The 57,671-nt window shown below is 63.7% G+C and carries 33 protein-coding genes and 7 pseudogenes (2 of these 40 running past the window's edge); 23 read left to right on the top strand and 17 right to left on the bottom strand.

Annotation, left to right across the window (positions count from 1 at the left end; all coding sequences use genetic code 11):
* From QIY50_23010 to QIY50_22995, 4 genes are all read left to right on the top strand, one after another.
* A protein-coding gene (locus QIY50_23010; GenBank protein WGV20131.1) for an efflux RND transporter permease subunit crosses the window boundary here: on the top strand, window positions 1-3,073 show its 3' portion. It extends 107 nt beyond the left edge of the window; 3,073 of the gene's 3,180 nt are visible here — the last part of the coding sequence; the start codon falls outside the window, past its left edge; its stop codon occupies window positions 3,071-3,073.
* The gene (locus tag QIY50_23005) at window positions 3,070-4,485 is read left to right on the top strand and encodes a TolC family protein (GenBank protein ID WGV20130.1); all 1,416 of its coding nucleotides are present in this window, start codon (window positions 3,070-3,072) and stop codon (window positions 4,483-4,485) included. The genes QIY50_23010 and QIY50_23005 overlap by 4 nt, the downstream gene beginning before the upstream one ends.
* 269 nt (window positions 4,486-4,754) lie before the next feature.
* Window positions 4,755-5,810, top strand: a complete 1,056-nt coding sequence (locus tag QIY50_23000; protein ID WGV20129.1) for a tetratricopeptide repeat protein — start codon at window positions 4,755-4,757, stop codon at window positions 5,808-5,810.
* A gap of 79 nt (window positions 5,811-5,889) precedes the next feature.
* Window positions 5,890-7,506 carry a response regulator gene (locus tag QIY50_22995; GenBank protein ID WGV20128.1) on the top strand — a complete coding sequence of 539 codons (1,617 nt, stop codon included), beginning with the start codon at window positions 5,890-5,892 and terminating at the stop codon, window positions 7,504-7,506.
* A gap of 6 nt (window positions 7,507-7,512) precedes the next feature.
* Here QIY50_22995 and QIY50_22990 read toward each other — a convergent pair whose 3' ends face one another.
* A complete protein-coding gene (locus QIY50_22990; protein WGV20127.1) occupies window positions 7,513-9,570 on the bottom strand; it encodes a PAS domain-containing protein in 2,058 nt (685 codons plus the stop codon).
* Between the two features lie 176 nt (window positions 9,571-9,746).
* Between QIY50_22990 and QIY50_22985 the strand changes: the two genes are divergently transcribed.
* Together QIY50_22985 and QIY50_22980 are read left to right on the top strand one after the other, a co-directional pair.
* Window positions 9,747-10,433: a type 1 glutamine amidotransferase domain-containing protein gene (locus tag QIY50_22985; GenBank protein ID WGV20126.1), complete on the top strand. Its 687-nt coding sequence runs from the start codon at window positions 9,747-9,749 to the stop codon at window positions 10,431-10,433.
* A gap of 133 nt (window positions 10,434-10,566) precedes the next feature.
* Window positions 10,567-11,373, top strand: a complete 807-nt coding sequence (locus tag QIY50_22980) for a CSS-motif domain-containing protein (GenBank protein WGV20125.1) — start codon at window positions 10,567-10,569, stop codon at window positions 11,371-11,373.
* A 23-nt stretch (window positions 11,374-11,396) separates the two neighbouring features.
* Here QIY50_22980 and hppD read toward each other — a convergent pair whose 3' ends face one another.
* A complete protein-coding gene (gene hppD / locus QIY50_22975; protein ID WGV20124.1) occupies window positions 11,397-12,473 on the bottom strand; it encodes a 4-hydroxyphenylpyruvate dioxygenase in 1,077 nt (358 codons plus the stop codon).
* A gap of 296 nt (window positions 12,474-12,769) precedes the next feature.
* Here hppD and QIY50_22970 point away from each other — a divergent pair.
* Both QIY50_22970 and rarD read left to right on the top strand, forming a co-directional pair.
* A pseudogene (locus QIY50_22970) lies at window positions 12,770-14,357 on the top strand (cyclic diguanylate phosphodiesterase).
* 32 nt (window positions 14,358-14,389) lie between these two features.
* Window positions 14,390-15,277 carry an EamA family transporter RarD gene (rarD, locus tag QIY50_22965; GenBank protein ID WGV20123.1) on the top strand — a complete coding sequence of 296 codons (888 nt, stop codon included), beginning with the start codon at window positions 14,390-14,392 and terminating at the stop codon, window positions 15,275-15,277.
* Here the strand turns inward: rarD and QIY50_22960 are convergent.
* Window positions 15,240-16,811, bottom strand: coding sequence for a TerC family protein (locus tag QIY50_22960; GenBank protein ID WGV20122.1), 1,572 nt, complete (start codon window positions 16,809-16,811; stop codon window positions 15,240-15,242). The genes rarD and QIY50_22960 overlap by 38 nt on opposite strands.
* Before the next feature lie 315 nt (window positions 16,812-17,126).
* Between QIY50_22960 and QIY50_22955 the strand changes: the two genes are divergently transcribed.
* Window positions 17,127-17,714, top strand: coding sequence for a LysE family translocator (locus tag QIY50_22955; protein WGV20121.1), 588 nt, complete (start codon window positions 17,127-17,129; stop codon window positions 17,712-17,714).
* A 158-nt stretch (window positions 17,715-17,872) separates the two neighbouring features.
* Here QIY50_22955 and QIY50_22950 read toward each other — a convergent pair whose 3' ends face one another.
* The 3 genes from QIY50_22950 to QIY50_22940 all read right to left on the bottom strand — a co-directional run bounded on the left by QIY50_22950 (window position 17,873) and on the right by QIY50_22940 (window position 21,046).
* Window positions 17,873-18,655: an AraC family transcriptional regulator gene (locus tag QIY50_22950; GenBank protein WGV20120.1), complete on the bottom strand. Its 783-nt coding sequence runs from the start codon at window positions 18,653-18,655 to the stop codon at window positions 17,873-17,875.
* Between the two features lie 47 nt (window positions 18,656-18,702).
* The gene (locus QIY50_22945; GenBank protein WGV20119.1) at window positions 18,703-19,818 is read right to left on the bottom strand and encodes a glycosyltransferase family 61 protein; all 1,116 of its coding nucleotides are present in this window, start codon (window positions 19,816-19,818) and stop codon (window positions 18,703-18,705) included.
* A gap of 73 nt (window positions 19,819-19,891) precedes the next feature.
* On the bottom strand, window positions 19,892-21,046 hold the full coding sequence (locus QIY50_22940; protein ID WGV20118.1) for a hypothetical protein: 1,155 nt from the start codon (window positions 21,044-21,046) through the stop codon (window positions 19,892-19,894).
* Window positions 21,047-21,383: 337 nt separating this feature from the next.
* Here QIY50_22940 and QIY50_22935 point away from each other — a divergent pair, with 337 nt between their 5' ends.
* The 4 genes from QIY50_22935 (at window position 21,384) to QIY50_22920 (ending at window position 28,800) form a co-directional block, all read left to right on the top strand.
* Window positions 21,384-25,211: a leucine-rich repeat domain-containing protein gene (locus QIY50_22935; protein ID WGV20117.1), complete on the top strand. Its 3,828-nt coding sequence runs from the start codon at window positions 21,384-21,386 to the stop codon at window positions 25,209-25,211.
* 147 nt (window positions 25,212-25,358) lie between these two features.
* Entirely contained in the window at window positions 25,359-26,978 is a 1,620-nt protein-coding gene (locus QIY50_22930) for an NADP-dependent glyceraldehyde-3-phosphate dehydrogenase (GenBank protein ID WGV20116.1), read from the top strand.
* 110 nt (window positions 26,979-27,088) lie between these two features.
* The gene (locus QIY50_22925; GenBank protein WGV20115.1) at window positions 27,089-27,562 is read left to right on the top strand and encodes a VOC family protein; all 474 of its coding nucleotides are present in this window, start codon (window positions 27,089-27,091) and stop codon (window positions 27,560-27,562) included.
* A 56-nt stretch (window positions 27,563-27,618) separates the two neighbouring features.
* Window positions 27,619-28,800 carry a hypothetical protein gene (locus QIY50_22920; protein WGV20114.1) on the top strand — a complete coding sequence of 394 codons (1,182 nt, stop codon included), beginning with the start codon at window positions 27,619-27,621 and terminating at the stop codon, window positions 28,798-28,800.
* A 132-nt stretch (window positions 28,801-28,932) separates the two neighbouring features.
* Here QIY50_22920 and ilvA read toward each other — a convergent pair whose 3' ends face one another.
* Entirely contained in the window at window positions 28,933-30,492 is a 1,560-nt protein-coding gene (ilvA, locus tag QIY50_22915; protein ID WGV20113.1) for a threonine ammonia-lyase, biosynthetic, read from the bottom strand.
* Between the two features lie 181 nt (window positions 30,493-30,673).
* Complete coding sequence (locus tag QIY50_22910) at window positions 30,674-31,105, bottom strand: PACE efflux transporter (protein ID WGV20112.1); 432 nt, start codon at window positions 31,103-31,105, stop codon at window positions 30,674-30,676.
* A gap of 192 nt (window positions 31,106-31,297) precedes the next feature.
* Between QIY50_22910 and nrfB the strand changes: the two are divergent.
* The 4 genes and pseudogenes from nrfB to QIY50_22890 all read left to right on the top strand — a co-directional run bounded on the left by nrfB (window position 31,298) and on the right by QIY50_22890 (window position 38,547).
* Window positions 31,298-33,473, top strand: a pseudogene (nrfB, locus tag QIY50_22905) (cyclic di-3',5'-guanylate-activated glycosyltransferase NrfB).
* Window positions 33,470-36,477: pseudogene (locus QIY50_22900) on the top strand (phage receptor). The pseudogenes nrfB and QIY50_22900 overlap by 4 nt, the downstream one beginning before the upstream one ends.
* Window positions 36,477-37,316 (top strand): DUF4434 family protein, encoded by an 840-nt coding sequence (locus QIY50_22895; protein WGV20111.1) that lies wholly within the window; start codon window positions 36,477-36,479, stop codon window positions 37,314-37,316. Before QIY50_22900 ends, QIY50_22895 begins: the two are co-directional and overlap by 1 nt.
* A gap of 138 nt (window positions 37,317-37,454) precedes the next feature.
* A pseudogene (locus tag QIY50_22890) lies at window positions 37,455-38,547 on the top strand (GGDEF domain-containing protein).
* A gap of 116 nt (window positions 38,548-38,663) precedes the next feature.
* On the opposite strand, the gene QIY50_22885 reads toward QIY50_22890, so the two are convergent.
* Both QIY50_22885 and QIY50_22880 read right to left on the bottom strand, forming a co-directional pair.
* Window positions 38,664-39,962, bottom strand: coding sequence for an ATP-binding protein (locus QIY50_22885; GenBank protein WGV20110.1), 1,299 nt, complete (start codon window positions 39,960-39,962; stop codon window positions 38,664-38,666).
* A gap of 6 nt (window positions 39,963-39,968) precedes the next feature.
* Entirely contained in the window at window positions 39,969-40,670 is a 702-nt protein-coding gene (locus QIY50_22880; protein ID WGV20109.1) for a response regulator transcription factor, read from the bottom strand.
* A 273-nt stretch (window positions 40,671-40,943) separates the two neighbouring features.
* Between QIY50_22880 and QIY50_22875 the strand changes: the two genes are divergently transcribed.
* Window positions 40,944-42,119, top strand: a complete 1,176-nt coding sequence (locus QIY50_22875; GenBank protein ID WGV20108.1) for an efflux RND transporter periplasmic adaptor subunit — start codon at window positions 40,944-40,946, stop codon at window positions 42,117-42,119.
* Between the two features lie 11 nt (window positions 42,120-42,130).
* A pseudogene (locus QIY50_22870) lies at window positions 42,131-45,252 on the top strand (efflux RND transporter permease subunit).
* Between the two features lie 184 nt (window positions 45,253-45,436).
* On the opposite strand, the gene QIY50_22865 reads toward QIY50_22870, so the two are convergent.
* Window positions 45,437-45,748 (bottom strand): HU family DNA-binding protein, encoded by a 312-nt coding sequence (locus tag QIY50_22865; protein ID WGV20107.1) that lies wholly within the window; start codon window positions 45,746-45,748, stop codon window positions 45,437-45,439.
* 188 nt (window positions 45,749-45,936) lie between these two features.
* Between QIY50_22865 and mobA the strand changes: the two genes are divergently transcribed.
* Entirely contained in the window at window positions 45,937-46,512 is a 576-nt protein-coding gene (gene mobA / locus QIY50_22860; GenBank protein ID WGV20106.1) for a molybdenum cofactor guanylyltransferase MobA, read from the top strand.
* Between the two features lie 129 nt (window positions 46,513-46,641).
* Here the strand turns inward: mobA and QIY50_22855 are convergent.
* From QIY50_22855 to peaA, 5 genes and pseudogenes are all read right to left on the bottom strand, one after another.
* A pseudogene (locus tag QIY50_22855) lies at window positions 46,642-48,316 on the bottom strand (fatty acid CoA ligase family protein).
* Between the two features lie 138 nt (window positions 48,317-48,454).
* The gene (gene peaD / locus QIY50_22850; GenBank protein ID WGV20105.1) at window positions 48,455-49,576 is read right to left on the bottom strand and encodes a quinohemoprotein amine dehydrogenase subunit beta; all 1,122 of its coding nucleotides are present in this window, start codon (window positions 49,574-49,576) and stop codon (window positions 48,455-48,457) included.
* Between the two features lie 32 nt (window positions 49,577-49,608).
* On the bottom strand, window positions 49,609-49,932 hold the full coding sequence (gene qhpC / locus QIY50_22845; protein WGV20104.1) for a quinohemoprotein amine dehydrogenase subunit gamma: 324 nt from the start codon (window positions 49,930-49,932) through the stop codon (window positions 49,609-49,611).
* A gap of 1 nt (window position 49,933) precedes the next feature.
* Window positions 49,934-51,364 carry a quinohemoprotein amine dehydrogenase maturation protein gene (gene peaB / locus QIY50_22840; GenBank protein ID WGV20103.1) on the bottom strand — a complete coding sequence of 477 codons (1,431 nt, stop codon included), beginning with the start codon at window positions 51,362-51,364 and terminating at the stop codon, window positions 49,934-49,936.
* A gap of 48 nt (window positions 51,365-51,412) precedes the next feature.
* On the bottom strand, window positions 51,413-52,978 hold the full coding sequence (gene peaA, locus QIY50_22835) for a quinohemoprotein amine dehydrogenase subunit alpha (GenBank protein ID WGV20102.1): 1,566 nt from the start codon (window positions 52,976-52,978) through the stop codon (window positions 51,413-51,415).
* 494 nt (window positions 52,979-53,472) lie between these two features.
* On the opposite strand from peaA, the gene QIY50_22830 reads away from it, so the two are divergent.
* Window positions 53,473-54,966: an aldehyde dehydrogenase family protein gene (locus QIY50_22830; protein ID WGV20101.1), complete on the top strand. Its 1,494-nt coding sequence runs from the start codon at window positions 53,473-53,475 to the stop codon at window positions 54,964-54,966.
* A 150-nt stretch (window positions 54,967-55,116) separates the two neighbouring features.
* Entirely contained in the window at window positions 55,117-56,430 is a 1,314-nt protein-coding gene (locus QIY50_22825) for a hypothetical protein (protein WGV20100.1), read from the top strand.
* A gap of 108 nt (window positions 56,431-56,538) precedes the next feature.
* On the opposite strand, the gene QIY50_22820 is transcribed toward QIY50_22825, so the two are convergent.
* Entirely contained in the window at window positions 56,539-57,465 is a 927-nt protein-coding gene (locus QIY50_22820) for an RHS repeat-associated core domain-containing protein (protein ID WGV20099.1), read from the bottom strand.
* A gap of 161 nt (window positions 57,466-57,626) precedes the next feature.
* On the opposite strand from QIY50_22820, the pseudogene QIY50_22815 reads away from it, so the two are divergent.
* Window positions 57,627-57,671, top strand: a pseudogene (locus QIY50_22815) (aldehyde dehydrogenase family protein) (it continues 108 nt past the right edge of the window).

The following is a 57,671-nucleotide window of genomic DNA, read 5'->3' as shown; positions in this document are numbered from 1 at the left end:
ATACCCCGAAGTGGTGCCGCCCACCGTGGTTGTGCGCGCCAACTTCCCTGGCGCCAACCCCAAGGTCATCGGCGAAACCGTCGCCGCGCCGCTGGAGCAGGCGATTACCGGCGTGGAGAACATGCTTTACATGTCCTCGCAGTCCACCGCTGACGGCAAGCTGACGCTGACCATCACCTTCGCCCTGGGCACCGACCTGGACAACGCCCAGGTGCAGGTGCAGAACCGCGTCACCCGTACCCAGCCCAAGCTGCCGGAGGAAGTGACCCGCATCGGTATCACCGTCGACAAGGCCTCGCCCGACCTGACCATGGTCGTGCACCTGACCTCGCCGGACAACCGCTACGACATGCTCTACCTGTCCAACTACGCCATCCTCAACATCAAGGACGAGCTGGCGCGCCTGGGCGGCGTGGGTGACGTGCAGCTGTTCGGCATGGGCGACTACTCGCTGCGTGTATGGCTGGACCCGAACAAGACCGCTTCGCGCAACCTCACCGCCAGCGATGTGGTGGCTGCGATCCGCGAGCAGAACCGTCAGGTGGCCGCCGGCCAGCTGGGCGCCCCGCCCGCCCCGGGTTCGACCAGCTTCCAGCTGTCGATCAACACCCAGGGCCGCCTGGTCAATGAGGAAGAGTTCGAGAACATCATCATCCGCGCCGGTGCCGATGGCGAAATCACCCGCCTGAAGGACATCGCCCGGGTCGAACTTGGCTCCAGCCAGTACGCCCTGCGTTCGCTGCTGAACAACCAACCGGCGGTGGCCATCCCGATCTTCCAGCGCCCAGGCTCCAATGCCATCGAGATCTCCGACGAAGTGCGGGCGAAGATGGCCGAGCTGAAGAAGGACTTCCCAGAGGGCATGGACTACAGCATCGTCTATGACCCTACCGTGTTCGTCCGTGGTTCCATCGAAGCCGTGGTGCACACCCTGTTCGAAGCGCTGGTGCTGGTCGTGCTGGTCGTCATCCTGTTCCTGCAGACCTGGCGCGCCTCGATCATCCCGCTGATGGCCGTGCCGGTATCGCTGATCGGTACTTTTGCCGTGATGCACCTGTTCGGCTTTTCGCTCAACGCGCTGTCACTGTTCGGCCTGGTCCTGGCCATCGGCATCGTGGTGGACGACGCCATCGTCGTGGTGGAAAACGTCGAGCGCAACATCGGCCTGGGCCTGAAGCCGCTGGAGGCCACGCAAAAGGCCATGGGTGAAGTGACCGGGCCAATCATCGCCACCGCCCTGGTGCTGTGCGCCGTGTTCGTACCTGCCGCGTTCATTTCCGGCCTTACCGGGCAGTTCTACAAGCAGTTCGCCCTGACCATCGCCATTTCCACGGTCATCTCGGCGTTCAACTCGCTGACCCTGTCGCCGGCCCTGGCTGCCGTGCTGCTGAAGGACCACCACGCGCCCAAGGACCGTTTCTCGCGGTTTCTGGAAAAACTGCTGGGCAGCTGGCTGTTCACCCCGTTCAACCGTTTCTTCGACCGCGCCTCCAACCGCTACGTCGGCGGCGTGCGTCGGGTCATCCGCTCCAGCGGCATCGCCCTGTTCGTGTACGCCGGCTTGATGGGCCTGACCTACCTGGGCTTCTCGTCCACCCCGACCGGTTTCGTGCCGGCCCAGGACAAGCAGTACCTGGTAGCCTTCGCCCAGTTGCCTGACGCCGCCAGCCTCGACCGCACCGAAGCGGTGATCAAGCGCATGAGTGAAATCGCCTTGAAGCAGCCTGGCGTGGCCGACTCGGTGGCCTTCCCGGGCCTGTCGATCAACGGCTTCACCAACAGCCCGAACAGCGGCATCGTGTTCACCCCGCTGAAACCGTTTGACGAGCGCAAGGACCCAAGCCAGTCGGCCGCCGCGATCGCTGCCGCACTGAATGCCCAGTTCGCCGACATCCAGGACGCTTACATCGCCATTTTCCCGCCTCCGCCAGTACAAGGCCTGGGCACTATTGGCGGCTTCCGCCTGCAAATCGAGGACCGTGGCAACCTGGGTTACGAAGCGCTGTACAAGGAAACCCAGAACATCATCGCCAAGAGCCACAACGTGCCGGAACTGGCGGGCTTGTTCACCAGCTATCAAGTCAACGTGCCCCAGGTCGATGCAGCCATCGACCGGGAAAAGGCCAAGACCCACGGCGTGGCGATCACCGACATCTTCGACACCCTGCAGGTCTACCTGGGCTCGCTGTACACCAACGACTTCAACCGCTTTGGCCGTACCTACCAGGTCAACGTCCAGGCCGAGCAGCAGTTCCGCCTCGATGCCGAGCAGATCGGCCAGCTGAAGGTGCGCAACAACCTCGGCGAGATGATCCCGCTGGCGACCTTCCTCAAGGTCAGCGACACCTCCGGGCCTGACCGGGTGATGCACTACAACGGGTTCATTACCGCCGAGATCAACGGCGCCGCGGCACCGGGCTACAGCTCCGGCCAGGCCGAAGCCGCAATCGAGAAACTGTTGAAAGAGGAACTGCCCAACGGCATGACCTTCGAGTGGACCGACCTGACCTACCAGCAGATCCTCTCGGGTAACACTGCACTGTTCGTCTTCCCGCTGTGCGTGTTGCTGGCCTTCCTGGTGCTTGCCGCCCAGTACGAAAGCTGGAGCCTGCCGCTGGCGGTGATCCTGATCGTGCCGATGACCCTGCTCTCGGCCATTACCGGGGTGATCGTGTCGGGTGGTGACAACAACATCTTCACCCAGATCGGCCTGATCGTACTGGTCGGCCTGGCGTGCAAGAACGCCATCCTGATCGTCGAGTTCGCCAAGGACGAACAGGCCAAGGGGCTCGACCCGCTGGCTGCGGTACTGGAAGCCTGCCGCCTGCGTCTGCGGCCGATCCTGATGACCTCGATCGCTTTCATCATGGGTGTGGTTCCGCTGGTGTTCAGCTCTGGTGCCGGCTCGGAAATGCGCCATGCCATGGGTGTGGCGGTGTTCTCGGGGATGATCGGCGTGACCGTGTTCGGCCTGTTCCTGACCCCGGTGTTCTTCTTCCTGATCCGCCGTTTCGTCGAGCGTCGCCAGGCCCGCAAGGCCGGACACGTTCAAGTGCTGGAGAACCATGCATGAACCTGCTCAAACCCTTGACCCCGAGCCTGCTGGCGCTGGCCCTGGCGGCCTGCGCGGTAGGCCCGGACTACCAGGCCCCGGCCACCGAGCCCGCGCAGCTGGCCAGCGAAGTACAGGCCAAGGCCTACGACCGTAGCCGCTTCGAAAGCCTGTGGTGGAAGCAGTTCGACGACCCGGTGCTGAATCAGTTGGTGCAGGCTTCGCTGGATGGCAACCGTGACCTGCGCGTGGCCTTCGCCCGCCTGAAAGCGGCCCGTTCGATCCGTGAAGACGCCGAGAACGATCAGTTCCCGGTGGTCACCAGCCGCGTCAGCAGCGACATCGGCAAGGGCCAGATCCCCGGCCAGACCACGCAACGGGTGAACAGTGAGCGTTACGACCTGGGCCTGGACATGGCCTGGGAGCTGGACCTGTTTGGCCGCATCCAGCGCCAGATCGAAGCCAGCGAAGCCCAGGAAGCGGTGGCCGCGGCCGACCTGCAGCAGTTGCAGGTCAGCCTGATCGCCGAGCTGGTCGATGCCTATGGCCAGCTGCGCGGCGCGCAGCTGCGCGAGAAGATCGCCCTGGCCAACCTCAAGACCCAGCAGGAATCGCGGGCCATCACCGAAACCCTGCGCGATGCCGGTGTCGGCAACGACCTCGACGTGGTGCGTGCCGATGCGCGCCTGGCCGGGGTTGAAGCCACCGTACCGCAACTGCAGGCGGAACAGGCGCGCGCGCGGCACCGCATTGCCACCCTGCTCGGCCAGCGCCCGGATGCGCTCAGTGTAGACCTGTCGCCCAAAGCCCTGCCGGCGATTGCCAAGGCGCTGCCGGTGGGTGACCCGGGCGAACTGCTGCGCCGCCGCCCGGACATCCGCAGCGCCGAACGCCAGCTGGCGGCCGCCACCGCCAATGTTGGCGTGGCCACCGCCGACCTGTTCCCCCGTGTCAGCCTCAGCGGCTTCCTTGGCTTTACTGCCGCCCGCGGCTCGCAGATCGGCTCTTCGGCAGCCAATGCCTGGGCGCTGGGCCCGAGCATCACCTGGGCCGCCTTCGACCTGGGCAGCGTGCGCGCCCGCCTGCGCGGTGCCAAGGCCGATGCCGAAGGGGCGCTGGCCAACTATGAACAGCAAGTTTTGCTGGCCCTGGAAGAATCGGCCAACGCCTTCAGCGACTACGACAAGACCCAGCAACGGCTTTTGTCGCTGATACGCCAGAGCGACGCCAGCCGCAAGGCGGCGGACCTGGCCTCGATTCGTTATCGCGAGGGCACGGTGGACTACCTGGTGTTGCTCGACGCCGAGCGTGAGCGGCTGAGTGCCGAAGATGCGCAGGCCCAGGGTGAGGTCGAGCTGTACCGCGGCATCGTCTCGATCTACAAGGCCCTGGGTGGCGGCTGGCAGCCGGAGACCGTAGCCAGCGCGCACTGAATACCCCGTTTCGACGACTCCTTTGGTTGGCTCCTCCCCCAACCGTTTGCCCCGCAGGCCTTGGTCCGCGGGGCTTTTTTATGTTTTTGTGTGTTTTTGGGGTGTTCGCCACAAGTTTTTCATTGCCTGTGAGATCGAGCGCCGCGCGGGCGGCGCTCGATTTGTGCCCCACCGCAAAACCCGAGACAAGCACCTGTCAGCCCCCACTCGGTTGCATTTACCCCCCGGCTAGCCCAAGCTCTGCCCTTCCCGCCGCCACGGATCGTCCGATGCCCAGACGCAACCGCTACCTGATCGCCCTTGTGCTGTTGATCCTGGTATCGGCCCTGTTCGGCTACCTGTGGCGCGACACCTCGCCAGCCCAGCCCACCCTCCCTGCGCATAGCTACGCCAAGGCCCTGCGCCAGGCCCATGACGGCGAACCCGGCGCTGCGCGGGTGCTGTACCAACAATTGCAACGCACCGACCTGCCACCCATCCGCCGCGCAGCCTTGTACGCCGAGCTGCCCAATTACCCCTCGCCGCAGGCATTGAAACTCGCCCGCCAGGACCTGGAGCATGCCGACCCGCTGGTGCGCCGTGCTGCCATCGGCGGTATCCGTCGCCTGCTGCCGGCAGCGCAGCGCAGCCTGGTACTCGGCCCACTGCTGGACGACGACGAGCAAAGCGTGCGTTTTGCCGCAGTAGATGCCCTGCTCGGTCTCGACCCGGATGACATCGGCCTGTATTTCGGCCCCCTGCAGGTCGCCCTGGAGCAATACCAGCAAGCCCTGGAACAACAACCCGAAGACGCCGACGCCCAGGTGCACCTGGCGCGTCTGTACCTGCACGAAAACGACTACACCCAAGCTGCCAGCGCCCTGCAACGAGCCCTGGCGGTAGCCCCCGGCAACCTCGACGCATTGGCTACCCAGGTACGCCTGCTGGAGCGCCAGGGCCATCACGACGCTTCGCGCCAGGTGCTGGGCAAAGCCTTGGCACTGAGCCCCGATTCAGCCTTTCTGCAGTACGAGCTAGGGCTCTGGCTGAACCGCCACGAGCAGCGCGAATACGCCTTGCTTGCCTTTTCCCGCGCCGTCGAGCTGGACCCGGACAACACCGACTACCGCTATACACTGGCAGTTACCCTGCATGAACTGGAGCAAATCGACGCGGCGCAAAAACAACTGGAAACCGTGCTCAGCCGCCAACCGGCCAATCGCCGGGCACGGGTGTTGCTGATCCGGTACTGGAAGGAAACCGGCCAGTTGCAGAACGTGCAGGTGCTGCTGGCCGAACTGGAGCGGCAGAACCCGGACGATCCCGTGCTGCAACAGGGCCTGTAGGCAACGCCCGCAATTTTGTTGAACCTTGGTACGGGCCCTGGGTCCAGTGGATATCGGACCACCCTACAGGAGAGCCGTCTTGGCCAGTTCGTTGGCGCTGGACGATCGTGCGTTGATCCTGGCGCCGCCACCATTGGCAGCAGAGACTGCCCGCGTGCTCGCCTCTGTCGGCATCGGCAGCCTGTGCGCGATCGACCAGGCCAACCTGCACGCCTGCCTGGCCGAAGGCGCAGGCCTGGTGATCATTGCCGAGTCAGTGTTCGACCAAGGGCCAAGCGCGTGGCTACAGGAATTTCTCGACCAGCAACCGAGCTGGTCGGACCTGCCCATCGTGCTCCTCACCCAAGGCCACCAGGCAACCATGGGTTCGACCAACCACCCGGTTGGTAACGTGCTACAGCTGGCCACCCCGTTCGAAGACGCCCAACTGCTGCACATTGCCCAGTCCGCCCTGCGCAGCAGACGCCGGCAGTACCTGGCACGCGGGCAGTTGCTTGACCTGCAGCAACGCCTGGACGCCCAAGCCACGCCTCTCGGCGTAGACCATGAGCACAGCGAGTTTGCCCGCCATCAGACGCGCAAGATGGAAGCCATTGGCCAACTGGCCGGGGGCATCGCCCACGATTTCAACAACCTGCTCACCAGCATCGGCGGCAGTTTCGAGCTGATCGACCGGCGCCTGCGCCAAGGCCGCAGCGATGGCCTGGACAGTGTGCTGCAAATGGGCCGTGAGGCGGTGGCCCGCGCCGCCCGCCTGACCCACCGCCTGCTGGCTTTTTCTTCCCGGCAATCGCTGCACAGCCAGCAGGTCGACCTGCACGAGCTGCTCCAGGCAAAGCGCCTGAAGACTTGCCTGACCCCGACAGTGACCCTGCAGGTGCAGATCGCCAAAGGCCTGTGGCCAGTTGAAGCCGATGACCAGCAATTACAGGAAGCCCTCGACAACCTGCTGCTCAATGCCTGCGAAGCCATGCCCAGTGGCGGCCAGCTACGCATCGAGGCGAGCAACCAGCAGATCGGCGCCGGGCAATTTTCTGGCGGCGCCCTGTGCGCCGGTGACTATGTGCGCCTGCGCATCATCGATAACGGCCAGGGTATGGCGCAAAGCACGCTGGAGCATGCCTTCGAGCCGTTCTTCAGCACCAAGGCCATCGGCCAAGGCGTCGGCCTGGGCCTGTCGATGGTGTACGGCTTCAGCAAGCAGTCCCATGGCCATGTCAGCTTGCACAGCCAGATCGGCCAAGGGACCCGGGTGGACCTGTACCTGCCGCGCCACCTCGGCCAGGCCCAGGCGCCGGACAAACCCGTGCAGCCTGTGCAAGGTAGCCGGGGCCATCACGTGCTGATGGTCGAGGACGACCCGCATGTTCGCCAATTACTGTGCCATGCCCTGCGCGAGGATGGCTTCGCCTGCCACAGCGCCGCCAACGCCAGCGAAGGCCTGAAGGTGCTACGCTCGACACAACCGGTGGATTTGCTGGTTAGCGATGTCGGCTTGCCCGGCATGAATGGCCGCCAGTTGGCCGAGATTGCGCGCAGCCTGCGCCCACGCTTGCCGGTGCTGTTCATCACCGGCTACGCGGAAACGGCCATGGCCCGCGAGGGCTTTCTCGAGGCGGGCATGCACCTGATCTGCAAACCCTTCGAGCTGAAGCAACTGCAGGCGCAGGTGGCGCAGATTCTGGGCAAGCCCTGAAACGCATTACGCCTCAAGCATGCGTAACGCCTGGTCGGCAAGGTCCGCCAGCGGGAACGGCTTGTTCATCAATGCCGTGCCCGGCTGATCGAGCAACTGCGCTTCGATCGACTGATCAGCGTAACCGGTGATGAACAGAATCTTCTGCTGCGGCAGCTGCATGCGCATGGCCTTGGCCACCTGGCGACCACTGAAACCTCCCGGCAAACCGATGTCAGTGATCACCAGGTCGAACGGGCCGCCATGACGGAAGCGCTCCAGCGCACTATTGGCGTCGCCCACCTCGGTCACATCGAAACCACACTCGGTCAGGTACTCGCGCATGACTGTACGCAATCCGATTTCGTCATCGACCAGCAACAACCGCTCGCCCCGGGCCATGCGCTGTGAACGCTGCAACAGCTTGGGCTCCTCGGGTACCGGATCATGGCACCTTGGGAACAGCATGCACACCTTGGTCCCCAGGTCTTGTGTCGACTCGATCCACACGTAGCCACCGGACTGGCCGACAAAGCCATACACCATTGAAAGGCCAAGCCCTGACCCACGCCCGACAGGTTTGGTGGTGTAGAACGGCTCAAAGGCCCTGGCAATGTCCAGCGCCGACATGCCGTGCCCATCATCCTCGACATGCAAGGCCACATAATCGCCTGGCGGCAGGCCGCTTTCATCCGGGAACCACGCCGTCAGCCGGCTGTTGACGCTGTGAAGAGTGACAGTACCGCGCTCCAGGCAGGCTTCACGGGCATTGGTACACAGGTTGATCAAGGCATTTTCCAGCTGGGGTACGTCCAGGTTCACTGCCCACGGCGTGACATCCAGCTGCCAGTCCAGGCGCATCTCGGGGCCTAGCGTCCTCAGCAACTGTGGTTCGATCAGCCTCAGTTGACGGTTGAGATCCAGCGGTTTGGGTGCCAATGGTTGATAGCGGGAAAACGCCAGCAAGCGATGGGTCAGCTCCATGGCACGCTGTACCGAGTCGCGCGCCACCGCGACATAGGCCTCTACCCGCTCCAGTCGTCCTTCCTGCAGGCGCCGTTGCAGCAATTCGAGGCTGCCACCGATCCCGGACAGCAAGTTGTTCATTTCATGGCCCATGCCGCCGGCCAACTGGCCAACCATCTCCAGGCGTTCGTTGTTGCGCATCAGGGCTTCGGATTGACGAGCGGCCTCTTCACGGTCCTCGGTGATGTCGCGGCCGACCGCAGTCAGCAGGCTGCCATCGAAGCGCGCGCTCCAGCGGAACCAGTGGTAATGGCCATCGCGATGACGCAGGCGGGTCTCCAACTGCTCGGTGTTGCTGTACTGCAGGAACCCGGATACCGCCACCTGCACTTCGGCGCGATCCGCCGGATGCACCAGTTCCAGTACCGGTGCGCCGCGTACCTGCTCCTCGGTCCATCCCAGAATGCGGTACCAGGCGGGGTTGGCGGCATGCACCTTCAGCTCGGGAGTAACCGTCATCATCGCATCACGCGACAATTGCCAGAACTGCTCGCGCTCGGCCACATGCTGTTCGATCTGTCGCTCGAAGCCTTGCGCCTGCTCGCGCCAATGGTGGTACGCCTCAATGCTCGCGGTGGTCTCGATCACCGTGTGCAGAAAGCCAGCCACGCTGCCCAGCTCATCACGTATTGGCGCATAACCGCACGCACACCACAACGGTTCCATGCCCTTGCCGCAGGTGATACGCAGTGATGGGTCCTCGACAAAACTCGAGTGCCCTTCAAGCGCCTTGAACACCCAAGGCCCCATCGCCGGCCAGACATCGCTCCACAGCGTATCGAAGGCCTTGCCCAACCCGTCCGGGGCAATGGGCCGCAACGTCCGGTAGCCATCATTGTGCACCACGCTGAGGTCCGGCCCCCACACCACGGCACACGGGAACGGTGACAAGAGCATGATATCGACGGCAATGCGTAACGAGGCCGGCCAGCGCGGCAATGGCCCGAGCGATGTACGCCCCCAGTCGAACCGTGCAATCCGTTCGCCCATTCGGTCGATCGGCTCCAACACAGGCGGTTGCTGGATGACCTGCTCCTGCGGCGTACCGTTTACGACCACTATCGTGACTCCAGAATGGTTCAGGAACGCGTACGGGCGCCCCCATGGATGTGGTTCACGTTAGCACAACACACGCCACGCAATTATGGCGTCCTCGCCCCTGGCAGCTATGCTCATTAGGTTTTCCCTCGGGCCAGGGAGCAACGGCCCTTTCAGGTTGCGACGGGAGCGTGGTCATGAGCAAGAAAATGCTGGTGGTGCTGACCAATACAGCCAAGTACCCGACCCTCAAGCGGGCGACCGGTTTGTGGCTTGGAGAAGCCGTGCACTTTGTCGAAAAAGTCGAAAAGGCCGGCTATACAGTCGATTATGTCAGCCCGTTGGGCGGCTACGTACCTGTCGACCCGCACAGCCTGCAAATGGCCCCTGACCTGGACTGGCAGTGGTATGACGACAAGCGCTTCATGAGCCGCCTGGGCAACACCTTGAGCCCTGGCCAGGTGAAGGCCGAAGAATACTGCGTCATCTACTACACCGGCGGGCATGGGGTAATGTATGACTTTGCCGACAATCAGCCGCTGCAAGAGCTGGCGCGCCGGGTCTACGAGAACAAGGGTATTGTCGCAGCAGTCTGCCATGGCGTTGTCGGCCTGCTGAACATCAAGCTTAGCGACAACAGCCTGTTGCTGAAGGACCGTCAGGTGACCGGTTTTTCCAACACCGAGGAAAAACTGGCCGAACTGGACAAGGTGGTCCCTTTTCTCACTGAAAACGAGCTGGGCGCCCGCGGCGGCAACTACGGCAAGCATGATGACCCGTGGCAGCCGTACGTGGTTGTCGATGGTCGGCTGATCACCGGGCAGAACCCTGCCTCCACAGCATTGCTGGCCGAGAAAGTGCTCGCGAAACTCAAGGGCTGTTAGCGGCCTACCCCGGGCTTCCGGCTTTCCCATAATGCGCACTGCATCCGGCCTACAGCCGGCCGGTCATTGAATACATAGGCTCACCGTTCAACTGTTCACCACGAACAGTTTCGGACCGGAGAGCAATTGGCCTATGTCTAAAATCATGCATGCCGGGCGCAGCTTGCTGGAACTGCTGCTGCTCATCGCCCTGGGCCTGGTGCCTGTGATTTCCGGGTTGCTGGTAATGGTTTTCCAGCTGGAAGCGAAACTCGCGGAAAACGCGAAAATTTCGGTCCAGGAGGCAGTTTACAGTGTTGATCAGGCGCTGAACCGCTTGCACGAAACCGCGCTTCAGGCCCTGCCCTTCACGGGCAGACCTTGCGATAACGTCATCGGCACGTTGCTGGACCAGGTGGCCAGCCGCTCCTTGGTGCGCTCGTTGACCCTGATCCAGGGCAACCAGGCCTATTGCAGCACCACATCGGATTCACTGGCTGAGTTGTCGTCCTTTGCCGCGTCCGGTCGCCAGGTCGAACTGGCCTATGACTCAGGGGCTGAGGCCAGCGAATTGCTGGTCAACTTTTACCTGGGTAGCAACGATAACGGCGTCATAGTGACCGCTTATGCCATGCAACTGCGCAACGAACTGGACGGGTTCCAGGACGGCTTCACGCTGCTGCTGGAGTTTGGCGAGCGGTACATCTGGAGCCACGGGGACAGCCGCGACCGGCAACCGCCCTCCCAGTCCGAATTCCCTGAAAGTGCGCTTTCGGCCAAATATGGATATCAGGTCAAGGGTGGCTACGGCCACGGCTATACCGCACGCGAGGCCCGCCAGTCGATGCTGCAAATCCTGCCTTCGCTGATGCTGGTGGGCATCGTGACGGGCTCGATTGTCTATCTGACCCTGTTCAGGGCGCGGGCCAACCGGCGTGGTACCGCCGCCACCCATGCATGACAGCGGCGGTACTCCAAGGGGAGTCAGTCGGTGCTCAGCACGCCTCGACGCACCTGGTCACGCTCGATGGATTCGAACAAGGCCTTGAAGTTGCCCTCGCCAAAGCCGTCATCACCCTTGCGCTGAATGAACTCGAAGAACACCGGGCCCAGCAGGGTTTCGGAGAAAATCTGCAACAGCAGGCGCTTGTCGTCCGGCTGCGAGGCACCATCGAGCAGGATGCCACGTGCTTGCAGCTGGTCTACCGGCTCGCCGTGACCTGGCAGGCGCTCTTCGAGCATTTCGTAATAGGTTTGCGGCGGTGCAGTCATGAAGCGCATGCCGAAGCCCTTGAGGGCGTCCCAGGTCTTGAGCAGGTCATCGGTCAGGAAGGCCACGTGCTGGATGCCTTCGCCGTTGAACTGCATCAGGAACTCTTCGATCTGCCCGGAGCCCTTGGAGGACTCTTCGTTCAGCGGGATGCGGATCATGCCATCCGGTGCGGTCATGGCCCGCGAAGTCAGGCCGGTGTACTCACCCTTGATGTCGAAGTAGCGGATTTCGCGGAAGTTGAACAGCTTCTCGTAGAAGCCGGCCCAGTACGACATGCGTCCGCGATAGACGTTGTGGGTAAGATGGTCGATGATCTTCAGGCCGGCACCCACCGGGTTGCGGTCCACACCCTCGATGAACTTGAAGTCGATATCGTAGATCGAGCTGCCCTCTTCGAAACGGTCGATGAGGTACAGCGGCGCACCGCCGATACCCTTGATCGCCGGCAGGCGCAGCTCCATCGGGCCGGTTTCGATTTCCACCGGCTGGGCGCCCAGCTCCAAAGCGCGGGCATAGGCCTCATGGGCGTTGCGCACGCGGAACGCCATGCCGCATACCGACGGGCCGTGTTCGGCGGCGAAGTACGAGGCAATGCTCTTGGGTTCGTTGTTCAGGATCAGGTTGATATCACCCTGGCGATACAGGTGCACATCCTTGGAACGGTGGGTAGCCACCTTGGTGAAGCCCAGCATCTGGAATACCGGCTCGAGTACGCCAGGCGTCGGCGAAGCCAGTTCGATGAATTCAAAGCCCATCAGGCCCATCGGATTGTCGAAAATATCAGCCATGTTCGTGTCCTCATCTGCAGCGAAAATTATTGATTGCGTGGGATGTGGGACGGAAACGGCGGTGAGCACGGGATACCCCGCACGCTGCGGGCGAGGAAGTCACCTATGATTAGCTTGAACCCGTGGTATGTCATATGGACCCATTCTCGGCGGGCTTGATCCTTCGGCATCGAAGGACCTTATTGTTGTATTCGTAAATCGATTCTACAGTGCGTAAAATGGTTTGTCGCGTTTTAGTTGCTCGCAGGTCCCGGCCAGCGGCTATCCTCTCGTAATCCTTCCATGGACAGGTCAGCATGCCCCTTACCGTCAAACGCCGCGCCGGCCTGGGCTGGCGCACCCTGTTGCCCTGGGTTGTCGGCGTGCTGCCGGTAGCGTGTGGCCTGGTCGTGATGAACTGGCAGATCGAACGCGAAATGCAAGCCAGCAGCCAGGCCACTGCGCGCCAGGTGGTGGAGCACGTCGAGCGCATTCTCGACAACCTCTCCAGCGCTGCCAATGACCTGCTGCCGCTTGCCGGCAGCCCCTGCGACCAGGCCCAGCTCACGCTGCGCGCCCAGGTCACGCGCAACGCCTTCGTGCGTTCGACCAACCTGTTCGCGCACAACAACCTTTATTGTTCTTCGCTGTTCGGCGCCTTCGAAGAGCCGGTCGAACCCGGCGACTACACCGACGGCAAGCTGTGGCTGATGGACGGCAACTCGGTCACCCCGAGCCACCCGCTGCTGGTGTACCGGACCAGCGACGGCGACCGTGGTGCGATCAGCACGGTGGATGGTGACCACCTGCTGACGGCGCTGCGTCTGATCGGCCCCGATGAAGACCTGCAAATTCGCGTGGGCAATGCCTGGCTGGGCCAAGGAAGGTATCGTGCACAAGGGTGTGCCACCTGCCGCGGCCAGCGCGAATGTGCTGCTGGGCTCGACGCGCTACCCGTTCAGCGTGCATGGCGGTTATGGCGCCGACAAGCAGGGCCAGCTGTGGCGCAGCCACTACCCTGCGCTGTTCGGCTTGCTGCTGTTACTGGGCGCGGTCGCCGGCCTGGCATGCCGCTGGCAAATTCGGCGCGCCACCTCACCACGCGCCGAACTGCAACGGGCCCTGGAGGCCGACGAATTCCTGCCGTATTTCCAGCCGGTGGTGCGCAAAGGCGATTACCGCTGGGCCGGCGCCGAAGTGCTGATGCGCTGGAACCACCCGCGCGAGGGCCTGGTGCGGCCCGACCTGTTCATTCCCTACGCCGAACACAGCGGGCAGATCGTCGCCATGACCCGCGCGCTGATGATGCACACCGCGCAGAACCTGGCGCCCTATGCCGGGCTGCTGGAGGACGGCTTCCATATCGGCATCAACATCACTGCCGACCACTGCCGCGACTTCAACCTGCTGGACGACTGCCGCACGTTCCTCCAGCACTTCCCGCCTGGCCGGGTGGTGCTGACCCTGGAGCTGACCGAGCGCAAGCTGATCGAGGCCACGCCGGTGGCCCTGGAACTGTTCGAGAAGCTCGACGCCATGGGTGTGAAAATCGCCCTCGACGACTTCGGCACCGGCCAGTCAAGCCTCAATTACCTGCGCCAGTTCAAGGTCGACTACCTGAAGATCGACCAGAGCTTCGTCGCCATGATCGGTGCTGACGCACTGTCGGTGCACATCCTCGAGACCATAATCGAGCTGTCGGCCAAGCTGGGCCTGGGCATTGTTGCCGAAGGTGTGGAAACCGAAGCCCAGCGCGACTACCTGGCCCGACACGAGGTGGACTTCCAGCAGGGATACCTGTTCGCCAGGCCCATGCCGGCTGCCCGGTTCCTCGAGGCACTGGCGGCACGCCCGGCTCCTTCGCGGTTGCCGCAAGCCGCGCCCCCTGAGATCATGCGCGGCTGATCCAACCGCTCAATTCCCTATTCGAGGCATTCGTGTCAAAAGGCATTCTTTCGTCGGTCATGGCGTCCTGTCTGTTCGCCGTGATGTACTTCTATACCTCTCTGCTCAAGCCGCTGGATGGCGAAGAGATCTTTGGCTGGCGCACCCTGTTGACGCTGCCCTGCCTTACCCTGTTCATGCTTGTCTCGAAAGACTGGAAACGGGTGGGCGAACTGCTCGCCCGGGTAAAACGCACGCCGCTGTTGTTGCTGGGCATGGTCGGCACCTCGTGGCTAATGGGCGTGCAACTTTGGCTGTTTCTCTGGGCGCCCCTGCACGGGCGCAGCCTGGAGGTGTCGATGGGCTACTTCCTGCTGCCGCTGGCCATGGTCCTGACCGGCCGACTGGTGTATGGCGAGCGCCTGTCACGCCTGCAGAAGGTGGCCGTGGCCTGCGCCGCGCTGGGCGTGGGCCACGAGCTGTACCAGCATGGCAGCTTTGCCTGGGAAACCCTGGTGGTGACGATTGGTTACCCGATCTACTTCGTGTTGCGCAAGCGCTGCCGCACCGACCACCTGGGTGGCCTGTGGTGCGACATGTGCCTGCTGTTGCCCTGGGCGTTGTACTTCGTGATCCAGGGCCCGCTCTCCCCGGCCGACCTGCAGGCACACCCCGCACTGTATGCGCTGATCCCGATCCTCGGGGCGATCAGCGCCTCGGCCCTGATCGCCTACGTGCTGGCCAGTCGCTTGCTGCCGTTCAGCCTGTTCGGCCTTCTCAGCTACGTTGAACCGGTGCTGCTGGTGGGGGTGGCGCTGCTGCTGGGCGAAACCATCGGCCCGGATCAGTGGCTGACCTACCTGCCGATCTGGGCCGCGGTGCTGGTGCTGGTGATCGAGGGTTTCAAGCACCTGCTGCGTCAACGTCGCCGTTCGGTGTAAGCCGAACCTGACGCACCCTCCGCTCCTCGACCGCCTCCACGGTCAGCGTCCAGCCGTTCCAGGCCAGGCGGTCACCGACCATCGGCAGGCGGTCGAGCAGGCTCATCACCAGGCCCGCGAGGGTCTGGTAGTCCTCGGTGGCGCGGGCGCTGAAGCCGGTACGCGCCTGCACATGGCTCAGGTTCAACGCACCGCTGACCACAAAACCTTCACCTTCCTGGACAATGCCCGGGCCTTCCACCTCACTGGCATCCGGCAACTCGCCGGCAATCGACTCGAGGATGTCGGTCATAGTCAGCAGGCCGGTGAAGTCACCGAACTCGTTGACCACGAAGGCAATGTGCGTCGACTGGGCTCGCATCTGCTCCAGCGCATTGAGGATACTGAAGCTCTCCAGCAGGTTAAGCGGTACCCGGGCCATGCCTTCCAGGTCAGGTTGGCTGCCCGACAGCAACTCCTTGAGCAATTCCTTCTTGTGCACGAAGCCCAGGGGTTCGTCCACGCGGCCGTCGCGGATCAATGGCAGGCGCGAGTACGGTGAATTGGCCAGGGCCTGTGCAATGGTGTCGGCCGGTTGCGCCAGGTCGACAAGATCGACCTCGGCGCGGGCGGTCATCACCGTGCGGATGGGCCGCTCGGCCAGGTTCAACACCCCACTGATCATCACCCGCTCGCGGCGGTCGAACAGCACCTGCTCCTCACCGCCTTCGACCAGGTCGGCGATTTCCTCACCCACCTCGTCAGCCTCTACCCGGCGGCCACCCAGCAGGCGCAGCACAGCATGCGCAGTACGCTCACGCAGCGGCCGGTGCTGCTGCAGGCTGCGCTTGCGACGGGCACGGGCCAACTGGTTGAACAGCTCGATCAGGATCGAGAAGCCGATAGCCGCGTACAGGTAGCCTTTGGGAATATGGAAGCCCAGGCCTTCGGCGGTGAGGCTGAAGCCGATCATCATCAGGAAGCCCAGGCACAGCATGATCACCGTGGGGTGGGCGTTGACGAAGCGGGTCAGCGGCTTGCTGGCAACGATCATGATGCCGATCGAGAAGATTACCGCGATCATCATCACCGACAACTGCTCGACCATGCCTACCGCAGTGATCACCGCGTCCAGCGAGAACACCGCATCGAGCACCACGATCTGCGCGACGATCGGCCAGAAGGCAGCGTGGCGCACCGTGCCACTGGCCTGGGTCACATGGCCTTCCAGGCGTTCATGCAACTCCATGGTCGCCTTGAACAGCAGGAAAACACCACCGAACAGCATGATCAGGTCACGGCCCGAGAAGCTCTTGTCGAACACCTCGAACAACGGCGCGGTCAGGGTGACCATCCACGAGATACTGGCCAACAGGCCCAGGCGCATGATCAACGCCAGGCTCAGGCCGATAACCCGCGCGCGGTCGCGCTGGTGCGGTGGCAGCTTGTCGGCGAGGATGGCGATGAACACCAGGTTGTCGATGCCCAGCACCAGCTCGAGGACGATAAGCGTCAGCAGGCCCAGCCAGGCCGTGGGGTCGGCTAGCCATTCCATTAGCGGGTACTCACGAGGGCAGCGTCACGAGGACGGAAGGGAAAAGGCCTTGAAGGCCGGGGACTGGGGGGCTCCGCGAAGGTGCTCATATAGACCTTGATTGCAAATTGGGGAAATGATCCTACAAGGACAGCAGCTTTCGGTAACAGTGCAAAACTATTACAAAACCTGTAACACCCTGGAACGGCCCGTTCGCGACACAAGGCCGCTCCTGCACCAGAATGCGCTGGCCTGACGTGAGGTACTTTTCTTCAATACCGCAGGCTGTCGATGCCCGAGCATGGAAGGCCATCCTCAAACAAACGGATCACTTTCATGAGCCTGTCTCTATCCATGGCCGCTTTCGCACTGGCGGCCTCGATCTCTCCCGGCCCGGTCAACATCGTCGCACTGGGCAGCGGTGCCCGCCATGGGTTGCGCGCCAGCCTGGCGCATGTGACCGGCGCAACACTGGGCTTCTGCCTGCTGCTGGTGCTGGTCGGGCTTGGCCTGCATCAACTGCTGCTGCGCTGGCCTTTGCTGGGCCTCCTGTTGCACGGAGGCGGCGTGGCGTTCCTGCTGTACATGGCATGGAAGCTGGCCAGCGACGACGGGCAACTGGGCAGCGCTCATCCCACCCAGGCCCCTTCGGCCTGGCACGGCGCGGCGATGCAATGGCTCAACCCCAAGGCATGGCTGGCAGCAGTGGCCGGGGTGGGTGCCTACACCGGCGGTGAGCAGCAGCTGCTGTGGCTGTTCGCCTGGATCTACGGGCCGATCTGTTTCATTTCGGTAGCCAGCTGGGCGTGGGCCGGGAGCGTGGTTCGCCAGTATCTGGACAACCCACGGCACATGCGCCTGCTGAATCGGGGCCTGGCAGTATTGCTCGTGGGCAGTGCGGTTTATCTGGTCATGCAAGGCTAGCTGCACCGGCCCTGTGGGAGCCACTGTCTTGTGTTGCCTGTCAGGGCCCTATCGCTGGCAAGCCAGCTCCCACAGGTACTGCACATGGCTTGGGGTCAATACGGTCGAGGTGGGAGCTGGCTTGCCGGCGACAGGGCCATCACAGCCAATAGGGCAACTCAGCCGAATGCATTGCGGTAATGCCCCGGCGTCGCCGCAAGGTGCTGTTTGAAGGCCCGCTGCAGGTGCGCCTGGTCGGCAAACCCGGCCTCCTGCGCAACCTCCGCAATTGCCCGGCCCATGCGCAGTTGCGCCCTGGCCAGTTGCACGCGTTGGTCGAGCAGGTAGCCGTGCGGCGTCAGGCCGAAGCGTTGGCGGAATGCGCGGATCAGGTAGGAACGCGACAGGCCGCAGGCCGCGCAAATGTCGTCCAGGCTCAGCGGGTCGCCACGATGGGCGCGTATGAATGCTGCCGCCGCCTCCAGTCGCGGGTTGCCTTCGTCGTTCACGCTGGCGTGACCGCCAAGCAACCCAGGCAGTGCATCAAACAGCGCCGCCAGGCGGCCTTCCCGGTCTGGCAGACTGGCATCGAACAGATCCGCAAATGCCTGCAACAGGCACCGGTACAACGCTGGCGAGCGACTCCAGGCCTGGGCCGGCAAGCTGAAGCCCTGCGCCTGCAACCAGGGCATATCGACGAACAACATCAGGTAGGACCATGGTTCCCCGGCGATGGGGTTGCAGGCGTGCACAACGCCTGGGTTCATCAGCACGGTGGTGCCGGCCGCCACCTCGAGGCACTGGTCACCGTACAGGTAGGTACTGCGCCCACCCGTGATCACCCCGATGGAAAAGCTCTCGTGGGAATGCGCCGCGTAGCACACCTGGCGCCCATCCCCTACCCGCCGGGCTTCGACAAAAGGTAACGCCGGGTCGCGCCAGAACCGTGATACCTCGATCATCCCTCACCCCGTTCTCCACTACCCTGCGCCTGGATATTACACGCTTATCACGGAAACAGGTCCAGCGTCCTCTCCACTTCGCCGACATCGATCGTGAAGCCGTCGCCGTCCGGTACCCCGACCACAAAGCCGAAATGCTGGTGGTCACGATCCGTCAGGTACTTGTAGTAGCTGACAAACCGATCGGGCGGCTGCAAGGTCAGCAGGCAACCACCGGCCTGCAGCACATTGACCCCATGAACCAGCTGGCTACCCTCCACTCCGATGACCACCCTCGCCCCGGCACAGGCCGCGACGATACTCGGCACATCGGTCTTCATCGGGTCGACGATGCGAAAGCCGCGGGTGGCGCGCAGGTGCTCGGCCAGCGCCAGTTCGTTGCGCAACAGGCGCAGTTCACCGGCGCCACCACGCAGCAGGAACACCCCTGGGTGTGGGGCCTGCAGCACGTGCGACAGCAACTTGTCGCCCATGGCCCGGTAACGGGCATGCCGGCTGCGGTTGTTGGCCTGGTCATCGAACAGCACCAGTTCTCGGAAAAACGCACTGCGCAAGCGCAGCGGGTTCATTTCCAGCCAGTCTTCGTAGGCCGGTGCCTGGGTAAACAGCGGGAACCTGGCCGAGGGCGCGGTGGTTACCGGTATGCCTTCGTTACAGGCCAGCGCATAGGTCGGACAATCCTCCATCAGCCAGGTGCCGAACCACGAATTGCCGTTTTGCGTGCAATAGATGGCCGCGCGGTCGATTTCGTGATCCACGATGATGCCCGGAAAAGGGCTTGGCTTCTGCGACAGCCAATGGCTGGCCTTGCCCTTGTACAATGCACCGTCTACCAGCCACACATCCTTGATCAGGTAGCCACGGGTCGGCCCTTGCAGCGTACTGATGCCGCCCTCCATGGTGCGCCCAGGGTGCACATAGGGATAGAAACGCTTGCCTTCCCAACCCGTCACCCGCTCCAGTTGGCCTGGCAGGTAAATGGCCGGGGGCGAAACCGTGACTTCACCGGGGGCAATGTCCCAGCTCTTGGTTGCGATACTCTTGAGGTCGATGCTGCTGTTCCCGCACAGCCGTTTGCGGGCCATATAGCGGTAGGCGGCCAGAGTCCAGGTGTGCTGCCTGGCGACAAGCGATGCACTGAACTGCGAGATGTCGCTTCCCATGACGCGTCCTCCCTTGGTGGCAAGCGCAAAAGCCTGGCGCAACGCGCCAGATCAACGTCTTTCTGGCATCAACTCAGCGGCACATGACTCTTTCCATGGTTGGCGGTGACTGGAGACTGGCGTAACGGCGCCGCAAGCTTTCCACGAACGGTTCGCCCGTACCATTGCCACCATAGAAGTAAATCTTGTGCAGGCCACCAAACACCATCTCCTGGTAGCGACTGGCAACTTCCTCGTCACTCGGGCCCTCGGGCAACCCCAGATGCAGCGTGAGTTTGCCGCCTTCGATCGCGAACATCGGCGTGTCCCACAGGAACTTTGCCGTGCCGGTGCTGGGTAAGCGGACAAACAGACAGGCATGGTTACCCAGCGAATCGATATCGCCACCGCGGCGGCGCTTCCATTTCAACAAACCATCATCGGGGCGTGCCAGGCAAAGACCGATGTCGTAATAATCGAAGCCCTGCTGCAGCGCCCACTCCATTGCCATGAAAGTGGTGATCGAGTTCACCTCGCGCAACTTGCGCGCATCGGTAAACACCGCCTCGCAATAGCCGAAACGCAACGTGCTCCAATAACGCTTGCCAGCGCGCACCACTTCACAGCCCAGGTGGCAGCCGATCACTTCATCGCCCAAGGTGATCAAGTCGAGCCTGCCGACGCCCTTGGCAATGCGAAACACTTCTGCAGTGGGAAACTGCGCGGCATGGATACCCTGCCTGGCGCTGGCATAGGGACGCAGCAGGTCGCGGTCGGCCATGGCGATCTCGTCGTCCGAGCTGGCCTGGCGCATCTGGTACAGCGGGCGATTCTTGCGGATGCTGCGCCGCAACTCGCTGTCGTAGCGTGCAGTGATGTCCTCCAGCGAGCGCCCGAGCGGAACCACGGCGCTCAGGTAATGCGGCACCGACAACGCCCCCGACGTCGGTATTTCGCTGACCACCACCACGTGGTCAGGCGCCATCGTCGCGCTTGCGCTGTCAATGACTGCAGCGTTGCCCTGGCCCTTGCCGCCAATCAGCAGCTTGGCCATCTCCCGTTGCTGCTTTCGGCCGATATAAACGAATTCGTACGGGCTTTCCTGCTGCAACCGAAACCTGGCAACTTCCCAGCGCCAGAAACAGGCACGCGCCATTGCTTCAAGTACCTTGCTGGCCAAGTGTCTAATTTCATAGCGTATTGAGGGCGAGATGAGTTTTCGCGCCACTGCCGTCAAGGTCGCGTTCATTTCTTCTTCGAGGTCCTTGGATGTGCACCAGGGTCTATCGCAAAATGACAACCATTCAACAAAAAACGTATCTTGTTGATATTCAGTAAATAACCGGAAAGTCCCCCTGTCAGTTAATAATTTAAGGTGCGCACAAACACTTTAGCAAGTGGCATTTTGATTGCATTTCATGAATACACCTGGACGCTTTGTAAAGTTTCATGGCGCCAGATTTCCTGCATGAACGCCTCGCCCGATACGCATTCGCTAACGCAATTACCTGTTCGCACTATCCTGCTACCACTTGGCTATAGAGAAATATCGTTTGATGCCTTCTTTGCATAAAAGGAGCATCGCGATGCCATTCGAAAATCCTCATCAACCGTTGCTCGAGGCGCAACTGCCGCACTGGGCACGCCAGGCAACGCCCAAGCAGTGGGCCACGTTGAAGCAGACCCAGGTCGCCCCATGGCAGGGGCAGGCCTGGTTTGACAACGCAGCCCCCGACCTGCGCCAGGCAGTCCACGCCAGTCAGGCGCGGCTGATGCATGCGCAAGCAGCCTTGGCATGTTCACTCAAAGGCGTGAAACAGATCACGGAGTTCGCCGAACCCTTGCTGCAGGGACGCCTCGCTCAACACGGCTTTCACGCATCGCTGTGCAATACCCAGCTACTGCGGGTCGAACGCACCTGGCACTGGACCGTCCTGCGCTATCTCTACCGCCATCGCCGCGACAACTTGCTACAGGCCGCCCTGCAGAATTTCGCCGACGATGAGGCATTCACCCCCGAAAGTGCCATTGCCCTGAGCGCCGACATTCAGGTCACGCCGGTGCTGGTACACGGCTCCTTCTCTCTCGGCATGCAGGTACCCGTGGCGCGCGTTGCGCTTAAGTCCGAGCGTTATCAGGTGGAACGGCTGCCCCTCGCGCCTGCCGCTTTCGCCACATTGTGCCGTGACCTGGACCTGGGTAACGCTTACCAGGCACATCTGGAACACCACTTCGCCCGCCCCGCTACCCGGGCCTTGGCCATCAGGGTACAAAAGGACCGCCTACGCCTGGCGGCCGACCTTGCCTACCTGCGGCACCTGCTTGACGGCAGCACGCGCGATCAGGTCGAACAGCTGTTGCAGGGTGGCGCGGTGAGGTGCTGGCAACTGGCGCTGTTCGGCACCGTGTTGCACGAGGTCATGCTGATCGATGCTGGCAGCGCTGGGCTGGCGCTGTACTTGCCCGGCCATGACCCAGCCCTGCGCCAATGCAACAACCTGGATGCAGTACACGATACGCTGGCGACCTTGCTGCTGGAACCCGAGGCCCGTCAGGCCTTCATGGCCTATATCAGGCAGGACGAGCGCAGGCACTTTCTCGATCTGCTGCAGCAGAACCTCGACGCCACAGGCAACACAGCCTATGACCGCCCTTGGCAGCGTGCAGCACAAGCGGACCTGCGCCCCTCGCGCGAGGCCATCACGGCCGAGCCTTTCGCCCACTACCAGGATCTGCACCTGGCCCGTCTCAAGCACGAAGCCAGCCTGCTGGCGGTCCCGACAGCAATAGCCGATGCCAATGCGCGGGCCAGGCGCCTGGAGGAATGGGAAAGCCTTGGCCTGGATGCACTCAATATAGCCGCGTTCTTCATTCCGGGTGCAGGCACCCTGATGCTGGCCGTCACTGCCTGCCAATTGCTCGGCGAAGCCTTCGAGGGCTACGAGGCCTGGCAGGAAGGCGATCGTCACCTGGCGCTGCGCCACCTGGAAGCGGTCGGCCTGAACCTGGCCATGATCGGTGGGTTCGCGGCAGCGGGCAAGGTGATACCCAAGCTGTTCAACAGCCCGTTGATGGAAAACCTGCAGCAAGTATGCGGCAACGACGGGCGCTACCGGCTCTGGAATGAAGACCTCACCCCTTACCGCAGTGCCGTGGCACTGCCGCCAACGCTGCAGCCTAATGCACTTGGCCAGTACCTGTACCAGGGACGGCATTTCATCCGCATGGACGGTCATTTGTTCGAACAACGCTTCGACCACGAACTGCAGCAATGGCGGCTCATTCACCCCGAGAAGCCCGATGCCTGGCAACCACCGCTGGCGCACAATGCCGAGGGTGCCTGGCGTGGCCAGCATGAACAGCCAGGCCAGTGGCCGTTCGCCAAGCTGGTGCAACGCCTCGGCGAGGCATATGCCGCGTTCACGCCAGCACAGCTGACGCAGGCCGGCCGCCTCTGTGGCATCGACGCCGCGCGCTTGCGCCGGGTGCACCTGGAAGGCCAGCCAACGCCGCCGCTGTTGCTCGATACCCTGCAGCGCATGGCAGCACAGGCCGAGGTAGAGGCATTGGCCGACCAGGCCCCACCCGGTCTGTTCGAGCGGCTCTACAACGGCAGTGCACCCACCACTGCGTCAACGCAGAAGCTGCTCGATGCCTACCCGCGGCTTTCGCCGGCCCTGGCCAGGCGTTTGCTGGCACCGCTGGGCGAGGCCGAATCGTACGCCTGGCAACAGCACGGTCAGTTGCCTGCACGGGTTCGCCAGTCGCTGGAGCAGGTACACAGCGAGCTGCCCCTGGTGCGCGCGCTGGAAGGCGTGCTTCAGCCTGCCCGGGCCAGCAGCGACAGCGAACGCCTGCTGTTCAGCGCACTGGATGCCATGCCCGACTGGCCTGGGGACTTGCGCCTGGAGCTGCGCAGCGCCAGCCCCGAAGGCCCGCGGCTGGAGCAGGTCGGCAGCGACCAGGCCACCAGCCTGCGGCGGGTGATCAAATCGCTCGAAGGCTATGAGGTCGACCTGGGCGAGCGCCCTGTACCTGCGCTGCGCGATCCTGATCTCTGCCGGGCGATAGAGCAGGCTCTGTCACGCTCGCACCGCGATAGGCTGGGCATCGCGACGGCCGATGGCCGTTCGCTACGCCAGCGCGTACTGGATTGGGTCGACAAGCACAGGCAGACAGTGGCCCAGCGGCTCTGGGGGCACCAAACGCTGCGGCGCAAGCTTATGCCGGGCTTGCGCGGCGGCCGGCCGTTGGCCGCCGAACCGCCTCAGCCACGCCTGGCAGGCTCATTGGCCGGAGCCTATCGCCGCTTGTTCCCCGACGCTACCGATCAGGAGTTTGAAAACTGGCTCGGCCACGATGAGGACAACCCGTACGTGGACGACATCCGCTCACCCACGCAGCGGCTGCACGACCTGCAGCAGCGTCTGGATACGCTGCGCCGCGACCTGCAGGAATGGGCCAGGCCTGATCCGCAACGCCCTCACCAGCGACACCTGGCCATCCGCCCTATTCTCAACGCCTGGCGCCGGCTGTCGACCATAGCGCTCGAAGGGGGTGGCCGCTTCCACAGCCTGGACCTGTCCGGCCTGGAACTGGACAACCAGGCCCTGGCCAGCCTGACCTTGCCGGACGACTTCAGCCATGTGCAGCACCTGTCACTCAGCTACAACCGTTCACTCAGCCAGTTGCCGGCCGAGTTCTGCAGGCGCTTCCCCAACCTCAATCGCCTGCTGCTGGCCAACTGTCGGTTCGACACCGTGCCACGCCTGAGTAGCCCCGAGCAGCTCGCCTGGCTGGATCTGGAAGGCAACCGCATCACCTGGAGCCCCCAGGCCCAGCAGGCCCTGGACCGCTGCTCCGGGCTTGTCGTGCTGGACCTTTCGGGCAACCCGCTGCTGCAGGCCCCCGACCTGCGCGGACTGGGCTACCTGAAGACGCTGTTCCTGACCGACTGTGCGCTCAGCGAACTGCCGCAAGGCCTTGAGCGGGTGGTCGAGCCCATCATCCTCGACATTGGCGAGAACCAGCTGCTGCGGTTGCCAGACGGTTTCAACCTGCCACGGCCAGTGGCAAACGCCCTGCGACTGGAAAGCGAATGGCTGGGCGCACCTGTGCTTGAGCAGATCGAGGCCTACAACGCCGTGCACCAGGTGGACCTGCTGGTATGCGAAGGCGACTATCTGGAATTCTTCGACCAGACCGGCCCGGCCGAAATGGCCCTGTGGCAGCGATTACCACCGCAGTATCGACGCGACCTCAGGGCATTGCTCGATCTGGAACCGTTCCTGTCCCGCCCGCAGTATGCCCGCGCAGAGTTCTGGCGGCGCCTGGCCCTGATCGATGCAGACCCCGCCCTGCGCCAGCAATGGCTGACCCACCCACCTTACGACCTGTTCAACCTCCCGCTTTGACAGCCCCCGGGTGCCTGCCTGCGCAACAGGCAGGCATTTGCGGCCATGTTAAGCCAGACTGGTGTTTTTCCGGCAGCCGGTGCATGCTCGCAGCTGAAGCGATTCACCTGGCTCGAAACCCGCCCAGCAATGTGAGGTGCAGTACCCATGGACCGTCTGCTCGATTCACTCTTCCCCAGCGCCGAGAACATCCCGGAAACATGGCGCCTGGAAGCCCCCCTGGAACAACGCGACTATCTGGTGAACGGCGAGCTCAGGCGCTGGGACGGCCCCCTGGCCACGGTACGCAGCCCGGTCTGGCTCAAGCAAGGCAACGATGAGCACCAGGTGGTCCTGGGCAGCGCCCCGCTGCTCGATGCCGACACCGCGCTCACTGCCCTCGATGCCGCCGTGCAGGCCTACGACAAAGGCCGCGGTGCCTGGCCGAACATGCGCGTGGCCGAGCGCATCCAGCACGTCGAGGCTTTCCTGGCGCGCATGCGTGAGCAGCGCCAGGCCGTGGTCAAGCTGCTGATGTGGGAGATCGGCAAGAACCTCAAGGATTCGGAAAAGGAATTCGACCGCACCTGCGACTATATCGTCGACACCATCAATGCCCTCAAGGACCTCGACCGCCGCTCCAGCCGCTTCGAGCTGGAACAAGGCACGCTCGGCCAGATCCGCCGTGCACCGTTGGGTGTAGCCCTGTGCATGGGGCCCTACAACTACCCGCTGAACGAAACCTTCACCACGCTGATCCCGGCGCTGATCATGGGCAACACCGTGGTGTTCAAGCCGGCCAAGTTCGGCGTGCTGCTGATTCGGCCGTTGCTCGAAGCCTTCCGTGACAGCTTCCCGCCCGGGGTGATCAACGTCATCTATGGCCGCGGCCGGGAAACGGTGAGCGCGCTGATGGCCAGCGGCAAGGTCGATGTGTTCGCCTTCATCGGCACGCACAAGGCCGCCAGCGACCTGAAGAAATTGCACCCGCGCCCGCACCGGTTGCGCGCGGCACTGGGGCTGGATGCAAAGAACCCGGGCATCGTGCTGCCTCAGGTGGACCTGGACAACGCCGTCGAAGAGGCAGTCACCGGGGCGCTGTCGTTCAATGGCCAGCGCTGCACGGCACTGAAAATCCTGTTCGTCCACGAGGACGTGGTCGATGCCTTCCTCGACAAGTTCCAGCGCAAGCTGGCCGCGCTCAAGCCTGGCATGCCCTGGGAGCCAGGCGTGGCGCTGACACCGTTGCCCGAACATGGCAAGGTCGACTACCTCGACGGCCTGGTCGCCGATGCCACCGCCAAGGGCGCACGCGTGCTCAACGAAGGCGGTGGGCACAGCCGTGGCTCGTTCTTCTACCCGGCCGTGCTGTACCCGGTGAAGAGCGACATGCGCGTCTACCACGAGGAGCAGTTCGGCCCGCTGGTGCCGGTGGTGCCCTACCGCGATCTGCAGACGGTGATCGACTATGTACTGGACTCCGACTACGGCCAGCAACTGAGCCTGTTCGGTAATGACCCGGCAACGATCGGCAGCCTGGTCGACATCTTTGCCAACCAGGTCGGGCGCATCAACATCAACGCGCAATGCCAGCGCGGCCCCGACACCTACCCGTTCAACGGCCGCAAGAACAGCGCCGAAGGCACCCTGTCGGTACACGACGCCCTGCGTGTGTTCTCGATCCGCACCCTGGTCGCCACGCGCTTCCAGGAGACCAACAAGGAACTGATCAGCGAGATCATTCGCAACCGGCAGTCGAGCTTCCTGACCACCGACTACATCTTCTGACCACCGCGCTTATAGAGAATCGATCTAGCACCCTTGTCGATTTTCCGTCCGCGCAAACGACTCTAAGCAACAGGGCGCCAATCGGCGCCCACTTCCAAGGAGAGTCGAACATGGCAGCCAAACCCATTCCCGAAGGCCAGCACAGCATCACGCCCTACCTGGCCATCAACGACGCAGCCAAGGCCATCGAGTTCTACAAGAAGGCCTTCTCTGCCGTCGAGATGTTCCGCCTCGACGCCCCGGGCGGCCGCGTCGGCCATGCCGAGCTGAAAATCGGCGACTCCTCGCTGATGCTTGGCGACCCTTGCGATATGGAGGGCGGCCTCACCGCCAGCCAGAAGCTCAGCGGCGCAGGCGTAGGGTTGCATCTGTACGTCGAGGACTGCGACAAGGTCTATGCCCAGGCCCTGGCGGCCGGCGCCACCCAGCTGCGTGCGGTGACGGACCAGTTCTATGGCGACCGCAGCGGCACCCTGAAAGACCCGTTCGGCAACATCTGGTTCGTTTCCACCCACAAGGAGGACCTGACCCCGGACGAAATTCGCGCACGCGCGGCAAAGATGTTCGGTGGCACTGCGCAGTAAGTTGAAAGCGGCGCGACTTTGCTTGAAGCTTGGGGCTCGTAGCCGGGAGCTGCTTCATGCGAATCATCGACAAAACCGCCGCACAGGTCCGTAGCCTGACACCTGCAGAAGAGGAGCTGCTGGTCGGCTTCGCCACCGGCAGCCTCGTCGGCCCGCGCCTGCTGCAGGCCAACCAGTTGCTGATGAAGGTGCGCAACGCCAACCAGTGGCTGGCCTGCGACTGCCGCAACGATGCCTTGCCGGTGCTCAATGTCACCCTCAACGGCAGCACCGGTACGCTGTTTCTCAAGAACAATCCGGGCACCGCCGAACATGCGCCCGCCTGCCCGTTCACCAAGGACGAGCGGGAAGCGGCCGAGCGCGAGAACGACCCCGCGCCACCCGCTGCGTGGCTACCGCCCGACACACCGTTGCGCCTGATCGGCGACTTCCGCAGCGGCACCGCCAGTGGCGGCGGCGATGGCAGCGAGCGGCGCGACCAACAGCGCCTGCTGTCACTGTTGCTGACCTGGATCGAGACCAGCGGCCTGAACCTGTATGCCACGCACTTGAAAAAGGACCTGACCGGGCAGTTTGCCGAGTTGCGCAGCGTGGCCAGCCGCTACCCGCTGCTGGAACGGGTGCCCGCCAGCAACTACCTGGAAACCCGCCTGGACATGAAGCACATGATGATGCTCAAGTCCCGCCTGCGCGAAGCCACGGTGTTCGGCAGCCATCGCCGCCACGGCCTGCTGCTGGACTGCGTGGACCAGATCAAAGGGCGCAAGCTGTTCAGCAACCGCAGTGAAGACGGCTTCGACTTCCAGGGGCACCACCTGTACTGGGGCGGCAACCGCACCGCCGGGCCATTGCTGGCCTTGGCACTGTACTCGCCGACCAGCGCCGGCAGCCATTTCTACGAGCTGATCCATGTGGCCAGCGTTCCGGTGCTGTCCCGCGCCCACCTGTTCCCGGTGTATCGCGACGAAGAACGCGAACCGCTCAAGGCCCTGGTATCGCTGGTCGACTGGATGGCCGGCAAAGGCGTGAAAGTGCAGATGCGCCGCCCGGTGATTGGCGGCCAGGTGATGGATGAACTGGTATTGACCTCGGACCAGGACCGGGTGTTGTCGGTGTCGTTGCTGGAACAGCCAATCGGGCCCGAGCCGGATACCGAGAATTTCAAGCGCTACGCCGACTTCAAGAGCCTGGAAACCTTCCGCAAATTCGTTGCCGGCTTCTTCATGCGCGAGCGCTAAGCACTCGGGCGCAGCCCTATCGCCGGCAAGCCAGCTCCCACCTCGACCGCATTGACCCCAAGCCATGCGCCGTCCCTGTGGGAGCGGGCGTGCCCGCGAATAGGCCCGTACAGACTGCATGAGATTTGCGTATCAACCCAGGAACAGCTTGTACGCCGGGTTGTCGGTCTCATCCCAGTACCGATACCCCATCTCGTCCAGCGCCAACGGCAACCCCGCCAGCTCATCCGCCGGCACCTCCAGCGCCGCGAATACTCGGGCCTCTGCCGCACCATGGTTGCGGTAATGGAACAGGCTGATGTTCCAGCGCTTGCCAAGCCGCTCCAGAAAGCCCAGCAAAGCCCCCGGGCGCTCGGGGAATTCGAAGCGCAGCACCCGTTCGTCTGCCCCAGGCGCGGCATGGCCACCCACGGTATGGCGCACATGCAGCTTGGCAAGTTCGTTGTCGGTCAGGTCCAGCACGCTGTAGCCCTGGTCGCGCAAGCTGGCCAACAACTGCTCGCGTGGGTCGTGCAGCGGGTGTGTCTGCACCCCAACAAACAGCCGCGCCTCCTTGCCAGGGTAATAGCGGTAATTGAATTCGGTGATCTGCCGCTTGCCCAGGGCCTGGCAGAAGGCGCGGAAGCTGCCCGGTTGCTCCGGGATGGTGACCGCGATGATCGCCTCGCGCTGCTCACCCAGTTCGGCACGTTCGGCCACATGGCGCAAACGGTCGAAATTGACGTTGGCCCCGGAGTCGATGGCCACCAGGGTCTGCCCCTGCACGCCGTCGCGCGCCACGTACTTCTTGATCCCGGCCACGGCCAGGGCGCCGGACGGCTCGGTGATCGAGCGGGTGTCGTCATAGATGTCCTTGATCGCCGCGCACAGCTCGTCGCTGCTCACGGTCAGCACCTCGTCAACGAAGTGTCGGCACAGCTCGAAGCAATGGGCGCCGACCTGCGCCACTGCCACACCATCGGCGAAAGTGCCAACCTGCGGCAGGATCACCCGCTCACCGGCCACCATGGCAGCCTGCAGGCAGTTGGAGTCCTCTGGCTCGACACCGATCACCTTCACTTCAGGGCGCAGGTACTTCACATAGGCGGCAATGCCAGCAATCAGCCCACCGCCACCCACCGGCACGAAGATGGCGTCCAGCGCACCCGGGCGCTGGCGCAGGATCTCCATGGCCACGGTGCCCTGCCCGGCAATCACATCCGGGTCGTCGAACGGTGGCACGAAGGTAGCACCTTCGCTTTCGGCCAGTTTCAGCGCGTGGGCCAAGGCATGGGGGAAACTCTCGCCGTGCAGCACTACATGGCCACCGCGCGAACGTACTCCTTCCACTTTCAGCGACGGCGTGGTGGTAGGCATGACGATGGTGGCCCTGATGCCAAGGTGCGATGCCGCCAGGGCCACGCCCTGAGCATGGTTGCCCGCAGAGGCGGTGATCACCCCGTGCTCACGCTGCACGGTACTCAGGCGGGACAGCCGGGTGTAGGCACCGCGGATCTTGAACGAGAAGGTAGGTTGCAGGTCTTCCCGCTTGAGCAGCACCTGGTTGCCCAGGCTGGCAGACAACGCAGGCGCAGCTTGCAAAGGCGTTTCGATGGCCAGGTCGTATACCGGGGCGGCAAGAATGCGCCGCACCTGCTCCGACAGCAGTTGCTGGGGGGTGACGGTAGAACGAGGGCTGACGAAGCTGGTCATCGATGACTCCTTGGCTGTGTTCACGTTGCCCAGGAGTCAGAGAGAAGAAACCCGCCTCCAGGGCGGGTTCGGTGCACGTACGCGCTAGCCCGCCAAGCTGATAATGGCGGTAATAATAATGGCGTTGACGTACGGGAAGGTATTCATGGGGTAGCAACTTAGCCGGTAGTGCGGCACAAAGTCAACACTTCGCCTGCTGCGCCGAAAGCGGTACATCGAACACCTTGTCGAAGCCCCACTGGAACACAAACGCATAAACGAAAAAGAACACGAACAACGCGAGATTGGTCAGCAACGCCGCCCACAGACTGACATCCAGCCAGTACGCCACCAGCGGCAGCAGGATCAGCACCAGCCCCCCCTCGAAGCCCAGCGCGTGCAGCAGGCGCCGCAGGAAAGTGCGCTCACGCCTGTGCTGGCGCGCTTCCCAGCGCTCGAACACCCAGTTGTAGGCCATGTTCCAGCTCATCGCGATACCCGACATCAGCACCGACAGCACGGTCGACTGGGCCATGCCGGCACCGAACGCCAGCTCCAGCGCCGGTGCCACGCAGGCGACGGCGATGGCTTCGTAAAGAATGGCCTGGACGATCTTGCGTGCCTTGCCTTGCATGTTCAGCTCCCTGGGTAAACGACCTGTAAAACTACAAGAAGTGGGTCACAAGAAAAAGCTCAAATTTGGACAACCCCGCGTTCGGCTGCTTGTATCTATCCAGTACAAACGGCGACAAGTCGTACAACTTCGTCCAGGGAATCGAACGAGGATATAGACGATGGCTTACCCCTTCCTGGCGGTGATCGCCACATGAGCCTGGCATTCATCGATTTTCTCACCTATGATGCTGTTCGGCCTGAAAATCCTGGCGATCGTCCTGGCCTCGCTGATGTTCCTGCTGGGCCTGGATGACCTGTTCATCGACCTGTGCTACTGGGGCCGCAAGCTGATCCGGCGTTTTCGCATCTACGACAAGTACGAAAAAGCCGACGAGAAACGCCTGTTCGAGGTACCGGAGAAACCCCTGGCCATCATGGTCCCTGCCTGGAACGAAGTGGGCGTGGTCGGCGAGATGGCGCGCCTGGCAGCCTCGACCATCGACTACGAAAACTACCAGATCTTCGTCGGCACCTACCCCAACGACCCACAAACCCAGGCCGACGTCGACGCGGTATGCCTGCATTACCCCAACGTGCACAAGGTGGTCTGCGCCCGCCCCGGCCCCACCAGCAAGGCCGACTGCCTGAACAACATCATCGACGCGCTGCTGCGCTTCCAGCAGGACGCCGGCATCCAGTTCGCCGGCTTCATCCTGCACGACGCCGAAGACGTGATCTCGCCCATGGAGCTGCGCCTGTTCAACTACCTGCTGCCGAACAAGGACATGATCCAGATCCCGGTGTACCCCTATGCACCGGAATGGAAAGGCTTCACTGCCGGCCACTATGTCGACGAGTTCGCCGAGAATCACGGCAAGGACGTGATCGTGCGCGAGGCCCTGACCGGCCAGGTGCCAAGCGCCGGGGTCGGCACCTGCTTCAGCCGCCGCGCCATCAGCGCGCTGCTCGAGGACGGCGACGGCATCGCCTTCGACGTACAGAGCCTCACCGAAGACTACGATATCGGTTTCCGCCTGAAACAGAAGGGCATGAAGTGCATTTTCGCTCGCTACTCCATCACCGACCCGGCGTTGACCCTGAAGCAGGAATGGCGCCCCGGCATGAGCCGCGAATTCTCCCAGGTGATCTGCGTACGCGAGCATTTCCCGCGCGACTGGCAGCATGCCATCCGGCAGAAGTCGCGATGGATCGTGGGCATCGTGTTCCAGGGCACCAGCAACCTCGGCTGGAGCCGCAAGGGCGCGCTCAACTACTTCCTCTGGCGTGACCGCCGCGGTCTGTTCGCCTACCTGCTGAGTTTCCTGGTCAACCTGTTGCTGCTGGTGTTGCTGGCCATGTGGCTGGTCACGGTCATTGCCCCAGAGTCGTGGCGCTTCATGTCGATCCTCAGCGACAGCTGGTTGCTGGCCACCTTGCTGTGGCTGAACGGGCTGTTGCTGTTCAATCGCCTGTTCCAGCGCGCCTGGTTCGTCACCCGCTTCTATGGCATCGGCGAAGGGCTGCTGTCGGCACCGCGGATGATGTGGAGCAACTTCGTCAACTTCTTCGCCAACCTGCGTGCCCTGCGCCAGGTGATGGAAATGGGTGACTCGCGGCGCGTGGCCTGGGACAAGACCACTCACGAATTCCCCGCCATCGCCGCCCCCGCTCGCACACCGCTGGGCCAGCGCCTGGTGGCCAAGGGCCTGATCAGCGACGAGCAACTGCAACAGGCGATCACCAGCCCGGTACGCCGGCGCCTGGGCCGCGAGCTGCTGCTGCGCGGCTGGCTGAACAGCGAACAGCTGGTCGCCACCCTGGCCGAGCAACTGGACCTGCCCTGGGCACCGTTGAACCCGTTCAAGCTCGACCCGCAACTGATCGCCAAACTGCCGCGCAAGCTGGCGACGCACTACGGCGTACTGCCGGTGGCCGAAGATGGCGACACGCTGGTGCTGGCCAGCGAAAGCCCGGTCAGCCAGGTGTCGCTCGGGGTCATCAGTCGCCACCTGAAGCGCCCGGTCAGCGCCCGCCTGGCACCCCAGGGCCGGGTGACTCTGGGCCTGCGCTACCACTACCCAAGCCCCTGGCAGAAGCCGGAAACCCGCGACATGCTGGCCGTCCTCGAACGCCATCAGGACGACGAAGCGCTGCTGGAAAGGGTCAGCCACCACCAAGTGATGCTCGGCGCCCTGCTGCAGGTGCGCGGCATGGTCCCGGTCACCCTGTTCAACCAGGCGCTGATCGACTTCGACCCGGAACACCAGAGCCTCGGGGAGCACCTGATCGCCCGCGGCATCATTACCGAGCAGGTGCTGCAGCAGGCTCTCATCGAACAGGCCAGCGAACAGCAGGCCGCCTTTGACCTGATCCGGGAGGTGGCATGAAGCCGCGCTTTTCCCTCACCTTCACTGGTCTGTTGCTGTGCTCCGCCGCCCTGCCCGCCGCCGCGGCGGCACCGATGACCGAGTTCCAGCGGTTCACCAGCTACCCGTTCATGGAACGCAGCTACCGCGAGGCGAAGAAAGACAACTGGGCCGAGGTCGAACGGCTGACCCGCCACGTACTGGGCCGGGTACCGAACAACGACGAAGCCCGTGCGCTGCTGGTGGAGGCCCTGGCCCACCAGCGCCGCTACAAGGAAGCAGAAGCACTGGCCGAACAACTGGGCGGCAGCACCGAGTACGCCAACGCCCTGCTTGAACTGCGCCTGACCTGGATCGAACAGGACCCGCCACCGGCAAGCCAGGTGGAACAGTGGCTGGCCAGCAGCGACGGCACCCACCGGGTGCGCCTGTGGCAGGCCTACAGCCTGAGCCTGGCCAAGTTCGGCGGCGCCGCAAAGGCGCTGGACTGGCTCAACCAGCTGCCGCTACAGGGGGATGGCCAGGTCCTGCGCCTGGCCCGGGCCAATTTCGCCGAACAGCTGCGCGACTGGAAGGAAACCATCGACCAGTTGCAACCGCTGGCCAACCAAGGCCGGTTGCCTGCCCAAGACTGGCAGCGTCTGGCCAATGCTTATATCCAGCAGGTGGATGAACAAGGGTTGAACGCGCTGCTGCCCAGCGCCCCTTCTCCCGAAGCAGCCAACCAGGCCCGCCTGGCCATGGCCAATCGCGCCATCGCCGTCGGCCACAACCAACAGGCCCAGCGATGGCTGCAAGCACTGCCGGATGAGCAATTGAACCAGCCCGAGCAGCGCCAGCAACTGTGGGAGCTGGCCCGCGAAGGCGACGACGCGCCGCTGGTACAGCGCCTGAGCAACGAGTTGCAACGCCCCTGCCTGGAAACCGTCGACTGGCTGTCACGCCGCGACCCGCAGCTGGCGCGCAAACAGTTCAAGGGCTGCGCCGCCAGCACCGACCCCAGGGCCTACGCCGTGCTCAGGCAACGCCTGTACGGCGACCCACCGCAGCCCCCGCAGCCACGTACCGCCGCCGAGTGGGAGCAACGCTACCGGCAGAGCGGCGACCAGGCCGCACTGGAGCAAGCCACCTTCCTGCTGATGCAGCAGGGCCATGGCGAACACGCCCGGCAACTGCTGGAGCAGGCCTACGACCGCCACCAAGGCCGCCTTGCACAGTCGCTGCTGCAGCGCCTGGGCAACCTTTATGCGCGTAATGACAGGCCGCTGGACAACCGCCGCATGCTCAGCCTGATCCCTCGGGTCGACACCAATACCCGGGCCCAGCTGCTCGGCCGCCTGGCCGAGGCTGGCCAGTGCGATGCCGTGCGCCAGGCCGTACACGGCCACCCCGAGCGAGCCTGGCCAGTACCGCGCCCTGGGCCGTTGCGCCATGCCCGACCAGCCAGGCGAAGCGGTGGTCTACTACCAGGCCGCCGAGCGCCTGGGCGACAGCGGCAACCGCCTGCCCCTGGCTTACGCCCTCGAGGCAGCCGGGGATTCCGAGGCTGCCCTGCCCATCTGGCGCAACTTGCCCGACAGTGCCTGGACCGACAACGCCCGCCTCACCGCCGCCCGTGGCGCGCTGAACGCTGGCGACGCGCAAGCAGCCCGTCGCTATTGGGACGCCGCCGCACACGATAGTGCCGACGACTGGGCCCTGGGTGCTGCCATCGCCCAGCGCCAAGGCGATTACCAGGCCGCGCTCGGCTTCCAGCGCCGGGCCCTGGCGCATGACCCGCGGGCCGACCACTACTACGCCGCCTCCAGCACCGCACTAATGGCCGGGGACAGCGCCCAGAGCAGCGCCTGGCTGGCTGAAGCCGTGCGCCTGGCACCCGACCAGCCGCGCTACCGCGCCGACTACGGCATGCGCCTGGCCGGGTCGACGGACAAGGCCCAGCGCCGCCAGTCGATCCCTTACCTTGAACGCGCCACCCACGACTTCCCCGAGGACTACCGCCTTGGCGAAACCCTGGCCTTGCGCTACGACGAAGCCGAAGACAGCGCTGCGGCACGCCGCGAACTGCGCCGCATCCTCGATGTGGAGCAGGACCTGGTCGACGGCGATGACGAATACGGCAGCCTGGAAGCCCGCAAATACCGCCAGCGCCGCGCCCACGAAAGCCTGTCGCGGCGCGACACCATCACCTTGGCCAGCACCTGGTCGCCAGCCGGCACCTCGACCAACGACAAGTTCCTCGACGATGGCCAGCGCAGCGGCACTGCGCGCCGCGCACAATCGCAGAACGTGCAACTGGCCATGTGGGACCACGCCCTGGGCGAAGAGCCCAGCCGCAACGGCAGCACCCTGTCGGTGTATGGCCGCGTGCTGTTCGGTGCGGCAAAGCCGCACCGACTACGCGCAAAGCATGGGTACCGGCGTCGGCCTGCGCTACAAGCCACTCGGCCAGGCCAACCTCAACCTGTATGCCGAGCTGTACCACCAGCGGCAGATCGACGAAGAGCACTACCGCGGGCTGAGCCTGGGCCAGCTGTTGAGCCCGGCCAAGGTCGGCGGCAACTGGGGCGACCTGCGTCACCACGCCGAATCGAGTAACGACCTGCTGTTGCGTGCCACTGCCTCGTTCCTCGACCAGGGCGACTGGCGCAACGACTGGCGGGTCGATGAAGACGACTGGAACGAGCGCTTCCTCTACCTTGACGCCGCCTGGTGGACCCGTGCCGGCGACCACGCCTGGCTGTCGCGCTACCAGCAGGGCCACGCCTGGAAGCTGCCGGGCAGCTCGCCGCAAACCATCATGCCTTACGGCTTTGTCGAGTTTTCCAGCCAGGACCCGAGCAACGACTGGCGCCAGGATGCCCGGGCCGGGGTTGGCGTGCGCTGGCAATGGTGGTTCGATGACGACCGCTACAACGCCTACCGCGGTTCGCTGAAAGTGCGTGCCGAGTACCAGCAATCGCTGGGCGGCAATCTATACGAGCGCGCCAACGGCGTGCTGGTCGGTGCGGAGATGACCTTCTGATGCGTACGTTCCTGGCCCTCTGCCTGCTTGCCCTGTGCCTGCCGGCCAGCGCCGACCAGCGCCTGTTCTATCAACCCCTGAACCGTGACGCCAATGTCACCCCCGCGCAGTGGCAGCAACTGTGGCACGCCACCGTGGCCCAGGGCGGCAAGACCCTGATCGTGCAGTGGAGCGCCTATGGTGACAGCGATTTCGGCGGCGCCCAGGGCTGGCTGGCCGCCAGCCTGCGCAGCGCACGTGCCCAGGGCCTGCAACTGGTGCTGGGGCTGTACATGGACCCGGCCTATTACCAGCGCCTCGACGAACTGGACGGTGAAGGCCTGAACAGTTACTGGAAGGCGCAGCTGGGGCGCTCGCTCGGCCAGTACCGGCAACTGCGCAAGACGTGGCAGTTGCCGGTGGACGGCTGGTACCTGCCCCTGGAGCTGGACGACCATCATTTTCGCGAGGCCGCCCGCCGTGATGCGCTGCACAGCCAACTGCAGGCCTTCAACCGGCAACTTGACAAGCCTTTGCACATCAGTGCCTTCAGCGCCGGCAAGCTCTCACCGCGGGTCAATGCCGCATGGCTGGATCAACTGGCCGGGCTGGGCTTGACTGTGTGGTGGCAGGATGGCGCCGGGACCGGGCGCTTGCCCGCGTTGGTGCGCCAGGGTTACGAACAGGCCTTGCCGTGCCGGGTGGGCGTGGTGCGCGAGGCGTTTCGCCAGGTAAGCAAGCCAGGGCAAGTGTTTCGGGCTGAGCCTGCCGAGCCCAGGCAGGGCGCCGGGTGCCATGCCGAAGCGGTTTTTGACCTGCGTTACCGGCCATGGGCCCGTGGTGTTTTGCCCAGCAGTTGAGTCTCCAGTACCGGCCTCTTCGCGGGCACGCCCGCTCCCACAGGTCCCCACTGCACCGGAACCCTGTGCGGTCCCTGTGGGAGCGGGCGCCCGCGAAGAGGCCGGGCCTGGTCATGCAGTACTCTCAGGAGCCCACCGATGTTCAAGACCATCGAAGCCCACGTGCGCAAACAGGTCGCCCCCGCCGCCCTGCGCGCCGAGTTCCGCCAGCACGAATTCGAGGCCATGCGCCCGTTCTGCCTGCTGGTGTTCTGCGTCAGCATCCTGATCTGGCTGGTCTTCGACCTGATCGTCAGTTTCCTCGGCGGCCAGGGTTTCACCTGGCTGTCCTGTCTCTTCATCACCGTGCTCTGCGGCCTCACTGTGGTGCTGCGGTTCACCCGTCGCAGCCATCACTTCGATGTGCTCAACCTGTTGTTCATTGCCAGCATCACCCTGGGCATGCGCCTGGTGATCGAAGGCATCCCGGTGGCCCTGCGCCCGGTGTGGCTGGTGCTCGGGGTCTCCACCGTGCTGTATGCGGTGTCGGTGCTGCCGGTGCGGCGCTGGTCGTTCTTCTGTGCCATGGCCATCACCTGGTTGGTGCTTAACCCGTTCTACCACACCCGTATCGAAGCGGACGCGCTCGAAGGCGCCATGCTGTTCAGCTACGCAGTGTTCCTCAGCGGCCTGGTTATCTACAGCTACCTGCAAATGCGCAAGGCCAAGCTGCACAACTTCTATCTGTCCAAGGTGCTGCTGGACCAGGCCTATGTCGATGCCCTGACCGAAATCCCCAACCGCCGCTCGTTCATGGCCCAGGCCGGCCGTCTGCTGCGCCTGGCCACCGCCGAGCAGTACCTGGCGATGATCGACATCGACAACTTCAAGCGGGTGAATGACCGTTTCGGCCATGATGTGGGCGATGAAGTGCTCAAGCGCGTTGCGCTGCATATCAAGGCGAGCATGGCCGGTTACGCGTTTGCCCGGCTGGGCGGCGAGGAATTTGCGATTTTTCTCCAGGGGCTGGACCAGCAAAGCCGCCGAGCAACAAGTGGCGGCGCTGTGCCAACGGGTGCGCGAGGACGTGGGGGAGCACCCGGTAACCATCAGCATCGGCCTGGCCCGGGTGGACCGGGGCGAGAGCCTGACCACGGCGCTGGTACGTGCCGACCGGGCGTTGTACGCGGCCAAGCACAGTGGCAAGGACCGGTTTGTGCTGTGGTCCGCCCGGCTGGCAGAAAGTGGTTAGCAGGCCCGGCCTCTTCGCGGGCTCGCCCGCTCCCACAGGGACCGCACCGGCTTCGAATCCTGGGAATGCCCTGTGGGAGCGGGCAAGCCCGCGAAAGGGCCGGCACAGGCAATACATCACCCGGCAGGCAAACGAATCCGGAACTGCGCCCCACCCAGCGCCGACTGCGCCACGGTCAAGGTGCCACCTTGCCCCTCGATCGCCCGCCGGCTGATCGCCAGGCCCAGGCCAAACCCGCCGGTATTGCGGTCGCGGCTACGGTCCAGGCGGTAGAACGGCTGGAAAATCCGCTCGCGCTCCTCCACCGGGATACCAATCCCGTCATCCTCCACCGTCACCAGACAAGCGCCATCGTCCTCCAGGCGCAAGCGCAGCAACAGGCTTTCGTCGCAGTAACGCATGGCATTGCGCACCAGGTTCTGCACCGCCCGTGCCGTCAGCCGCGGGTCCAGCACAAAACGCGGCAAATCGCCCTCAGCCCGTACCTCCCACTGGATTCCCCGGCCATCGAGTTCTTCGGCAAAGGCGCCAAGCACGCTGTCGACCAGCTCCAGCAACGACACCTCGACACGCTCGCGGGCCTGGTCGGCGTTGTATAGCCGGCTGTAGGACAACAGCTCCAGCACCAGCTCATCCAGCTCACGCACATGCCCCACCAGCTCCAGCAGGCGTTTGCGGCAGGCTGGCGGCACTTCGTCGAACAACAGCACCAGGCCGAAGTCCAGCCGGGTCAACGGCGTGCGTAATTCGTGCGACACGGCATTGAGCAGCTCGCGCTGCTGGTTCACGTGGCGCTCCAGGTCACTGGCCATGGTGTCGAACACCCCGGCAAGCTCGCCGATGTTGGAGTGCGGCGATATGTGCGTACGCTCGGCCATCTGCCCTTGGCCAAGACGCCGGGCGGTTTCCTTCAAGCGCTCCAGGTCACGCCAGTGCGGCCATACCCACAGCAGCAGGCAACCGAGCATGGCTGCACCGATCAGTACCGTCACCCCCCACGACAGCACATTGATGTCCAGCGGGTCTGGCGGTGAGTGCAGGCGCACCAGCCATTCCTTGTCCAGCGGCGCCAGCACGGTCTCGTAGTAGCCCCATTCGGCAATGCGCACGGCGTACAGACCATGCTCCAGGCGTGCCTGCTCGTCCTCGCTCAGGTCGGCCTGGTCCATGCGCAGCAGCTGCAGCTCCAGCGGTGCGAAATCACTGGCCAGCTCTTGCTCGACCGCTGGCCACTGCTCGCGGGGGGCCTGGCGGAACTGGCGCACGATCAGCGACTGCACGCCCTTGGCCTGGTCCAGGTTGTAGGCCATGAAGCGGTCCTGGAACAGGCCGACGATGGTGTCAGGGATGAACAGCAGCGCACCGGCATAGGCGACGATGATCACCAGGTACAGCCGCACCAGTATCTTCAGCATGGGCGGTCAGCACTCCCACTCGACGCGGCTGAACAGATAGCCCTTGCCCCATACGGTCTTGATCTTGCGCGCTTCGCCGGCGTTATCGTCGAACTTGCGCCGCAGCTTGGAAATGGCCACATCCACCGAGCGGTCGGTGCCGTTGAACTCGATACCACGCAGTTGCTGCAGGATGCGGTCGCGGTTCAGCACTTCGCCGGCATTGCGCGCCAGTACCACCAGCAGGTTGTACTCGCCGCTGGACAGTTCCACCTCTTCGCCGCGCCAGCTCACGGTGCGCTCGGCCAGGTCGATGCGAAGGCCACCAATCAGGATCAGGTCGTTGTCCAGGCGCGGCTCGTTGACGCTGCTGCGGCGCAGCAAAGTGCGCACGCGGGCCAGCAGCACACGCGGCTCGCAGGGTTTGGTCACATAGTCGTCGGCGCCCATTTCCAGGCCCAGAACCTGGTCGTGGCTGTCGTCGCGGGCGGTCAGCATCAGGATCGGCAGGCCCTGCGACTCCTGGCGCAGCAGGCGGCACAGCTGCAGGCCATCGATGCCCGGCAGCATCAGGTCGAGGATGACCAGGTCAGGCTTTTGCCGGCGGTACTCGTCCAGCACATGGTCGCCACGGGCGATCACCTGGACATGGAAGTCGTTGCGTTGCAGGTAGCTGGCGATCAGTTCGGACAGGGCGCTGTCGTCTTCGACCAGGAAAATATTCGGCATAGGCGCTTGGGAATCTGGGTTGGGGTAAGACCTCACCGGCCTCTTCGCGGGCTTGCCCGCTCCCACAGGGACCCAACAGCACTTGAAAGCTGTGCAGTCCCTGTGGGAGCGGGCAAGCCCGCGAAGAGGCCGGTACAGGTACACGCAGAATATAGAACCCTACAGGTCGAGAGGATTGTTCTTCACACTTTTTCACACTCGTCCTACAGGTATTAACAGCCACCCATGGAGCGCCTGCCGTAGCATATCGGGGGTCATCATCGGAAGATCCGTATGCCTACTACCCTCCCCCCACGCCTGCGCCCATTGGCGCTCCTGGCGTTTCTGAGCCTGTCTCTGGCCGGCTGCGACGACAGCGCCGAACAGGAAGAGCAAGCCCCCGTCCCACAAGTGCGGGTGGAAACCCTGCAATTGCAGCCACTGGCCATCAGCAGCGAACTCAGCGGCCGCATCCTCGCACCGCGCACCGCCGAGGTGCGCGCGCGGGTTGCCGGTGTGGTACTCAAGCGGGTGTACCGCGAAGGCACCGACGTCAGGCAGGGCGATGTGCTGTTCCTGATCGACCCGGCGCCGTTCAAGGCCGACCACGACAGCGCCCGCGCCACCCTGGCCAAGGCCGAGGCCACCCTGTACCAGGCGCGCCTGCAGGAGCAACGCTACCGCGAGCTGGTCGACGACAAGGCCGTCAGCCGCCAGGAATATGACAACGCCAAGGCCAGCTACCTGCAGGCCGATGCCGCAGTGGCCGAGGCCAGGGCCGCGCTGGAGCGCGCCCGCCTGAACCTCGGCTACGCCACCGTGACCGCGCCGATTTCCGGCCGTATCGGCCGCGCCCAGGTCACCGAAGGTGCGCTGGTCGGGCAGAACGAGAGCACGCCACTGGCGACCATCCAGCAGCTGGACCCGATCCACGCCGATGTCACCCAGTCCACCCGTGAGCTCAACGCCCTGCGCCGCGCCCTGCGTGCCGGCGAGCTGCAGCAGGTCGGCGATGGCCAGGCACGGGCCACGCTGATCCAGGACGATGGCAGCACCTACCCGCTGCCGGGCAAACTGCTGTTCTCCGATATCAGCGTCGACCCCAGCACCAACCAGATCACCCTGCGTAGCGAGTTCCCCAACCCGGACCTCGACCTGCTGCCCGGCAGCTACGTGCGCGTACGCCTGGAACAGGCCGTGCAACCCAAGGGGCTGAGTGTGCCGCAGCGCGCCATCCTGCGCGACAGCGCCGGCGTACCCAAGGTGCTGGTGGTCGATGCGCAGGCCCGGGTCAGCGACCGCCAGGTGGTCCTGGGCAGCGCCCAGGGCGACCGCTGGATCGTCAGCGAAGGGCTGACCCCCGGTGAGCAGGTGGTGGTCGAGGGCCTGCAACACGTCAAGGCCGGTGACCAGGTGCAGGTCGACAACGCACCAGGGGCATCGCCCATCGCACAGCACACTGGCCAGTGAGGGCCTGATCCATGCCGCAATTCTTCATCGACCGCCCGGTATTCGCCTGGGTGGTCGCCCTGTTCATCCTGCTGGCCGGTGCCCTGGCCATCCCGCAGCTGCCAGTGGCCCAGTACCCCAACGTGGCCCCGCCGCAGGTGGAAATCTACGCCGTGTACCCGGGCGCTTCGGCGGCGACCATGGACGAGAGCGTGGTCAGCCTGATCGAACAGGAGCTCAACGGCGCCGACAACCTGCTGTACTTCGAGTCGCAGAGCAGCCTGGGCAGCGCCACCATCACCGCCACCTTCGCCCCGGGCACCAACCCGGACCTGGCCCAGGTCGACGTGCAGAACCGCCTGAAGGTGGTCGAGTCGCGCCTGCCACGCCCGGTGACCCAGCAGGGCCTGCAGGTGGAAAAGGTCTCCACCGGTTTCCTGCTGCTGGCCACCCTCACCTCCGAAGATGGCAAGCTCGACGAAACCGCCTTGTCGGATATCCTCGCGCGCAACGTGATGGACGAAATCCGCCGCCTCAAGGGCGTCGGCAAGGCCCAGCTGTATGGTTCGGAGCGTGCCATGCGCATCTGGATCGATCCGCGCAAGCTGATCGGCTTCAACCTCACGCCCAACGATGTGGCCCAGGCCATCGCCGTGCAGAACGTACAGGTCGCCCCCGGCAGCATCGGTGACCTGCCCGGCCGCGGTAGCCAGGAGATCACCGCCAACGTGGTGGTCAAGGGCCAGCTGAGCAGCCCCGAGGAGTTTGCCGCCATCGTCCTGCGCGCCAACCCGGACGGCTCCACGGTCACCATCGGCGATGTCGCCCGGGTCGAGATCGGTGCCCAGGAATACCAGTACGGCACGCTCCTGAACGGCAAGCCGGCCACCGCCTTCAGCGTGCAGCTGTCGCCAGGCGCCAACGCCATGGAAACCGCCACCCTGGTGCGGGCGAAGATGCAGGACCTGGCGCGCTACTTCCCGGAAGGCGTCAAGTACGACATCCCCTACGACACCTCGCCATTCGTCAAGGTGTCGATCCAGCAGGTCATCAACACCCTGTTCGAAGCGATGCTGCTGGTGTTCGCGGTGATGTTCCTGTTCCTGCAGAACCTGCGCTATACCCTGATCCCGACGCTGGTGGTGCCGGTGGCGCTGATGGGCACCTTCGCCGTGATGCTGGCGATGGGCTTTTCGGTCAACGTACTGACCCTGTTCGGCATGGTGCTGGCCATCGGCATCCTGGTCGACGATGCCATCGTGGTGGTGGAAAACGTCGAGCGGATCATGGCCGAGGAAGGCCTGCCGCCCAAGGAGGCCACGCGCAAGGCCATGGGCCAGATCAGCGGCGCAATCGTCGGCATCACCCTGGTGCTGGTGGCGGTGTTCCTGCCGATGGCCTTCATGCAAGGCTCGGTGGGGGTGATCTATCAGCAGTTCTCGCTGTCGATGGCCGTGTCGATCCTGTTCTCGGCGTTCCTGGCCCTCAGCCTGACCCCGGCGCTGTGTGCCACCCTGCTGAAGCCGGTGGCCAAGGGCGAGCACCACGAACGCAAGGGCTTCTTCGGCTGGTTCAACCGCCGCTTCGAGGGCATGAGCAATGGCTACCAGCGCTGGGTGGTACAGGCGCTCAAGCGCAGCGGCCGTTACCTGCTGGTATATGCGGTGCTGCTGGCGGTGCTGGGCTACGGCTTCAGCCAACTGCCCACGGCGTTCCTGCCCACCGAAGACCAGGGCTACACCATCACCGACATTCAGCTGCCGCCAGGCGCCAGCCGCATGCGTACCGAACAGGTGGCGGCACAGATCGAGGGGCACAACGCCGAAGAACCGGGCGTGGGCAACACCACCTTGATCCTGGGCTTCAGCTTCTCCGGCAGCGGGCAGAACGCGGCGCTGGCCTTCACCACGCTCAAGGACTGGTCCGAACGCGGCGCCGACGACAGCGCCCAGTCGATCGCCGACCGCGCGACCATGGCCTTCACCCGGCTCAAGGACGCCGTGGCTTACGCCGTGCTGCCGCCGCCGATCGATGGCCTTGGCGAGTCGACCGGCTTTGAGTTCCGCCTGCAGGACCGCGGCGGCATGGGCCACGCCGAACTGATGGCCGCCCGCGACGAACTGCTGGCCAATGCCGGCAAGAGCAAGGTGCTGACCAACGTGCGCGAAGCCTCGCTGGCGGAAAGCCCGCAGGTGCAGCTGGAAATCGACCGCCGCCAGGCTAACGCCCTGGGTGTGTCGTTTGCCGATATCGGTACGGTGCTGGACGTGGCCGTGGGCTCGAGCTACGTCAACGACTTCCCCAACCAGGGCCGTATGCAGCGGGTGGTGGTGCAGGCCGAAGGCGACCAGCGCAGCCAGGTCGAAGACCTGCTGAAGATCCACGTGCGCAACGACAGCGGCAAGATGGTGCCACTGGGCGCCTTCGTCCAGGCCAGGTGGGTCAGCGGCCCGGTGCAGCTGACCCGCTACAACGGTTACCCGGCGGTGTCCATTTCCGGCGAGCCGGCAGCCGGCTACAGTTCGGGCGAAGCCATGGCCGAAATCGAACGCCTGGTGGCTCGGCTGCCGGCCGGCACCGGCCTGGAATGGACCGGCCTGTCGCTGCAGGAAAGGCTTTCCGGCAGCCAGGCACCGATGCTGATGGCGCTGTCGTTGCTGGTGGTGTTCCTGTGCCTGGCAGCGTTGTATGAAAGCTGGTCGATCCCCACTGCAGTACTGCTGGTAGTACCGCTGTTGGCGTGCTCGGTGCGGTGCTGGCGGTGACCCTGCGCGGCATGCCCAACGACGTATTCTTCAAGGTCGGCCTGATCACCCTGATCGGCCTGTCGGCGAAGAACGCCATCCTGATCATCGAGTTCGCCAAGAGCCTGGTCGACCAGGGCGTGGATGCTGCCGACGCAGCCGTGCAGGCCGCGCGCCTGCGCCTGCGGCCGATAGTGATGACCTCGCTGGCGTTCATCCTCGGCGTGGTGCCACTGGCCATTGCCAGCGGCGCCAGCTCGGCCAGCCAGCAGGCAATCGGCACCGGGGTAATCGGCGGCATGCTCAGCGCCACCCTGGCGGTGGTGTTCGTGCCGGTGTTCTTCGTGGTGGTGATGCGGTTGGCGGGCAATGGCAAAGCCGAAACCACTGGCGAGAGGACTCCAGCCTGATGCCAGTCAATCAAGCAATCCGGGGCCGCGTTGCGGCCCATCGCTGGCAAGCCAGGCTCCCACAAGTACGGCGCATGGCTTAAAGTTCGATGCCGTCGGAGTGGGAGCTGGCTTGCCGGCGATGGGCTGCGAAGCAGCCCCAGTAGGCTTGACCGACTGGCATTAGTCTCCGGCCACTTTTCTGTCACTTGCGCGTTTTGGCTCTCTGGTCGGGTTGCCCGCTGAGTTTGACGGCGTCCTTCAAATTTTTGCCGGCGCTGAACTTGGCGTTGATTGCCGCAGCAATCTTCAGCTCTTTGCCAGTTTGCGGGTTTCTCCCGACCCGCGCTGTCCTTTCTGCAGTTTTAAAGGTGCCAAAACCCACCAGAGTCACATCCTCGCGCGCTACCAGCGATGCCTTGACAGCGTCGATAAAGGCATCGACCACCTTTTGTGCCATTACCTTGCTCAAGTCAGCGCGTTGCGCCACGTCCGCTACCAGTTGCGATTTGTTCAAGTTTCTTCTCCTTGTCATGGCCCCTGGCACCGTCGCAATGCCGAGGCTGCAACTGTATTGAAGGGGAGTACGCACGCCCGGCACAACTGGCAAAAATGTCAGGTCAGCCCAACCCGGACGAGGGCTTGCTGGACAACTGATGCAGCCCGTGGGAGGGTTGCAATCTGCCATAGCCTGGAACTGCAATCATGACCAAACCCTTGCCCGCCAGCTCAGCCCTGATTCTCGCCGGAGGCCGTGGCCAGCGCATGGGTGGCCGGGACAAGGGCCTGATCGACTGGCAGGGCGAACCGCTGGTTGCCCATGTGCATCGGGTACTGCGCCCGCTGACTGACGACCTGGTGATTTCCTGCAACCGCAACCAGCAGGCCTACCGGGCGTATGCCGACCAGTTGGTGGGCGATGCCGAGGCTGACTTCCCCGGGCCATTGGCGGGGGTGATTGCCGGGCTCAAGGTGGCGCGGCATGAATGGGTGGTGCTGCTGGCCTGTGATGCACCGCTGGTTGACCGAGGGTTGATCGAGGGCCTGCTAAGGCTGGCGGTGACCAGTGACAGTGCGGCCATGGTGCGCCAGGGTGGGTACTGGCAACCGATGTTCAGCGTGCTGCCAGCCCGGGTGTTGCCGGTGCTGGAGCAGGCCTGGGCGGCGGGTGAGCGGAGTTTGCAGAAGGCCCTGCTGCGTGAAGCGGTGCAGGGGCTGGAATGTGCCAACGATGACCGCAGGTTGAGCAATTTCAACAGCCCGGAGCTGTTGCAAGGCTGAGATCATCTACTGCCTGTACTGGCCTCTTCGCGGGCATGCCCGCTCCCACAGGTACATCACAAGTCTGACGGGCAGTGAATGTCCTGTGGGAGCGGGCGTGCCCGCGAAGAGGCCGGCACAGGCAACACATCATCCGGCAGACAGTTCTTCGACACTGATCTCGCGCATGCGGAACTTCTGCACCTTGCCGGTCACTGTCATCGGGAACTCATCGACAAAGCGGAAGTACCTTGGCACCTTGAAGTGCGCGATCCGCGCCTTCGCCCACTCGCGCAGTTCCTCTTCGCTGGCCGTATGCCCCGGGTGCAGCCGCACCCAGGCCACGATCTCTTCGCCGTACTTGCTGCACGGCACGCCAATCACCTGCACATCGGCCACCGCCGGGTGGGTGAAGAAGAACTCCTCAAGCTCACGCGGGTAGATGTTCTCGCCGCCACGAATGATCATGTCCTTGCTGCGCCCGACAATACGCACATAGCCCTGCTCGTCCATCACCGCCAGGTCGCCGGTGTGCATCCAGCCTTCTTCATCGATGCTTTCGGCCGTGGCCTTGGGATTGTTCCAGTAGCCCAGCATCACGCTGTAACCGCGCGTGCACAGCTCGCCGATCTCGCCTCGCGGCACAGTGTTGCCGTCAGCATCGATAACCTTGCTTTCCAACCGAGGCTGGGTACGCCCGACGCTGGTCACGCGGCGCTCCAGGTCGTCGCTGGCGCCGGTCTGCAGCGACACCGGGCTGGTTTCGGTCATGCCGTAGGCAATCTGCACCTCGGCCATGTGCATTTCGCCGATCACCCGGCGCATCACTTCGATCGGGCAGGTGGTCGCCGGCCATGATCCCGGTGCGCAGGCTCGACAGGTCGAACTCGCCACGCTGGGGGTGGTCCAGTTCGGCGATGAACATGGTCGGCACACCATACAACGCAGTGGCCCGCTCTTCCGCGACCGCGCGCAGGGTGGCCAGTGGGTCGAAGGCGTCGTTGGGGTAAATCAGGGCGCTGCCGTGAGTCATGCAGCCAAGGTTGGCCATGACCATGCCAAAGCAGTGGTACAGCGGCACCGGTACCACCAACCGGTCATGCTCGGTCAGGCCCAGGCTTTCACCGACCATGTAGCCGTTGTTGAGGATGTTGCTGTGGCTGAGGGTGGCGCCTTTCGGAAAACCGGTGGTGCCCGAGGTGTACTGGATATTGATCGGGTCGTCGCAACGCAGTTGTGCCTGGCGCTCGGCCAGGGCTTCGCGGCTGATGGCCCCGGCACGGGCCTGCAGGTCGTGCCAGGCTAGAAAGCCCGGCGGTGGCGCGGCGGCCAGGCTGACCACACCGCGCAGTTCGGGGAAGCGTTCGCAGATCAGCGCACCCGGCTGCCCGGCTGCCAGGCCCGGGACCAGGCCCAGCAGCATGGCGTGGTAGTCGGAGGTCTTGAACGCGTCGGCGCAGATCACCCAACGGCAGCCGGACTGGCCGAGGGCGTAGTCCAGTTCGCTGGAACGGTAGGCCGGGTTGATGTTGACCAGGATCGCGCCGACCTTGGCGCTGGCGAACTGGGTGATGCACCACTCTGCACAGTTAGGGGCCCAGATGCCGAGGCGGTCACCGGGCTGCACGCCCAGGGCCATCAGCGCACGGGCATGCTGGTCGACGGCTTCGGCCAGTTGCCGCCAGGTGTAGCGCTGGGCCTGGTGGCGGACTATCAGGGCTTCGCGGTCGGGGAAGCGGGCGACGGTGGTGTCGAAGGCGTCGCCAATGCACTGGGTAAGCAGGGGTTTGTCCTGATTGCCCTGGGAGTAGCTTGGCTGGGGCATGGGCGGTCTCTTGTTGTTCTTGTGTTGTCTGTACCGGCCTCTTCGCGGGCTCGCCCGCTCCCACAGGTACCGCACAGGTTTCAAGGTCTGTGCATTCCCTGTGAGAGCGGGCAAGCCCGCGAAGAAGCCAGCACCGGTTTAACGGATGAACACCTGGGGCGTGGTGGTGGACATATCGCCACCCGGCAACTTGATGTTCTTCACCTTCTCCAGCGTATCCGGGTTGAACACCGCCAGGTCGTTGAAGGTGCCGCCCAGGTACAACTTGTCGCCCTTCTTGTCGAAGGCCACGCAGTAGTAAGTGTGGTCCAGATTCGCCGCCTTGATCAGCTTGCGCTGCTTGAGGTCGTACTTGGCCAGGCGGTTGAGCACGCCGTAGATCTGGTTCGGGTCTTTCGGCGAAACCAGCCCGGTGAAGTACAGCTCGGTCAGGTCGGCGAACTCCTGGGTGTGGGTCTTGCCGGTCTTGAGGTCGACACTCAGGTAGCCATACAGCAGCTCGGCGGTGGCCGGGTCCTGCTTGTCGTCCTTGAACCTGGCAATGGTATAGAGCATCGAGAACTCGTGGCGCGGGCTCTGGTGCGGCCAGAAGTACAGTACGTCCGGGGCGCTGTAGCCTTTGCGGTTCCAGTTGCGCAGCGGCAAAGCCACCGTGTACTTGCCGGTGTTCACGTCCATCTTGTAGATGTCCGGCCCGGCGACGTACAGGCTGCCATCGTCCGCCGCACGCATCAGGTACACCTGGCGCGGCATCGGGAAGGTACGTACCGGCTTGGCCTCCAGGCCATCGGCGGTGTTGAACACTTCCAGCCGAGGTGGCTTGACCACATAGTGGTCGTTCAGGCGCTGGGTCGGGTTGACCGTGGCGTACACCTCCTTGCCGTCCGGGCTGATGGCGAACGAGTACATCGACCGGCCCACCTCACCCGGCACGCTGGACAGGTTGGCGTGGAAGGTGTTGCTACAGGTGTCCAGGTCGATGCCGTAGATGTCGCCGTAGTGGTTGTTGAGCACGTAGGCGGTGCGGTTGTCCGGCGCCATCATCGCGGTGCCGGGGCCGAACTTGTCGGGCATGACGCAGCTCTTGTACACCGTGTCACTGGCCACATCGACCACGTGCAGGTTGTTCGGGTAGTTGGTCACGATCATGTATTCGTGGCCAGCCTTCAACGCCGGCCCGGTGTCGGCGGCCTGTACCAGCCCGGCACAGGCCGTGGCGGCGATGGTGAGCGCGAGTGACGCGCAGCGTCCAGCTTTCATGCGGTTTCCCCTTGTCATTCTTGTTGGGCCGGTCACTTGTCTTTCGGGAACACGGTGCCGAGGTTGCGCCAGTCTTCGGCGGAGTTGCTCGCCTGGGCGTTCCAGTCCTGGTAGGTGCTCATCATGTCCGGCACCTGGGCCGGCCACCAGCAAGGGTCGGAGCAGCCATACAGGTCGGCTTCCATCGGCTGGCACAGCGAGCTCACGCCACCAAAGGCGTCCACTTCCCAGCCCGGGTCGGTGGTGGCGGTGCAGCCCGCCACTGCGCTCATGGCCATGACCTCTTCGACGCGGTCTTCGGCGGCGGCCTGTTCGAGGATGCGCGCCTTGTTGTTCAGGGGCTTCAAGTGCTTCATGTCAGTGCGCCTTCCGCGGGGTGATGTAGCGATCGATGAAGGCCGGGTTGGCGGCCATGATGCGGCTGTAGACTTCGATGCCGAAGTCGACCCAGTCGCGCATCAGTTCGCAATAGTGGTAGGTCGGGTGCTGCGGGTCGCCGTAGCGGGCGTAGCTTTCGTGGTAGCAGCCGCCGGAGCACAGGTTGCGGATGCGGCAGCTGTCGCAGCCGGTGTTGCTGCGGTCCAGGCGCTGCGACAGGAAGTCGTTGAGCTGTGCCTGCTTCACGCCCTGATGCACATTGCCGAAGGTCGGCAGGCTGGAGCCGGTAAAGCGGTGGCACAGGTTCAGCTCGCCCTCGTGGTCCACCGCCAGCATCTTCAAGCCGGCACCGCACGGCAGGGCCTTCTTGTGGCCTTCGTGGATGTCGGTGATCAGCTGGTGCAGGTTGGAGAAGCCGATGTTGCGGTGATCCAGCGCCGCCTCCAGGTATTTGCGACCCAGCGCCTTCATGTTGGCGAACACCTGCACCAGCTCTTCGCCGGTGAGATTGAAGTCAGCCATGTCACCCGAGGTGACCGGGGCGAAGCCGACTTCGGCGAAGCCCAGTTCGTTGAACAGGTGGTTCCAGATGGTCTCGACGTCGGTGATGCCACGGGTCAGCGTGACCCGCGCGCCCACCGGGCGGCTGGTGTAGCGCGACAGCAGCAGGTCCGCCTTGCGCCGCACCACGTCATAGGTGCCCTGCCCGCCCACGGTGATGCGGTTGCGGTCGTGCACGGTCTTGGGGCCGTCGATGCTGATCGACAGGCCGAAGCGGTGGGCGTTGAGCCAGTCGATGATCTCTTCGGTAAGCAAGGTGGCGTTGGTGGTCATGATGAACTCCACCTGCTTGCCCGCCTCGGCGAAACGCCGCTCGCAGTAGGCCACCATGTGCTCGATCAACGGCCGGTTGGACAGCGGCTCGCCACCGAAGAACACCACGCTGTAGCGTTCCTCGTTGGGCGATTCCTTGAGCAGCATCTCTACCGAGGCTTCGGCAGTGTCGGTGCTCATCTTCTTGCCGGCGGAAGGCTTGTCCAGGTCTTCCTTGTAGCAATAGGTGCAGCTGAGGTTGCAGCCAGTGTTGACGTTGAGCACCACGGTGTTCAGCGCGGTGCGCTCGACCTGCTTGAGGGCGATTTCCGGGGTCAGCGGCGAGCCGTCGCTGACCAGCTCCAGCGCGATCAGCTCGCGCAGGGTGTCCTGGATATCGTCGCCCGCAAACTGCTGGCCAAGGCGCTGCATCAGCTCCTCGGCCGAGCAGCCTTGCTGGCGCAAGGCGTCGATGATGCTGCCGGTCACCGCATCGGTGGCAAACAGCGAACTGCTGGGTATATGGAACAGCATGCGGTCGGCATCGACCTGCACTTCATGCAGGTTGCGTTCGACCAGGTTCAGTAGTACGCCCATGGCGACCTCCCGATAATCGATCCGTTGGAAAACCGTTGCGCCCTGCCGTTACGGCAGCGGCGGGTTGTTCCAGCGCTGTACGGTGACGATCATGTGTCCTTCGCCGGTCTGGCCGCCGTCGGCCAGAGTGGCGATGACCTTCAGGTTACCGGCGTTGTTGGTCATCATCTTGCGCTCGGGGTTAGGCCCGGCACCGCCTGGCACGAACACGCCATCGGCCTGCATCTGCCCGGCGAACTTGACGTCTTCATCCTCGACCGCCCGCTCGTTGAACGGCTCGACCTTCCAGCTGGCCGGCAGGTAGCCGATGCGTAGCGGCTGGCCGTTGGCATCTTTACCCCAGGCCTCGGCCTCGAAACGGCCCTGCACCTTCGGCACCGAAGCGCCGTTCTCGCCAATGCGGGCAATGGAGAACGCCGGTACTACCTTCACTTCGTCGACCTTGTCGTAGACCGCCAGGTTGACACCCTTGAGCCCACCCACCGCGACCTCACGCTGGCCAGGCTTGGCATCTGCCGCAGCCCGGGCCTTGACCCGTACCAGGGTTGGGGTCTGCTCCAGCACTTCGCTCACTTCCACGCCAGCGCCCAGGTCTGGCTTGCCAGTCAGGCCGCTGCCGACCAAGGTGATTTCGCTCTCGGCGCCGGCCTTGATGAACGCCGGTTGTACCGCCAGCAAGTGCGCCTTGCCCTCCTTCACAGCGGTGAAGTCCAGGCCACGCTCATCGTGTTCGGCCTCGAACATGCGGCCTTTCATTTCGCCATCCAGCGCGGCGAACACCTGACGCAGGTTGGCGTCGCCAACCTTGACGTTGCCGCGCCATTCATAGCCGTTGTAGAGGATTGCCGAGCCGCTGCCGTTGAACGGCGTGCCGTCAGCGTAAGCGCCCTTGACCTCGACCTTGAAAGTATCGTCCTCGTCGGCGGCAACGCTCATTACCCCGCGCACATCACCCTTGGCCAGCATGTGGCCGCTGAAGGCCCACTGCCCGGAAAGTGCGTCAGCCTTGGGCTTGGCTTTCTGCCATTCGGCCCAGGCCGCGTTTTCCATCGGGTAACGCTTGGCCAGCTCGGGTACTACTTGCTGGAGCGCAATCGGCAGCCAGTCGCGGTCACGCGCCTGGGCCTGGTATTCAAGGGACGGCCATTGGCCGAGGTGGAAGTTGACCAGGTGTTCCCACTCCTTGGCCGGGCGCCGTTGCAAGGCAACACGGGCACCGGAGTGGCACCGGCCACAGGTTTCACTGAGCTGGGCGTCGAAGTGCTCGACAGTGTTGAGCCGGCGCTCCATGGCGTAGCGCACGCCATCGGTCTCGCCAGGCGCCAGGCCCTGCTTGTCGGCCAGGTACTTGACCAGCGTGCGGCGGTCGTCATCGCTGATCTGCAGGCCGTGCATCACCTGCATGCGGGCGATGCTCATCAGCCAGCCTTCCGGCGTTTTACGCTGGTGGCTGATACGGCTATAGGTGTCGTTGCCTTCAGGGATATGGCACCCCATGCACTTGTTCTGCAACAGGCTCGGGCCCTGCTCGGCCGCCATGGCCTGGGTGCTCAGCAGCGCGGCGGCGACCAGCGCCAGTTTGCCCGCATGCCGCCGGAGTCGAGTCGTCTTCAAGGTCAGACCTCCACGGTTGTTGTTCTTATCGTTTTCGCACGCTTTGGTACAGCAGGTGTGCATGTGACGGTTGCGATACAGGAACTGTGCCAGGTGCTGTAAAAGCGTTTCCTTTCAACCTTTTAGCCTGTTTTCGGGCCTTGGCCAGCAGCCGGTATGGCCAATTGCAGCGTGCCATTTCGCGACAGGGTGTTTCATCCTGAGACAGGGCCTGCTGCGCAGGCCTATCGCCGGCAAGCCAGCTCCCACAGAGACGGCACAGGTCTTCAAGGCAGTGGTTAACCTGTGGGAGCGGGCGCGCCCGCGAAGAGGCCGGAACAGCCACTGTTTCACCACCGTCTCACACCGTCTCAATGTGCAACAGCGCAGGCCTGCAATTCCAACCTTGCAGCAGGACAAAACCCAACCTGTTCAAAGGTTTGCAGCCACCTACCGACCTTGGCACGCCCATTGCGCCTATGCCTGTCACATCCAATGACAAGAGGCACCGCCCCATGCTTTCCGAACTGCCCATCCTGCCCGCTACCCGCGCCTTTCTCGAACGCAAGCTGAAGATGCGCATCGGCGCCGACTGGCAGGACGCCGCCAGCGGTCGCACCCTGTCGTTCCGCAACCCGGCCACTGGCGAGGTGCTGGGTGAAGTGCCCGCCGCCGAGGCCGAGGATGTCGACCGCGCGGTGCGCGCCGCACGCCAGGCCTTCGATGATTCGCCATGGAGCCGCCTGCGCCCGCGAGAACGGCAGAACTTGCTGTGGCGCCTGGCCGACCTGATGGAGCGCGACGCCCGCCAGCTGGCCGAACTGGAATGCCTGAACAATGGCAAGAGTGCCGCCGTGGCCCAGGTAATGGACGTGCAACTGGCCATCGACTTCCTGCGCTACATGGCCGGCTGGGCCACCAAGATCGAGGGTAGCACCGTCGAGGCGTCGATGCCGTTGATGCCCAACGACCAGTTCCATGGTTTCGTACGGCGCGAGGCAGTGGGCGTGGTCGGCGCCATCGTCGCCTGGAACTTCCCGTTGCTGCTCGCCTGCTGGAAGCTCGGCCCGGCCCTGGCCACCGGCTGCACCGTCGTGCTCAAGCCCGCCGACGAAACACCGCTGAGCGTGCTCAAGCTGGCTGAGTTGGTCGACGAAGCCGGCTACCCTGCTGGCGTGTTCAACGTCGTAACCGGCACCGGCCTGAACGCCGGCGCCGCGCTTAGCCGCCATCCCGGCGTGGACAAACTGACCTTCACCGGCTCCACCGAAGTCGGCAAGCTGATCGGCAAGGCGGCCATGGACAACATGACCCGCGTCACCCTGGAGCTCGGCGGCAAGTCGCCAACCATCGTCATGCCCGACGCCAACCTGCAGGAAGCCGCCGCCGGCGCAGCCACGGCAATCTTCTTCAACCAGGGCCAGGTGTGCTGCGCCGGCTCGCGGCTGTATGTGCACCGCAAGCATTTCGACAATGTGGTGGCCGACATCGCCGGCATCGCCAATGGCATGAAGCTGGGTAGCGGGCTGGACCCGGCGGTGCAGATGGGCCCGCTGATCTCGGCCAAGCAGCAGGACCGCGTCACCGGCTACATCGAGCTTGGCCGCGAGCTTGGCGCGACCATCGCCTGTGGTGGCGAGGGCTTCGGGCCAGGCTACTTCGTCAAGCCGACCGTGATCGTCGATGTCGACCAGCGCCACCGCCTGGTACAGGAAGAAATCTTCGGGCCGGTGCTGGTGGCCATGCCGTTCGATGACATCGACGAAGTGATCGGCATGGCCAACGACAACCCCTACGGCCTGGGTGCGAGTATCTGGTCCAACGACCTGTCCGCCGTGCACCGGATGATCCCGCGCATCAAGTCGGGGTCGGTGTGGGTCAACTGCCACAGCGCCCTCGACCCTGCCTTGCCGTTTGGCGGCTACAAGATGTCCGGCGTGGGCCGTGAAATGGGGGCAGCTGCCATCGAGCATTACACCGAGCTCAAGTCGGTGTTGATCAAGCTCTGATCTTCAGCCTGTACCGGCCCTTTCGCGGGTGAACCCGCTCCCACAGGATCACCACAGGTCTGAACATCGTGGGATCCCTGTGGGAGCGGGTTCACCCGCGAAAAGGCCGGCACAGGCAACCCAAAAACAACAATAACCATGGAGCACACCATGAGGCACAAACTCGCCTGCACATTGGCCCTGCTGTTCGCCGCCCCGGTCACCCAGGCCTACGAGCTGTACAACCACGACGGCACCACCCTCAACGCCGACCTCGAAGCCCTGTTCGGCACCTTCCACAGCGACGAGAGCTACAACCTGGCCGGCAACCGCAAGCCCGGCAGCAGCGCCTGGCAGGAGGGCTACGTCAAGTACGGCCTCAGCGGCAGCCAGGCGCTGGCCGACAGTGGCGCACTGTACGGCGCCTTCAACCTGCTCAGCTCCGCCACCTGGGGCGATGGCGATGCCGCCGGGCTTACCCTGGGCGATGAGCGCCGAACCGCCATCGAAGACCTGTACCTCGGCTGGCGCTCGGCCAACCTGTTCCCGGCCCTGGGCGAAGACGGCGTGGACATTTCCGGTGGGCGTCAGGTGGTGACCCTGGGTGACGGTTTCCTGATCCAGGGCGACCCGGTCAACCTGGGCAAGGTCGACCTGGGCGCCAACTTCGACCGCGGCGGCGCCTACTACCTTGCCGCGCGCAAGGCCTTCGACCGCACGGCGGTGCTGCGCCTGGGCGGCAAACAGGGCTGGCGCAGCGACCTGATGTGGCTGAAGTCCGACAACCACTACCAGGCCGACACTTCGCTGGCAGTGGCCAACCTGGAGCACGTCGCCGATGCCGGCACCGTGGGCCTGAGCTGGATCCGCGGCCTCGACGTGGACCAGCGCTACGCGCAGCTGTTGGGCCTGGAGCACCGCGACGGCATGGACACCGCCAGCCTGCGCGGGCGCGGCAACCTGGGCGTGAAAGACCTGGAACTGGCCGCCGAATACGTGACCCAGGACCGCACCGGCGGGCGCGAGAACGCCTGGTACCTGGAGGGCAACTGGACCTTCTCCACGCTGCCCTGGACACCGACCGCCACCTACCGTTACAGCCGCTTTTCCGAAGACTTCGACCCGCTGTTCTATGGCTTGAGCCGGGGTTATGGCACCTGGTTCCAGGGTGAAGTGGCGGCCAACTATGCCGGGCCGTTCAACAAGAACAGCCAGGTGCACCACGTGGCGCTGAAGGGCAAGCCACGGGATAACCTGAGTTTCGGCGCGCTGTACTTCGACTTCGATACGCTGGATACCGACCGGGGTAATCTGGGCGGGCGGGAATTCGACCTGTATGTGGAATGGATGGTCAACGACCACCTGCTGATCAGCCCGCTGGTGGGGTTCTATAAACCCGAACGCAGCGCGGACAATGGTGGCACACAACTGGGCGGGCGAGATACCGGAGCCTACATGCAATTAATCATAGGCTCTTTCTTCTAACTCACAATGCCGAGACCGCGTAAAAGGGCCATAAATTTACCCTGCAACTCTGATCGCGTCAGGCCAACGTTATCTGCGCCGAGGCCTGCGCGAAACAATCAACACGCCTCATCGATTTGCTCTTGCACGATATGAATCAGTTGCGAAAGAGGCCCACTGCTCTGCACGACTTAAATTATGCTCAGCTGCTTCAGGCGTAATATTATTCATGTTAAGTAAAATTGCATTTCTTTCGAAAGGTGATGCACCACCACTTTCCACCCTCAAATGCCTGGCAACCACAACGGAAAAGAAACTCTGCTGCCGGGTTAGCTGAGGAGAGGCCCGGGGGTTATAGACTTTATAAAACCCGATAATATTACTAGCCATTTGTCGCTCTTCAGCCGTAAATTGTTCCAGCAAGTGATTCGAGCGATCGGCTATTCCAGGTGCGCCCTCTCGAAGTGCAGGCTGCTGAGCGGGTCCAGCTTGCACTAGCCGCTGTACAGGCTCGCCGTTGCGCATCGGTAGGACATGTGCGACTGGCCGGGAACGATCTCGTGCTATAGCGTTAGGGGCTGACGGTGGAATTGAGGGGGCACGTCTCCCATTCATAATAATTCGATACTTTATACTTCCACTCGGATCCGTAAAGTTGACCGGATCATTACTACAGTAGACATATGTATTTATCCCACCCAAACCGAAGGGACTGTAGTTATCAGGAGATAAGAAACGCATCAGCTTCGAGCTGTATGATCTCTTTCCATTCCCTAACGGATCACACGCTGTCATTGAATCACGTGCCTGACCATTGAATGCCAGCACAGCCCCATGTCGCAACAAGTCAAAATAGCCGTAAGGTGCATAGACGGCTGCGCGCTCCACATGCATGATCGAATTTGTGGCACTGGCTGACAGCAACACGGTCTTGCCAGGAGCACCCGCCCGCTGCTCAGCATGTGGGGCAACATCACTTCGAAAGATTACGCTAATCTGGCCAATCGAACCGATAGCCGAAAGCTGGCCTCCTTGGTAAAAAAAGAACTTTTTCATAGCTGTTCTCGAGAGATTGATGTCGTAATCTAAACATCGCTAAATCGCTGACAACAACTGGCAATTTTGATAGCTTTTCCGCCGTACCCCAAACACTGTCAGATGAACCCCTGCTCCAATAGCCAGCGCCTCACCCTTGCCTGTTGCTGGTCGCCTCGCAGGGCGCGACCATTGCCTGTGGCGGCGAAGGTTTCGGCCCGGGCTAC

The sequence above is a fragment of the Pseudomonas putida genome (genome assembly GCA_029953615.1).
Lineage (GTDB): Bacteria > Pseudomonadota > Gammaproteobacteria > Pseudomonadales > Pseudomonadaceae > Aquipseudomonas.
This window is presented reverse-complemented; position numbering and strand designations above follow the sequence as displayed.

Bases quoted from the DNA above. Each gene is read 5' to 3' on its own strand.
- hppD (WGV20124.1), bottom strand. From the start codon at position 12,473: ATGGCTGATATTTTCGACAATCCGATGGGCCTGATGGGCTTTGAATTC.
- ilvA (WGV20113.1), bottom strand. From the start codon at position 30,492: ATGACCAGCTTCGTCAGCCCTCGTTCTACCGTCACCCCCCAGCAACTG.
- QIY50_22820 (WGV20099.1), bottom strand. From the start codon at position 57,465: ATGAAAAAGTTCTTTTTTTACCAAGGAGGCCAGCTTTCGGCTATCGGT.
- QIY50_22980 (WGV20125.1), top strand. From the start codon at position 10,567: ATGTCTAAAATCATGCATGCCGGGCGCAGCTTGCTGGAACTGCTGCTG.
- QIY50_22880 (WGV20109.1), bottom strand. From the start codon at position 40,670: ATGCCGAATATTTTCCTGGTCGAAGACGACAGCGCCCTGTCCGAACTG.
- QIY50_22825 (WGV20100.1), top strand. From the start codon at position 55,117: ATGAGGCACAAACTCGCCTGCACATTGGCCCTGCTGTTCGCCGCCCCG.
- qhpC (WGV20104.1), bottom strand. From the start codon at position 49,932: ATGAAGCACTTGAAGCCCCTGAACAACAAGGCGCGCATCCTCGAACAG.
- peaB (WGV20103.1), bottom strand. From the start codon at position 51,364: ATGGGCGTACTACTGAACCTGGTCGAACGCAACCTGCATGAAGTGCAG.
- peaD (WGV20105.1), bottom strand. From the start codon at position 49,576: ATGAAAGCTGGACGCTGCGCGTCACTCGCGCTCACCATCGCCGCCACG.
- QIY50_22960 (WGV20122.1), bottom strand. From the start codon at position 16,811: ATGGAATGGCTAGCCGACCCCACGGCCTGGCTGGGCCTGCTGACGCTT.
- QIY50_22950 (WGV20120.1), bottom strand. From the start codon at position 18,655: ATGATCGAGGTATCACGGTTCTGGCGCGACCCGGCGTTACCTTTTGTC.
- QIY50_23005 (WGV20130.1), top strand. From the start codon at position 3,070: ATGAACCTGCTCAAACCCTTGACCCCGAGCCTGCTGGCGCTGGCCCTG.
- QIY50_22910 (WGV20112.1), bottom strand. From the start codon at position 31,105: ATGCAAGGCAAGGCACGCAAGATCGTCCAGGCCATTCTTTACGAAGCC.
- QIY50_22930 (WGV20116.1), top strand. From the start codon at position 25,359: ATGGACCGTCTGCTCGATTCACTCTTCCCCAGCGCCGAGAACATCCCG.
- QIY50_22920 (WGV20114.1), top strand. From the start codon at position 27,619: ATGCGAATCATCGACAAAACCGCCGCACAGGTCCGTAGCCTGACACCT.
- QIY50_22955 (WGV20121.1), top strand. From the start codon at position 17,127: ATGAGCCTGTCTCTATCCATGGCCGCTTTCGCACTGGCGGCCTCGATC.
- QIY50_22830 (WGV20101.1), top strand. From the start codon at position 53,473: ATGCTTTCCGAACTGCCCATCCTGCCCGCTACCCGCGCCTTTCTCGAA.
- QIY50_22895 (WGV20111.1), top strand. From the start codon at position 36,477: ATGCGTACGTTCCTGGCCCTCTGCCTGCTTGCCCTGTGCCTGCCGGCC.
- QIY50_22940 (WGV20118.1), bottom strand. From the start codon at position 21,046: ATGAACGCGACCTTGACGGCAGTGGCGCGAAAACTCATCTCGCCCTCA.
- mobA (WGV20106.1), top strand. From the start codon at position 45,937: ATGACCAAACCCTTGCCCGCCAGCTCAGCCCTGATTCTCGCCGGAGGC.
- QIY50_22945 (WGV20119.1), bottom strand. From the start codon at position 19,818: ATGGGAAGCGACATCTCGCAGTTCAGTGCATCGCTTGTCGCCAGGCAG.
- QIY50_22875 (WGV20108.1), top strand. From the start codon at position 40,944: ATGCCTACTACCCTCCCCCCACGCCTGCGCCCATTGGCGCTCCTGGCG.
- QIY50_22985 (WGV20126.1), top strand. From the start codon at position 9,747: ATGAGCAAGAAAATGCTGGTGGTGCTGACCAATACAGCCAAGTACCCG.
- QIY50_23000 (WGV20129.1), top strand. From the start codon at position 4,755: ATGCCCAGACGCAACCGCTACCTGATCGCCCTTGTGCTGTTGATCCTG.
- QIY50_22935 (WGV20117.1), top strand. From the start codon at position 21,384: ATGCCATTCGAAAATCCTCATCAACCGTTGCTCGAGGCGCAACTGCCG.
- QIY50_22885 (WGV20110.1), bottom strand. From the start codon at position 39,962: ATGCTGAAGATACTGGTGCGGCTGTACCTGGTGATCATCGTCGCCTAT.
- QIY50_22925 (WGV20115.1), top strand. From the start codon at position 27,089: ATGGCAGCCAAACCCATTCCCGAAGGCCAGCACAGCATCACGCCCTAC.